Origin of the sequence: Janthinobacterium sp. SUN033 (genome assembly GCF_030397595.1) — a bacterium.
Taxonomy (GTDB): domain Bacteria; phylum Pseudomonadota; class Gammaproteobacteria; order Burkholderiales; family Burkholderiaceae_D; genus Janthinobacterium; species Janthinobacterium kumbetense.
In genome coordinates this window covers 1-57,671 of sequence record NZ_JAPQNV010000002.1, presented here as the reverse complement: position 1 = coordinate 57,671, position 57,671 = coordinate 1, and the positions used below count along the sequence as shown (strand labels likewise).

The following is a 57,671-nucleotide window of genomic DNA, read 5'->3' as shown; positions in this document are numbered from 1 at the left end:
AGCCGAACAACGGCGGTTCGAAGATCTTCTCGATCTCGGGCGACGTGGAAAAACCGGGCAACTACGAAGTGCCGCTCGGCACCCCGTTTGCGACCCTGCTGGAACTGGCAGGCGGCATGCGCGGTGGCAAAAAGATCAAGGCCGTGATCCCTGGCGGTTCGTCCGCTCCGGTGATCCGCGGCGACATCATGATGCAGACCGACCTGGACTACGACTCGATCGCGAAAGCCGGTTCGATGTTGGGTTCGGGCGCCGTCATCGTGATGGACGAAACACGCTGCATGGTAAAGGCGCTGGAACGCCTGTCCTACTTCTACTTTGAAGAATCGTGCGGCCAGTGTACGCCTTGCCGTGAAGGCACAGGCTGGATGTACCGCATGGTGCACCGCATCGAGCAGGGGCAGGGTCGTCCAGACGACCTGGACATGCTCAACTCGATCGCCGACAACATCCAGGGCCGCACCATTTGCGCGCTGGGTGATGCGGCTGCCATGCCGGTACGGGCCTTCATTAAGAATTTCCGTGAAGAATTTGAATATCATATCGAGCACAAGCATTGCTTAGTGCCCGCATATATCTAAGCTGCGTCAGGTAACGATCACCATGGTTGAAATCGAAATAGACGGCAAAAAAGTCGAAGTCCCTGCTGGTAGCATGGTGATGGACGCCGCCAACAAATTGGGAACCTACATTCCGCACTTCTGCTATCACAAGAAATTGTCGATCGCAGCGAACTGCCGCATGTGCCTGGTCGAAGTGGAAAAGGCGCCCAAGCCTTTGCCCGCTTGTGCGACCCCGGTCAGTGCCGGCATGATCGTGCGCTCCGCCAGCGATAAAGCTGTGCAGGCGCAAAAGTCGGTCATGGAATTCTTGCTGATTAACCACCCGCTCGATTGCCCTATCTGCGATCAGGGCGGCGAATGCCAGTTGCAAGACTTGGCAGTGGGTTACGGCAAGAGCGAATCGCGCTACAAGGAAGACAAGCGCGTCGTGCAGCCGAAGGAAGCCGGTCCGCTGGTGTCCATGCAAGAAATGTCGCGCTGCATCCAGTGCACCCGTTGCGTACGCTTTGGCCAGGAAGTGGCCGGCGTGATGGAACTGGGCATGATCGGCCGCGGCGAACACTCGGAAATCGTGTCCTTCGTGGGCCAGACGGTCGACTCCGAACTGTCGGGCAACATGATCGACCTGTGCCCGGTCGGCGCACTGACCTCGAAGCCGTTCCGCTACAGCGCCCGTACGTGGGAACTGTCGCGCCGCAAATCGGTCAGCCCGCATGACGGCCTGGGCGCGAACCTGATCGTGCAAGTGAAAGCTGGCAAGGTCAAGCGCGTATTGCCGCTGGAAAACGAAGCCGTCAACGAGTGCTGGATCTCGGATAAGGACCGTTTCTCGTACGAAGCGCTGGACAGCGCCGAACGCCTGACGTCCCCGATGCTGAAACAAGGCAACGAGTGGAAAGAAGTCGATTGGCAAACGGCACTGGAATACGTGGCGCACGGTTTGAAAAATATCAAGCACGAGCATGGCGCCGACGCCATCGCCGCGCTGGCAACGCCGCATTCGACGGTCGAAGAGCTGGTCCTGCTGCAAAAGGTCGCCAACGGTCTCGGTTCCGAGCACGTCGACTTCCGCCTGCGCCAGACCGACTTCGCGCTCGACGCGTCCGTCAAACCTTGGCTGGGCATGCCGATCAACGAATTTGGCCAGATCAAGCGCGCCTTCGTCATCGGCTCGTTCCTGCGCAAGGATCACCCATTGCTGGCCACGCGTTTGCGCGCGTCCGTCAAGGGCGGCGCCAAGCTGTCGATCCTGCACGCCTCCGACGATGATCAATTGATCACCATCGCCAACAAGATGATTGTCGCGCCTGGCGATTGGCTGGCGGCCTTGTCGGAAGTGGTCGTTGCTGTTGCTAAAGCGAAAGAAATCGCCGCGCCAGCCGGTTTTGAAGCGGTGACCGCTTCGGACGTGGCCGTCGCGATTGCCGCCAGCCTGATGGCCGGCGACAACGGCGCCGTGTTGCTGGGTAATGCGGCAACGCAACACCCGCAAGCGTCGCAACTGCATGCTGCCGCGCAATGGATCGCCGAACAGACGGGCGCCAAGCTCGGTTACCTGACGGAAGCGGCCAACACGGTTGGCGCGCACCTGGTCGCCAAGCCGCGCGCCAACGTGCAAGCTGCGTTTGCCGCGCCGAAAAAAGCCTACGTGCTGCTGCACGCGGAGCCGGAACTCGATGCTGCCAATCCACAAGCGGCCCGTGCCGCCCTGGATGGCGCCGACATGGTCGTGGCCATGTCCGCCTTCAAGCACGGCATGGATTACGCCGACGTCTTGCTGCCGATCGCCCCGTTCGCTGAAACCTCGGGCACCTTCGTCAACTGCGAAGGCCGCGCGCAAAGCTTCAACGGCACCGTGAAACCGCTGGCCGATACCCGTCCAGCCTGGAAAGTGCTGCGCGTCCTGGGCAACATCCTGGGCCTGGCCGGTTTCGACTACGACACTTCCGAAGCAATCCGCGACGAAGCGTTTGGCGCCGGCGTGACCGATCTGTCGGCACAGCTGAACAACATCGCCAAGAACGCGCCGGAAGCGGCAAGCTACGCACCGGCTTCGCCGGCGCTGCAACGCATCGCCGACGTGCCGATCTACTTCGCCGACGCGCTGGTACGCCGCTCCGAACCGCTGTTGCGCACGGTCGATGGCGCCGCACCGCAAGCGCACCTGTCCCTGGCGCTGGCTGACAAGCTGGGCATCAAGGCGGGCGACAAGGTCAAAGTGGCGCAAGGCTCCGGCAGCGCCATCCTGGTGGCGGCACTCCATGCCGGCCTGCCAGCCAATGTGGTGAAAGTGTCGGCGGCGCATGCCTCGACGGCTAGCCTGGGCGGCATGTTCGGTGACATCACAGTTGAAACAGCAGAGGGGAAAATCTGATGGCTCTGCCTGAATTTGTAAACGTCATCAACAGCAGCGGCCAGGATTTGCTGGGCGGCTCGTGGCCGTTCTTCTGGACCCTGATCAAGATCCTGTGCGTGCTGCTGCCGCTGATGGGCCTGGTTGCCTACCTGACCTTGTGGGAACGCAAGCTGATCGGCTGGATCCAGATCCGCGTCGGCCCGAACCGCGTGGGTCCACTGGGCTTGCTGCAACCGATCGCCGATGCGCTGAAACTCTTGTTCAAAGAGATCATCATCCCGTCCAAGGCCGCCAAGGGCCTGTTCGTGATCGGCCCGATCATGACCATCATGCCGGCCCTGGCCGCCTGGTCGGTCGTGCCGTTCGGTCCGCAAGCCGTGCTGGCCAACGTCAACGCAGGCTTGCTGATGCTGCTGGCGATTACCTCGATGGAAGTCTACGGCATCATCATCGCCGGCTGGGCCTCGAACTCGAAGTACTCGTTCATGGGCGCCATGCGCGCTTCGGCACAGATGATTTCGTATGAAATCCCGATGGGCTTCGTGATGGTCATCGTGCTGATGGTGTCGGGCAGCCTGAACTTCATCGACATCGTCGGCGGCCAGCAAATCGGCTTCTTCGCCGACAAGGGCGTGAACTTCCTGTCGTGGAACTGGCTGCCGCTGCTGCCGATGTTCGTCATCTACCTGGTGTCGGGCCTGGCTGAAGCCAACCGTCACCCGTTCGACGTCGTCGAAGGCGAGTCGGAAATCGTGGCCGGCCACATGGTCGAGTACTCGGGCATGGCCTACGCCATGTTCATGCTGGCCGAATACGCCAACATGATCCTGATCGGCGCGCTGGCTTCGATCATGTTCCTCGGTGGCTGGTCCGCACCATTTGCTTTCCTTGAGTTCTGGGGTGGTTTCGGCGGCTTCTTCTGGCTGTTCGCCAAGACCTTCTTCATCGTGTCGGTGTTCATCTGGGTGCGCGGTACTTTCCCACGCTACCGTTATGACCAGATCATGCGCCTCGGCTGGAAAGTGTTTATCCCGTTGACGCTGGTCTACCTGGTCTTCGTCGCTGCCTGGATGCAGACATCCTGGAATATTTGGAAGTAAGAGAGTGCATACGAATGGATAAGGTAAAAGATTTCTTCAGCAGCCTCTTGTTAGGCGAGCTGATCAAGGGCATGGCGTTGACAGGCAAGTACATGTTTTCGCGCAAGATCACGGTGCAATTCCCGGAAGAGAAGACACCGATCTCGCCGCGTTTCCGTGGCTTGCACGCGCTGCGCCGCTACCCGAACGGCGAGGAACGTTGCATCGCCTGCAAACTGTGCGAAGCGGTTTGCCCGGCGATGGCCATCACGATCGAATCGGAACAGCGTGACGACGGCTCGCGCCGCACCACGCGTTACGATATTGACTTGACCAAGTGCATCTTCTGCGGTTTCTGCGAAGAGTCCTGCCCGGTCGATTCGATCGTCGAGACGCAAATCCTGGAATACCACGGCGAGAAACGCGGGGATTTGTATTACACGAAAGAGATGTTGCTGGCCGTAGGTGATCGTTATGAAAATGACATCGCCGCTGCGCGCGCCGCCGACGCACCTTATCGCTGATGGATGCGCCGCAGCTGACAAGCTGCGGCGCGCCCCTCGTTCATCTGTACGTCTATTGGGTTTTTTATGGACTTTAAAACAATTTTGTTTTACGCCTTCGCGCTGATCTTGATTCTGGCAGCGACGCGCGTCATCACGGCCCGTAATCCGGTCCACGCAGTACTGTTCCTGGTACTGTCCTTCTTTTCCGCAGCGGGCATCTGGATGCTGCTGCAAGCTGAATTCCTGGCCATCGTGCTGGTATTGGTGTATGTCGGCGCCGTGATGGTGCTGTTCCTCTTCGTGGTCATGATGCTCGATATCAATATCGACCGCATGCGCGAAGGTTTCTGGGGCTATCTGCCTTTGTCGGTGACGGTGGGCGTGATCATCGTGCTGGAAATGGCCGCTGTCCTGTGGCACGGTTTCCGCAACTTTGCGCCTAGCATCGCTCCGGTGAACGTCAACCTGGGCGGCACCAAGGAACTGGGCCTGCTGATCTACACGAAATATGTGTTCGCCTTCGAGATCGCCGCCGTCGTGCTGCTGGTGGCCATCGTTGCCGCGGTCGCACTGACTTTGCGCAAACGCAAGGACACCAAGCATTTTGCTCCAGGCGATGCGGTACGCGTCAAGCGCAACGACCGCCTGAAGATCATCAAGATGGACGCGGTCGTCGAGCGTCCTGCGGCTGAGCCGGAAGTTAAGGAGGCACCATGACATTATCGCTCACACATTTTCTGGTCCTGGGCGCGATCCTGTTCGCAATCTCGATCGTCGGTATTTTCCTGAACCGCAAGAACATCATCGTATTGCTGATGGCAATCGAATTGATGCTGCTGGCGGTGAATATGAATTTCATCGCGTTCTCCCATTTCATGGGCGACGCGGCCGGTCAGATCTTCGTTTTCTTCATCCTGACGGTTGCCGCCGCTGAGTCGGCTATCGGTCTGGCTATTCTGGTGGTGATGTTCCGTAATCTGGATACCATCAACGTCGAAGACCTGGACAGCCTCAAAGGCTGATGTTTTTCAGACTCGATCTCTCGAATAATAACGATTAAGGTTCATCATGGCGGGGCAACTCCTCAACCCTAACCTCCTTCTTGCCGTACCGCTGGCGCCGCTGGCCGGTGCCGCGATTGCAGGCTTGCTTGGCACCCAGTTCCTGGGTAATTTGGTCGGACGCAAGACGTCGCATACCGCGACGATCCTGGGCGTACTGATTGCGTTCATCCTGTCCGTGCAGACATTGCTGGCAGTGATGGATGGCGCGACATTCAATGGCACGATCTATAACTGGATGACGATCGGCACCCTGAAGATGGAAGTGGGCTTCCAGATCGATTCGCTGTCGGCGATGATGATGTGCGTGGTCACCTTCGTCTCCCTGATGGTGCATATCTATACGATCGGCTACATGAAGGATGACGAAGGCTACAACCGCTTCTTCGCCTACATCTCGCTGTTCACGTTCTCGATGTTGATGCTGGTCATGGCCAACAACTTCCTGCAACTGTTCTTCGGTTGGGAAGCAGTGGGCCTGGTCTCTTACCTGCTGATCGGTTTCTGGTACCAGCGTCCGACGGCCATCGTGGCCAATATGAAGGCTTTCCTCGTCAACCGCGTGGGCGACTTCGGCTTCATCCTGGGCATCGGCCTGCTGCTGGCCTACGCCGGCACCATGAACTACCAGGAAGTGTTCGCCAAGAAAGACGAACTGGCACTGCTGAGCTTGCCAGGTACCGACTGGGCCCTGCTGACCGTTGCCTGCATCTGCCTGTTCATCGGCGCGATGGGCAAGTCGGCGCAGTTCCCGCTGCACGTGTGGCTGCCTGACTCGATGGAAGGTCCTACCCCGATTTCGGCACTGATTCACGCCGCGACGATGGTGACGGCCGGTATCTTCATGGTTTCGCGCATGTCGCCGCTGTTCGAACTGTCCGACACGGCACTGTCCTTCATCCTGGTGATCGGCTCCATCACGGCGCTGTTCATGGGCTTCCTGGGCATCATCCAGAACGACATCAAGCGCGTCGTCGCTTACTCGACCCTGTCGCAGCTCGGTTACATGACCGTGGCGCTGGGCTCGTCCGCGTACTCCGTGGCCGTGTTCCACCTGATGACGCACGCATTCTTCAAGGCACTGCTGTTCCTGGGCGCCGGTTCCGTCATCATCGGCATGCACCATGACCAGGACATCCGCAACATGGGCGGCCTGCGCAAGTACATGCCAATCACGTGGATCACTTCCCTGGTCGGTTCGCTGGCCCTGATCGGCACGCCGCTGTTCTCCGGTTTCTACTCGAAAGACAGCATCATCGAAGCCGTCGAAGCGACGCACATCTGGGGCGCTGGCTTTGCCCAGTTCGCCGTGCTGGCTGGCGTGTTCGTTACCGCCTTCTACTCGTTCCGCATGTATTTCCTCGTCTTCCACGGCAAGGAACGTTTCGGCCAGCCGCATGCGCACGGCCATGACGACCATCACGCACCGAAAGCGGCCCATGGCGCGCACGGCGATGCACATGACGACCACCACGAAGAAGAGGAAGACGACCACGGCCACCACGGCCTGGAACCTGGCCAGAAGCCGCATGAATCGCCGTTCGTCGTGTGGTTCCCGCTGGTGATGCTGGCGATTCCATCGCTGATCATCGGCTACCTGACGATCGGCCCGATGCTGCATGGCGATTTCTTCAAGGGCGTGATCTTCGTCGGCGAAAACCATCCAGCAATGGAAGAGTTGTCGCATGAATTCCACGGCGCAATGGCGATGGCGATCCACGGCCTGTCGACGGCACCGTTCTGGCTGGCATTGTCCGGCGTGGTGGCAGCCTACTACTGCTACATGGTCAACCCGCGTGTGCCGGCCTGGTTCTTTGCCAAGTTCCACGCGATCCACACCCTGCTGGACAACAAGTACTACATGGACAAGTTCAATGAAGTCGTGTTCGCCGGCGGTGCCCGCTTGCTGGGTAATGGCCTGTGGAACTTCGGTGACAAGAAGCTGATCGATGGCCTGCTGGTCAACGGTAGCGCCAAGGTCGTCGCCTGGCTGTCCTCGCTGTCGCGAGTGTTGCAGACCGGCTACATCTATCACTATGCATTCGTGATGATCCTGGGCGTGCTGGGCTTCCTGATCTATTTCCTGCCATTCTGGCCCGCTAAGTAAGCTGACCTGATAAAAGAATACTGAGAACCATGATGCAGTCTACGATTTCTACACTACCTCCTTACCTGAGTCTGTCGATCTGGGTGCCGATCATTTGCGGCGTCCTGGTCCTGGCTCTCGGCCGTGACAGCAAAGCGGGCTTTACCCGCTGGCTGTCGCTGGCCGGCGCGGTGCTCAGCATGCTGTGCACCTGGCCCCTGATCCAGCATTTCGACAACGCCGCGCACGGCATGCAATTCGTCGAAAAAGCACCGTGGATTGAAACCTTCAATATCTGGTACTCGCTGGGTATCGACGGCCTGTCCCTGTGGTTCGTGCCACTGACGGCCTTCATCACCGTCATCGTCGTCATTTCGGCTTGGCAAGTGATCGAGAAGCGCATCGCCCAGTACATGGGCTCGTTCCTGATCCTGTCGGGCCTGATGATCGGCGTGTTCTGCGCGCTGGACGGCTTGCTGTTCTACTTCTTCTTTGAAGCAACCCTGATCCCGATGTTCATCATCATCGGTATCTGGGGCGGTTCGAACCGCGTGTACGCGTCGTTCAAGTTCTTCCTGTACACCTTCTTCGGTTCGCTGCTGACCCTGGTTGCCATCATCTACCTGCGCAATGTGTCGGGCACTTTCGACATCCTGGCCTGGCATGCGTTCAAGCTGACGATGAACGAACAGATCTTCATCTTCCTGGCCTTCCTGATGGCGTTTGCCGTCAAGGTGCCGATGTTCCCCGTGCATACGTGGTTGCCGGACGTCCACGTGGAAGCGCCTACGGGCGGTTCCGCCGTGCTGGCCGCCATCATGCTGAAACTGGGCGCCTATGGCTTCCTGCGTTTCTCGCTGCCGATCACGCCGGACGCCAGCCATTACCTGTCGGGTTTCATGATCGCCTTGTCGCTGATCGCCGTCATCTATATCGGTCTGGTTGCCTTGGTGCAAACCGACATGAAAAAACTGGTTGCCTATTCGTCGATCGCGCACATGGGTTTCGTCACCCTGGGCTTCTTCATGTTCAACGACATCTCGGTGCAGGGCGGTATCGTGCAGATGGTCTCGCACGGCTTCATCTCCGGCGCGATGTTCCTGTGCATCGGCGTGCTGTATGACCGCATGCATACCCGCAACATCGCCGACTACGGCGGCGTCGTGAACCGCATGCCGAAATTTGCCGCCTTCTTCGTGCTGTTCTCGATGGCTAACTGCGGTCTGCCAGCGACTTCCGGCTTCGTAGGCGAGTTCATGGTGATCCTGGGCGCGGTGAAATTCAACTTCTGGATTGGTCTGCTGGCTGCAACGGCACTGATCTGGGGCGCGGCGTACTCGCTGTGGATGGCCAAGCGCGTGGTGTTCGGCAAGATCAAGAACAAGCATGTGGCCGAATTGACCGACATCAACAAACGTGAATTCTTCATGCTTGCTGTGCTGGCCATCGCCGTGCTCGTGATGGGTCTGTACCCAGCCCCGTTCACCGACACGATGCAAACTTCGGTTGCCGACCTGCTGCAGCATGTCGCCACCAGCAAGTTGCCTTAAATAGAAGACCGATAACATGACTAATGCACCTAATCTGGTACCGCTGTACGCGGAAATCTTTCTGCTGATCGCCACGTCGGCGCTCTTGCTGATCGATATGTTCTTGCCTGCGGCGAAGCGTTCGATCACTTACGTGCTGGCCTTGCTGACCCTGGCCGGCTGCGCCTTGCTGACCGTGGGCGACTTCAACGCGGGCACCACCGTCTACACGTTCAATAACATGTTCGTGTCGGACCCGATGTCGCAGTTGCTGAAACTGTTCTCCTACGGCGCCGTGGCGCTGACCCTGATCTACTCGCGTGCCTACGCCACCGACCGCAGCATGCTGTCGGGCAACCTGGGCGGCGAGTTCTACGTGCTGGCCCTGTTTGCACTGCTGGGCCAGATGATCATGATCTCGGCCAACAACTTCCTGATCATCTACCTGGGTCTGGAACTGATGTCGCTGTCGCTGTACGCACTGATCGCCTTGCGCCGTGACAATGCCAAGGCCACGGAAGCGGCCATGAAATACTTCATCCTGGGCGCACTGGCTTCCGGTTTCATGTTGTACGGTATCTCGATGCTGTACGGCGCCTCCGGTACCCTGGACCTGGGCGAACTGCGCGTGGCGCTGGAAAACGGCAAGACCAACGGCACCATCATGGTCTTCGGCCTGGTGTTCCTGGTAGCCGGCCTGGCCTTCAAACTGGGCGTCGTGCCATTCCACATGTGGGTGCCTGACGTGTATCAAGGTTCGCCGACGGCAGTGACCCTGCTGCTGGGCGCGGCGCCGAAACTGGCCGCCTTCGCCATCACCCTGCGCTTGCTGGCCGAAGGCTTGCTGCCGATGGCGCATGACTGGCAGCAAATGCTGCTGGTGCTGGCCGTGATGTCGCTGGCGATCGGTAACTTCACCGCCATCGCGCAAACGAATTTGAAGCGCATGTTGGCGTACTCGACCATCGCACAAATGGGCTTCGTTCTGCTGGGCCTGCTGTCCGGTACCGTGGATGCACCGAACAACACCCTGAACGCGGCTGGCGCAGCCACCGCCTACGGCGCCTCGATGTACTACGTCATCACCTATGTGTTCACCACCCTGGGCACCTTTGGCGTGATCATGTTGTTGGCACGTAATGGTTTCGAAGCAGACGAACTGGCCGACTTCAAGGGCCTGGGCAAACGCAGCCCGATCTTCGCGCTGGTGATGACCCTGTTCATGTTCTCGCTGGCCGGCGTGCCGCCGCTGATGGGCTTCATGGCCAAGTACTCGGTGCTGGCATCGGTATTGGCCACGGGCCAGCTGTGGCTGACCATCGCCGCCGTGCTGTTCTCGCTGATCGGCGCCTTCTACTACCTGCGCGTCGTGAAGATGATGTGGTTCGACGAGCCGACCGACAGCAATGCGCTGGTCGTGCATGGCGACATGCGCGTCGTGCTGGCCCTGAACGGCGTGTTCGTCCTGGCGCTGGGTGCGATGCCTAACAGCATCCTGGCTGCCTGCGCGACCGCCATCACCAAGACCCTGGCGTCCTGACCGATGGATGTGACCGTCTCGAGCTGGCTGGTGATCGCCCTGGGCATCCTGGGCGCCAACCTGCCTTTCCTGAACGAGAAACTGTTTGCCGCCGTGCCCTTGAAAAAGGCGGCGCAAGCAGACGGGGGCAAAGGCTGGCGCAAGCCGCTGGCGCTGCGCCTGCTGGAGATGGTGATTCTGTACTTCATCGTCGGCGCCGTGGCGTTCGCGCTCGAAGCGCGCATCGGCAACGGTTTCCCGCAGACGTGGGAGTTCTATGCCATCACGGGATGCCTGTTCCTGGTGCTGGCTTTCCCAGGCTTTGTCACACGCTACCTGCGCAAACGGCGCTAGAACGCTGACCAAACCTACTGCGCGTCGCGCTTTGCGGCCTGCGATGCTCACTGTGCTCAAGCACAGTTCCGCTTCTCAGCCACAAATCACAGCCGCTCGCTACGGTTTTGTCAGTGTTCCTCCCCTCCGAAAGCGGCGCCTCTGGCGCCGTTTTTTTTTATTGAGCATAATCAAGGTATGGATACTGAACGCATGGATATGAATTTAACTGAGACCAAGGTGGACGGCGAGCTCGTCTATCAGGGCGGCTTCCTGCGCGTGCAGCGCGACCGGGTTGCACTGCCGGACGGCAAGATCACGGCGCGCGAATTCGTCCTGCATCCGGGCGCCGTCGTCATCCTGCCGCTGCTCGACGATGGCACCGTGCTGATGGAACGCCAGTACCGCTATCCGCTGGACCGGGTCTTCATTGAATTCCCGGCCGGCAAGATCGATGCGGGCGAATCGCACCTGGCTTGCGCCCAGCGCGAGTTGCTGGAAGAAACGGGTTACACGGCCAGCGACTGGCAATTCGTCTCCACCATCCACAACGCCATCGCGTATTCGGACGAGCACCTGGAACTGTTCCTGGCGCGCGGCCTGGTAGCGGGCGAACGCCAGCTCGATGAAGGCGAATTCCTCGAAACGTTCACGGCCACCGTGCCGCAGCTGCTCGACTGGGTCAAGGATGGCACGATCACGGACGTGAAAACCGTCATCGGCATCTTCTGGCTCGACAAGATTACCAGCGGCGCCTGGCAGCCGGCTTGATCCTGCGCATGCGCACGGCGATCTTCCTGTTGCTGGCGTCGGCCAGCCTGGGCGCACACGGGGCGGCGCGCACGCCGTTCCAGGTGCGCTGCGAAGACACGATCAGCAAGACGGTGTCCGTGCTGACGGCGCAGCAGAACGGCTACAGCATCGACACGCATCTGCCGTACAAGGCCCTGACGGTGATGAAGGGCACGGCGCGCGCCAATACCTGGGTGCTGGGCTTGACGAAGACCGAGTCGCGCGTGGCCATCGCCCTGGCCGGCCCCATGCTGCAAGACCCGGCCAGCGGCTACGAATGCGTGGCGCCGCAGATTACCGTCACCCTCACGTATGCGCCCGTGGTGATCTATATCGGCCGCGAATTTGCCCCCGGCACTTGCGCGTATGATGAGATACTGGCGCACGAACTGCGGCACATGAAAACCTATATGGAACACTTGCCGCGCGTGGAAAAGACCGTGCGCGCCGCGCTGGCGAAGCGCTTCGAGGCGCGGCCCCTGTATGCGCCCAACGGCACGGCCAAGGCGGCGCTGGCGCGCGAGATCGACACGGGCTGGTTGCCGTACGTCAAGGCCGAAATGCGCAAGGTGGAAATTTTGCAGGCGGCCATCGATTCTCCGCAGGAATATGCGCGCCTGGGCAAGGCGTGCAATGGTGAGATCCAGAATATCCTGGCGGGCAAGACAGCGCCCGCCAACTAGACAAGGAATGGCATGACAGCAGCACCGAATCGCCCCCGTTATTTTGCCCTGATCCCCGCCGCCGGCGTGGGCGCGCGCATGGAAGCGGGCAGTCCCAAGCAATATTTACCCATCGCCGGCAAGCCCATGCTGCGCCACGCGCTCGACGCCTTTCTCGCCAGCCCCCTGATCGCGCATACGTATGTCGTCGTCAGTGCCGAGGATGGCCAGATCGACGCCGTCGTGCCGGGGCAGGGCGCAGGTGCAGGCGTGACCGTGCTGCGCTGCGGCGGCGCCACGCGCATGGAAACGATACTGAATGCCCTGCAGGCGCTGCACGGCAGCATAGCCGCCCACGACCAGGTGCTGGTGCACGACGCGGCGCGCCCCGGCCTGACGCCGGCGCTGATCGCAAAACTCATCGCCGAAGTCGCTGACCATCCGGCCGGCGGCTTGCTGGCCTTGCCCGTGGTCGACACCGTCAAGCGGGCAGGGCAGAACAACCTGTCGGCGCAGACGGTGCCGCGCGACCATTTATGGCTGGCGCAGACGCCGCAGATGTTCAGCTATGCGCTGCTGCACCGGGCCCTGTCGCAAGCGCCCGATCCGCAAGCGATCACGGACGACGCCAGCGCCGTCGAAGCGCTGGGCCTGGCGCCCAGGCTGGTCGAAGGCCACCCGCGCAACCTGAAGGTGACCTTGCCACGCGACATACACACGGCCGAGCTGTACTTGGCCCATCCTTGAATCCAGAACAGAAAGACCGCATGACGACCATCACCACTCCCGTACTGCCTTTCCGCATCGGCCAGGGCTATGACTGCCACGCGCTGGTGGAAAACCGCGACCTGATCATCGGTGGCGTGAAAATCCCCCATCACCTGGGCTTGCTCGGCCATTCCGACGCGGACGTATTGCTGCACGCGATCACGGACGCGCTCTTCGGCGCCGCCGCGCTGGGCGACATCGGCCGCCATTTCCCCGACACGGATGCGCAATTCAAGGGCGCCGATTCGCGCACCCTGCTGCGTGAAGCCGTGCGCCGCGTGCAGGCGACCGGTTATATCATCGGCAACATCGACGCCACCATCATCGCCCAGCGCCCGAAAATGGCGCCGCACATCGCCGCCATGTGCGCCAATGTGGCCGAAGACCTGGGCGTGAGTGTGGGCCAGGTCAACATCAAGGCCAAGACGAATGAGAAACTGGGCTACCTGGGCCGCGAAGAGGGTATCGCGGCCGAAGCCGTGGCCTTGCTGCTGCGCGCCTGATAGGCCACCGACCATCGACCACTGACAGGAGAGAGCATGTTCCAGCTACGCCGTAGCAGCATCCTGCTTGCATGGGCACTGGCCGCCGCGCCAGCGGCCCACGCCGAACTGCAAGCCACGGGCGAACCGCCCGCCGCGAAACAGCCGTGGAAGGCCGTTACCGTGGCCGAAGGCGTGCGCCAGCCGTGGGGCATCGCCTGGCTGGGCGAGGGGCGCGCGCTCGTCACCAGCAAGCAGGGCACCTTGCATTTACTCAATCGAAAGACTTTTACCGACGTGGCGCTGGAAGGCATGCCCAAGGTGTTTACGGGCGGGCAGGGCGGCTTGCTCGATATCGTCCTGCACCCGCAGGATGCGGGCAAGGCGCAGCAGCGCGTCTACATGACGGTGTCGACCGGTAACAATGACGCCAACCGCACGACCCTCGTGCGCGGCGTGTTCGACGGCAAGAAGGTGACGGGCATCCAGACCCTGTTCAAGGTGGCTACGGACAAGAGTGGCGGCCAGCACTTCGGCTCGCGCCTGCTGTGGCTGCCGGACGGCACTTTGCTGATGAGCGTGGCCGATGGCGGCAACCCGCCGCTGCGCATTGGCGACCGCCTGGCGCGCGAGCAGGCGCAAAACCTGGCCACGCACCAGGGTTCCATCCTGCGCCTGACGGAAGACGGCAAGCCGGCGCCCGGCAATCCGCTGGCCGCCAAGGGCGCCTTGCCGGAAATCTGGTCGTATGGGCACCGCAACGTGCAGGGCCTGGCGCTCGACCCCGTTTCCGGCCGCGTATGGGCCACGGAACACGGTCCGTACGGCGGCGACGAGCTGAACCTGGTGGTGGCGGGCGGCAACTATGGCTGGCCCCTGCAAAGCTATGGCGCCGACTATACGACGCATGAACCCGTCGGCAAGCACGAAGCGGCCGGCATGCTCAATCCGAGCGTGGCCTGGGTGCCGTCGCCGGCCCCGTCCGGACTGGCCGTCTACACGGGCGACAAGATTGCCGCCTGGCGCGGCAGCATCTTCAGCGGCGGCCTGGCGGCCAAGGATATCCGCCGCATCGCCGTCGATGCGCATGGCAAGGTGACGGGGCAGGACCGCCTGGCCATCGGCGCGCGCGTGCGCGACGTGCGCCAGGGACCGGACGGCTACCTGTACGCGCTGACGGACGAAGACAACGGCCGCCTGTTGCGCATCGTGCCGCAGTAGCACGGCAGGCGCCCACTTCGCTTAAGATGGCGCCTTTACTTCATTCAAGGTGGCGGCATGGCCCGTGATACTTATGCATACCGGCACGTCGCCGTCGAATCGCGCGCGATTAATGGCCGCGTGGAAATCCGGCCCGTGCCGGGCCAGGCCTTTTCGCCCGAGCTGGCCGTGCAGTGCTCGCGCCGCCTGGCCGACCTGCAGCGCCATCCGCTGGGCAGCCGCTTTCTGCTCTTTGCCAAGCTGACGGACCGCCTGGGCGGCACGCCTTTCCTGTATGCGTATCACGGCGACGCGGACGTGGTGATGACGCCGGCCGAAGTGACGAAATTCCTTGGGGAATTCCGCCGCGGCCGCATCTGATTCCTACGAGGCGATGCAGGCCGCGCCGGCCTTGGCGCCGGCCTGCGGCTTGCCGAAGATAGCGATCGTCAAGCCGCAGCCGAGGGCGAACAAGCCGCCGACCACCATCGCGCTGGACACGCCCAGCCGGTCGACGGCCACGCCTCCCAGCAAGGCGCCGGACGCCAGCGACACTTGTACGATGGCAACGAAGAGCGCGCTGCTGCCTTCCATCAGCTCCGGTGCCGCCTTGAACATCCACGTCTGCACGGCGATCGGCATGGCGCCGAAACCGAAACCCCACACGGCCACCAGCAGCATGGCGGTAAGCGAATGGCTGCCGAACGCGGCCAGGGCAAGGGTGGACACGCCCAGCACGGCGCCCGTCGCCATCAGCGCGGCCCGTTCGTAGCGGCCGGCGGCCCAGCCGCCCACGAGGTTGCCGATGAAGCCGGAAGCGCCGTACACGAGCAGCATGGCGCTGACCGTGCCGGCCGCCAGGTGCGAGATTTGCGTGAGGAAAGGCGCGATATACGTGTAGGCGGCGAACTGGCCCGTGAACAGCATGGCCGTGGCGATCAGGCCCAGCCTGGCCTTGCGGATGCCGAAAATCATCGGCAACTGGCGCAGTCGGATGGCCTGTGTCGGTGGCAGCTTGGGCAGCAGCAACAACTGGCCAAGGAAGACCAGCACGGCAATGGCGCTGGCCGCGCCGAACGCGACCCGCCAGCCCACCAGATCGCCCACCAGCGCGCCGGCCGGCACGCCCGCCACCGTACCCAGCGAGACGCCAGCGAAGATGATGGACATGGCGCGTGAGGCATGCTGCGGCGCCACCAGGCGCGGGCCGATGGCGCTGCCGATGGCCCAGAAGCCGCCCACGCCCACGCCCAGCATGGCGCGGCCCAGCAGTATCCACGCATACGAAGGGGCCAGCGCCACCAGCAGGTTCGATGCCACCAGCAGGGCCGTCAGGGCCAGCAGTACGATGCGGCGGTCCAGGCGGCCCGAGCCGACGGTGACGAAGATGGCGGCAAACGCGGCAACGATGCCGGGCGTGGTGATCATCAAGCCCGCCTGGCCCTTGCTGATGGCCAGTTCGGCGGCCATGGCGGGCAGCAGGCCGACGGGCAGGAATTCGGACGTGACGAGGGCGAAGGCGCCGATGCCGACGGATAAGACGGCCAGCCACGGCGCCACGGTGGTATCGTCGTCAGTAGCGTTGGAAAGTGTATGCATGAGAGGTTCCTGAAAAGCCGAGAGGTTTTTAACCGGTCGGTATATAATCAGGGCAGGTGGACATTGTTGTCAATAATTTTTTACCGAACGGTATGAAACAAGATAAAAAAGAAGAGGCGGTCAAGGCGAAAACGGGGCGGCCACGCACGTTCGACGCGGACGAGGCGCTCGATTGCGCCATGAAAGTATTCTGGGAAAAAGGCTATGAAGGCAGTTCCTTGCCGGAATTGACGAAAGCCATGGGCATGAACCGGCCCAGCTTGTATGCCGTCTTCGGCAACAAGGAGCAATTGTTCCACAAGGCGCTCGAGCGCTACAGCGATACGCGCATGCGGTTTTTCGATGCGGCGCTGGAACAGCCGACGGCGCGCCAGGTGGTGGAAGCCTTGCTGACGCAATATGTCGACGCGCAAACCATGCCGGACGGCCCGCACGGCTGCATGGGCGTCAATGCGGCGCTCGCCTGCAGCGACGATGCCTTGCCGATCCGCGATGAATTGTTCGCGCGCCGGCTGCGCGGTGAAATCAAGTTGCGCGACCGCTTGCGGCGCGCGAAGGAAGAGGGGGATTTGCCGCCCGATTCCTGCCCGGAGCAGCAGGCGCGCTTCGTCGTGACCCTGTCGCAGGGCATGGCCATCCAGGCGGCGGCAGGCGTATCTCGCGAGCAATTGCAGCAGATGGTGGGCTTGCTGCTGCGCAATTGGCCGATGTAACTACTCCGTCGGGGCGATGGTCTTGGCCAGGTCGCTGGGCGCCTTGCGCCGCCAGGCGGCCGTCAGGGCGGCGGCCAGCATGTCCAGCTCGGCGTCCGCCAGGCGCACCGTGATGCCGGCCAGGCGTTCGCCCCACCACAGCTTCTCGCAGCCGGACGGCGTGATGACGGTGGCGATATGCGCCGCTTCCGCATCGAGCAGCACATTGATGTGCTCGTCATCGGGCAGGGTGGCGAAGATCTTCCCGCCCACGCGGAAGGCCGGACGGTCGTGGTGTTCTTCCTCGGTGGCGTCGGGAAACGACAGTGCCAGATAGCGTAGTTCTTCCAGGTCGACCATTCCTCTTTCCCCCAGTTCGGATAGATAGCAGCGTGACTACATTTTGCCATGCTGTTTCGCCGCGTGGTGCAGCGGCATGCGAAAAGAAATGCGCAAGATGCGACACTGGCGCGCGCGCTTGTGGCGCTTGCGCGACAGGTCCGGCCAGCGCGCCAGGGGTAAAATGCCCATCCAGGCAGGCTTGTTCAGCCTGTTTCAAGGTGCTTGTCATATAAATATCTTACATGGCTAAAAGAAAAATACTTTTCTTCTAGGGAATTTAAGATAGAATAGATTCAACGTTTCACCTGACCCGTCAATTGTCTGGTTTTGTCCCGGGAACCCGAACCCTTTCCAGGACGCTTGCAGTGCCGCCATGGCACGCCGCAAGTCCGCGAAGTTTTGCGGAAGCCACGCCCCCGACCGCTCATTCTTGCAATTCTTGCGCTATGCCGACACGCCTCAATGCAGCGTGTATTCAGCTCAAGCGCCTTCACGCCTGTTGCGCCCGTTGAATACTTATTGACTGGATACCCATTATGAAAAACTTGCCTAAAATCGCTTTGTCCCTGATCGCCGTTGGTGTGTTTGCCCACGCGAACGCCAGCACCATCACCGTTTCCACCGGCTACTCGAATGCCGGCGCGCAAGCGTCCGCCGCCGCTTACCAGTCCGTCGTGAATGCCGCCGTGGCCACGCCGGGCGCCGGCTATGGCACGACGACGATTGCCAGCTACAACAATGTCACGAATAGCAGCCTGTTCGGCAGCGGTTCGAATATCGCCTTCAAGTCGGTGATCAACTTTGGCGTCAGCGCGGCCGATGCGGGCGCCTGGAGCTTCCGCAGCGGCGTCGATTTCGGCAAGGGCGGCGCCCTGTTCCTTGACGGCGTGGCGCTGGACTTCAAGAGCAGCGACCTGTGGTGGGCCGGTAACTACAATAGCAGCAGCCAGTTCCTCGCCGGTTCGGGCACTTTGGCTGCAGGCAACCATACCTTGAGCATCTTCGGCCTGGAAGGCTGCTGCGATGGCGGCCAGCAAGTCCAGTTCAAGGCGGGCAACAACAATTTCGCCAGCTTTTCCAGCGCCGACGGCCTGGTCTCGGCCGTGCCGGAACCAAGCACCTATGCCATGCTGCTGATCGGCCTGGGCTTGCTGGGCTTCACGGCGCGCCGCAAGCAGGAAGACAAGTTTTAAGCGCACGTCCTGAGCGCACGTAAAAAAGCCCGCCGGTCCGTCAGGATGCGGCGGGCTTTTTGCTTGATAGCGGTTCAGTCGCCGCTGTCTTCGTCTTCGTCGGCGCCCTTGGCCGCCTGGCCGCGCTCGGCGTCGACGGCGCGCTGCAGGCTGGCCGCATCGCGGAAGAAGGCGTCCGTCGTGTGATCCTGGCTCAGGCGCAAGGCTGGCGGGTAGATCACGGCCATGTAGGCTTCGTCGGCCAGGCGGCCGCTGGCCTGCAGGTTGCTCAGCAGGATCAGGGTCGAGCCGACGATGGCCAGCACGACGGCGACGAGGCCGAAGCGGCGCGGATGCTGCGGCTTGATCGTGCACAAATGGTAATAGATCATCGCGCATACAATGACGATGAACATATGCCGTCCGTAGCGCGTCAGCACTTCCAGCGACAGCGCATACGCCGTCACATTGCTGCCCAGTTCCCATACTTCCATGGCCAGCAAGCCGCAGCCTATGATGAACAGGTGGCGGCCGAAACGCGCCCCATGGCCAAACAGGCGGTTTGCCACGGCCCAGATCGACGCCCACACGAGGCCGCCGGCCAGCGCGTAGGCGATGATCATCAGGTAGGAAATCGGCTCGAAGGCGTCCGCATCGCTCAGCCAGTTGCTGAAGGCGGCCGAGGCGCCGATCATGGCCAGGCCGGCGATGGCGGGGCGCAAGCCTTCCCAGTCGTGCCGGGTCGTGTCGCCCAGTTCGGGCGCCACCGGGTGGTCGCTGGCGCGCACGCGCAGGCGCGTGTGGCCCAGGCGCACGATGCTGTTGCCCGTCATGGCCACCTGCAGTTGCCGCTGGCCCCGGTGGATCACGCCATTCTGGCTGCCCAGGTCGCGCAGCAGCAGGCCGCCTGCGCCGTCGTCTTCGACGATGGCGTGCGCGGCGGCCGTATGCGCGTCGTCGAGGATGAAGTCGTTGTCGTAGCCGCGCCCGATGCGGATCGGCAAGGTGGCTATGCGCTGGCGTTGCCGCACTTCGCCATTGTCGGCGAGGATTTCGATGAAGTATGGTGCTTTCATGGCTTGCGGCGGCTTTCCCGCGACAGCGCTTCGAGGAAGGTGCGCGTGACGCGCATGCCGTTGGCGTAGGACACGCCGCGCGCGTCGATGCGGCTTTGCAGGCTCATGAGTGGCTCATCGGTGCTGGCGGCCAGCAGGGCAAAGTCGTACAGGCCGGTAAACTTGCGGTAGGCGCGCACGCACAGGACGGCGCGCAAGGGCAGGGTCTTGTTCTTGACGAATTGTTCGGTGCATTGCGGGCCCGTCAGGCTGGCGCTCTTGTAGCTGCCGAAACTTTCATTCTTGAACGAAGCGCTTGCCAGTTCGGAAAAGCGCAGGGCGCCCAGACCGCTGCTGCGCAAAAATTCGTGGCGCATCGACACTTGCCCCGTCTGCAAGGCGCCGGAGATGAAGATGGCCGATTCCATGGCGCAGCTGGTGTTGTCGAGCATGTAGGGCTTGTCGGACTTGACGTTGGAGCGGCCCCAGCAGCGCATCTGGTCGGATTCGCGCACGGGCACGCGGTACGGGCCCATGGCTTTCAGGCTCAATGGCGTAGCGAGCAGGCGCGCCAGCATGACTTCCTGGTGCGCCAGCAGTTGCGCCGTCACCAGCGGCTTGAAGTCCTTCGGCGGCTTGCCTTGCTGCGCCACCTTGGCCAGCAATTGCTTGGCATAGCGGGCAGGCACGAGAAAACTGACGAGTTCGCCATCGAGGCGTTTCGACACATTCACGCCGGCCACGTCGCCATTCGCCGTGACGCTGGGGCCGCCGCTCATGCCGGAATTGATCGGTCCCGTAAACATCAGCTGGTCGTAGAAGCTGCGCGTGACGATGCCGTTGTACGAGCCTTCCGAGATGGCGAAGCCCAGGTCCAGCGGATTGCCCATCGAATACAGGTACTGGCCCTGCGTCAGCGGCGCCAGCGGCTCCGGCATCTTGAAGAAACCCGTGCCATGGCGGTTCACGCGCAGCACGGCCAGGTCGTGCAGCACGTCGACGGCAAGCAATTCCACATTGCCGCGCTGGCCGCTGGTGTCGACCCATTCGCCCACGTAGGTATCGGGGTCGAGGGCGAATTGGGAGACCACGTGATAGTTGCTCACCACCAGGTCGCCCGTGCCGATCAAAAAGCCGGAACCCACGGACGATTGTGTGCGGCCGTTTTTCAGCAGCACGCGCACTTGCAGGATGTCGGCGCGCGCCGCCGTGTACAGCTTTTGCGCGGCCGACGAGGGCGGCGGCAGGGCCGCATGTTCCGTGGCGGCGGGCGCGGCGGTGGCCGGCGGCGGTTTGATGGGGGGAGTCGAAGCGGTGGTGGCTGCGGCAGGCGCGGCAGGCGCAGGCGCCGCGGCCGCGTGGGCGCCTGCGGCAGCGCACAGGCTGGCCAGCAAGCAGGCGTAGTTAGATAATTTCATGCATCCTTTGTGCGTGAGCAGGAGCGCGGCCGGCGCGGCGCGGTATCGCGCACGCGCCGGCCCGGGGGACTACAGGGCGCCGTCTTCCAGCGCCGGCGCCGTTTGCGGCGTCATCATGTGACCGAGCTTGCTTTGCTTGGTATTCAGGTAGTGCTGGTTGAAGGCGTTGCGGTTGACCAGCAGCGGCACCCGTTCGGCCACCGTGATGCCCAGCGCTTCCATGGCGGCGATCTTGCGCGGGTTGTTCGTCATCAAGCGCAGGCTGTGGATGCCGAATTGCGCAAACATGGGCTTGCACAGGGTGTAGTTGCGCGCGTCGGCCTTGAAGCCCAGCTGTTCATTTGCCTGCACCGTGTCGGCGCCCGCTTCCTGCAGGCGGTAGGCGCGGATCTTGTTGATCAAGCCGATGCCGCGTCCTTCCTGGCGCAGGTACAGCAAGATGCCGCGGCCTTCTTCGGCGATGCGTTTCAAGGCGCCCTCGAGCTGGGCGCCGCAGTCGCAGCGCTGCGAAAACAGCACGTCGCCCGTCAGGCACTCGGAATGCACGCGCGCCAGCACCGGTTCGCCGTTGCCGATATCGCCCAGCACCATGGCCAGGTGTTCTTTACCAGTGGCGTGCTCGACAAAGGCGTGCAAGGTGAACTGGGCCCACGGCGTCGGCAGTGCGCAGGAAGTCGTGTAATCCAATTCGCCTGTCGCCAGGAGGTCTGCGCCGCTTTGCATGGTTGTGCTCATATAGGTAATTGTCAAAAATAAAAGGCGCGCGACACCACTCCGGTGCCGGCGCGCCCTGTCATCATACCAAAAAGCAGGGGAAGCCATTTCCCCTGGCTGAGATTTGAAAGCTGGAATGCCTGGTGATGTTGCTCTAATTGCGGCCGGATCAGCCTTTTACAAGACGACTGGCCTTGCAGAAGCCCCGCTCCACCAGCAACAGCATGCCGCCGAAGATGGACAGGTTCTTCAGGAAGTTCGTCAGCTGGTCCTGGAAGTGGGCCGCATCGGCGCTCCAGAAGGCGTGGAAGATCACGGTGGTCGGAATCAGGAACAGCGCCAGGGCCAGCGCCGCCCAGCGCGCCTGCCAGCCCGTGATCAGCAGCAAGCCGCCGCCCACTTCCAGGGCGATCACGCCCACCAGCAAAATATTGGCGATTGGCAAGCCCTGGCTGGCCATGTAGCCGGCCACCCCCGCGAAGGCGCCGATTTTCAGCAAGCCCGAGACAAAGAACAGCACGCCTAGGGCGGCACGGCCGAGGGGCAGCAATACATTGGTTTTGTTTTCCATGATTTTCTCTTTCTTTATATTTATCAATTATTTGGGTAAGTCGAAGAGGAGGAATTCCGCGTCCTCGGGTTGCGTGATGATCACGGCCGCTTCCTGCGTCAGTTTCAGCGCATCGCCCGCTTTCAAGGGCGTGCCGTTGACCACCAGGCTGCCGCGGATCAGGTGCACATAGGCGAGGCGGCCTTCTTCCAGCGCGTGTTCGGCCTGTTCGCCTTCCTGCAGGATGCTGGCGTAGATGGCCGCATCCTGGTGGATCAGCACGGAACCCTGGCGGCCGTCGGAGGAAGCGATCAGGCGCAGCTTGCCCCGTTTGCTGTCCGGCGTGAAGTGTTTCTCTTCATAGCTGGGCGGAATGCCCGTCACGTTCGGCTGGATCCAGATCTGCAGGAAGTGCAAGCCATCCGTTGCCGAGTGGTTGAACTCGCTGTGGCGCACGCCGCTGCCGGCGCTCATGCGCTGCACATCGCCGTAGTGCAGGACGGAGCCGGTACCCATGCTGTCCTTGTGTTCCAGCGCGCCGTCGAGCACATACGAAATGATTTCCATGTCGCGGTGGCCGTGCGTGCCGAAACCCTGGCCTGGCGTGACGCGGTCTTCATTGATCACCAGCAGGGGGCCAAAGCCCATGTGCAGCGGATCGTGGTAGCTGCCGAAGGAAAAGCTGTGGTGGGAATTGAGCCAGCCGTGGTTGGCGGCGCCGCGTTCTTCGCTGTGACGAATCTGTAACATGGTGGACTCCGTTTCTATAAGTTAATGTGCGATAATTTCGAAGGACCATTGCCTGGCGCTACGCCGCGGCTCTTTTCTGCCCTTCGCTGTACGATGAACAAAGTATAGGCCCCTGTGTCGGGAAAGAAAAACGGAAAATCTTGCGACCTATGATCGAAAAAATCGAATGTTAAGACTGAGCCTGGAAGCCCTGCAAATCGTCGACGCCATCGACCGCCGCGGATCGTTCTCGTCGGCAGGCAAGGAGTTGCACAAAGTCCCGTCCACCATTTCCTATACGGTGGCCAAGCTGGAAGACGACCTCGGCGTGCAAGTGTTCCAGCGCAACGGCCCGAAAGTCATGCTGACGGCGGCCGGCCAGGAATTGCTGAAAGAGGGCCGCTACCTGCTGAAGGCGGCGCAGGACCTCGAACACCGCGTGCGCCGGGTGGCGTCCGGCTGGGAAACGGAATTGTCCATCGGCATCGATTCCATGTTTTCCGCCGTGGCCCTGGCTGACGACGTGCGCGCCTTTTATGACGTGGCGCAGCAGACGCGCTTGCGCCTGTCGCAAGACACGCTGTCGGGCACGTGGGAAGCGCTGCTGGACCGGCGGGCCGACTTGCTGGTGGGCGCGCCTGGCGACGGGCCGGCGGGCGGCGGCTATATCGCGCAGCCGATCGGCATGCTCGACTTCGTGTTTGCCGTGGCGCCCGCGCATCCGCTGGCGCAGGTGCAGGAACCCTTGTCGCGCGGCCACCTGCAGCAGCACCGGGCCGTGGTGGTGGCCGATTCGGCGCGCCAGATGGCGCCGCGCACGGTGGGCCTGCTGCTGGGGCAGGATGCCTTGAGCGTGCCGAACATGCAGGTCAAGTTCGACTACCAGGTGCTGGGTCTGGGCTTTGGCTTCCTGCCGGGACCGTGCGCCCGCGCCGCCATCGCGCGTGGCTTGCTGGTGGAAAAGGCCGTGGAAGAGCCGAAACCGTCGGAAACGTTTTACCTGGCCTGGAGAGTGGGTGAGGATGGCGCGGCGCTGCGCTGGTGGATGGCGCGCATGCGCGAACCGGATGTGTTTGCCCGCCTGGCGCAGCATCTGCCGGGCCATTCGGCGTAGGTCTTAAAATGTTGACATACGCCAACATTTTTAAGTTACCATATTCACAGTATTTCCGCCCGACCTCCACGCCCCACAGTGGGATTTTGATGATTACACACACCGCAGCGCCCCTGATCTGTTCCCCTGACCTGGCCCTAGAGTGGGGTTGCCATGCTTGAGGCGAAGGTTGCGCTGTGCCTGCGCCTGGCCCAGGATGCCCGTGAACAGGCGGGGCCGCAGCAGGCCGCCACCCTGGCGCGGCTGGAGGAGGAACTGGAGCGGCTGCGCGGCGCCAGCCGGCCCGTGGTGCGCGTGGCGCCCCCCGACGCCTTGCTGGAAATCGATCCCGACGGCTTCCTGATCGGCTGGAACCATGGCGCCGAGCAGATGTTCGGCTATTCCGAGCTGGAAGCCCTGGGCCAGCACATCCTGTTCCTGTATCCGGAAGACGACGCGGAAGCGAGCGTGCTGGAATTGCATTTCACGCAGGGCGACGTGGCCACCGATGTGCGCCGGCGCAAGAAGTCGGGCATGGTGACGTGGCTGCGCATGCACCGCCACGTGATCCACGACCAGGCGGGCAAGGCGTGCGGCATGGCCGTGCGCCTGTCGGCCATGAGCGAGCCGCTGTCCGACGTGGACAAGGTAAGGTTGCACGCACGCATCATCGAAGACAGCGAGCAAGCCGTGCTGATCACGGATGCGGAAGAGCGCATCGTCTCCATCAACAGTTCCTTCAGCCGCATCACCGGCTATTCGCCGGCCGAAGCCATCGGCCGCACGCCGGACTTGCTGCGCTCGGGCGTGCACGATCCCGATTTCCGCGCCAAGGTGCGCGCCGCCATGCGCGGCCACGGCTCCTGGCGCGGCGAAATCATCGGCAAGCGCAAGAATGGCGAGCTGTTCCCGCAAGACGTCACCATCAGCGTCGTGCGCGACGAATTCGGCGAAATCAGCCACGTGTTTTCCCTGTTTTCCGATATCTCGGTGCACAAGGATGCCGAAGCGCGCATGCAGCGCATGGCCAACTACGACAGCCTGACGGGCTTGCCCAACCGCTGCCTGCTGAACCAGCTGGTCGACCAGGGCCTGGCCGAAGCGAAACGCCAGGGCACGCATGGCGCGCTGATGGTCATCGACATCAGCCGCATCGGTTCCATCAGCGACACGCTGGGCCATGAAGTGGGCGACCAGCTGGTGATCGCCATCGGCCAGCTGTTCCGCGGCGCCCTGCGCGACGCCGACATCCTGGCACGCGTCGACAACAGCAAGTTCGTCGTCGCCCTGCTGCATATCGAAAAGCGCGAACACGCGGCGAACGTGGCGCAAAAGCTGCTCAACCTGTTGGAGGCGCCGATCAATATCGATGCGCACGCCCTGCATGTGGGCGCCAGCATCGGCATCACCGTGTATCCGGAAGACGGCCTGGAAGCGCCGGCCCTGTTCCGCTTTGCCGACGTGGCCGTGGCCAAGGCGGGGCAGACGATCGAATCGACCTTCCTGTTTTACCGCGAAGACATGAACCGCCGGGCCAAGGAACATTTGCGCCTGGAAAGCGAAATGCGCCTGGCGCTGGGCGACAAGGAACTGGAATTGCATTACCAGCCGAAAGTGAGCCTGGCCAGCGGGCGCATCGTGGGCGCGGAAGCCTTGCTGCGCTGGAAGCATCCGATGCGCGGCATGGTCTCGCCCGGCCTCTTCATCCCCGTCGCCGAGGAAACCAGCCTGATTCTGGAGCTGGGCACCTGGGTGCTGGACGAGGCGTGCCGCCAGATCCGCAGCTGGGAAGACCGTGGCCTGCACATGCCGGCCATCGCCGTCAACCTGTCGGCGCGCCAGTTCGATGAACAGTTGCCGGCGCGCATAGCCGCCGTGCTGGAACGCTACGGCGTGCGGCCCGAGCAGATCATGCTGGAAATCACGGAAAGTCTGTTGATGCGCGGCGCCGACAAGGTGATCGACATCATGAACCAGCTGGTGGCCATGGGCCTGGCGCTGGCGCTGGACGACTTCGGCACCGGCTATTCCAGCCTGGCCTACCTGAAGAAATTCCCCATCAGCACCTTGAAAATCGACCGCTCCTTCGTCATCGGCTTGCCCTTCGAGGAAAACGATTGCGCCATCGCCCGCGCCATCGTCACCATGGCGCAGCAGCTGCGCCAGGAAATCGTCGCTGAAGGGGTGGAAACGGCCGAGCAGATGCGCTTCCTGCGTGAACTCGGCTGCGACCAGTTGCAAGGTTATCTGTTCAGTCCGGCCGTGCCGGCGGCCGAATTCGAGCTGATGCTGGGTGAAGGCCGGCAATTGCGGCTGGAAGAACTGGCGCTTTAAGCGCCACCCAGCTGCACTTTTTCCAGCAGATAATCGAGCATCACGCGCACCCGCGCGGGCACTTGCAAGCCCGGTCCCACGAAGACGGCGTGCACGACTTCCTTGTCACCCGGGTTGTAGTCCTGCAGCACGGGGAGCAAATCGCCTCGCTCGATGTCGCGCAGCACGTGCTGGCGCGAAAAGCGTCCCAGCCCCATGCCGGCCAGCACCAGCTGGCGCATGCTTTCGCCATCGCTGACGCAGGTATTGCCCTGCGGCGCCACCTGTATCGATCCGCCCGCGCCATCGAGGAAGGGCCAGGTTTCGTTCTGGCAGCGGAAGTTGAACGCCAGCAAATTGTGCCGTGATAATTCCTGCGGCGTGCGCGGCAAGCCGTGGCGCGCCGCGTAGGCGGGCGAGGCCACGACGACCATCGCATCCTCGCCCAGTTTGCGCGCCACCAGGTTCGATTCCTTCAGCTTGCCCGTGCGGATGGCGATGTCGGTGCGGTCTTCCAGCAGATCGACGATGGCGTCGCTGACGACGACGTCGAGCACGATGTCGGGATAGCGCTGCGCGAACTCGGGCAGGATGGGCAGCAGATGGCGCACGCCGAACGGCACGAAACAGTTGATGCGCAGGCGCCCGCGCGGCGCGGCGCCCTGCGATGCTTCGCGCTCGGCGCTCTCGATATCGTCGAGGATGCGCTTGCACTGGATAAAGAAGGCGTCGCCCTCGGGCGTCGTGTGCAGCTGGCGCGTGCTGCGCTGGAGCAGCCGCGCGCCGAGCCGCGCTTCCAGTCGATTGACGAGCTTGCTGACGGCCGACGGCGTCAAGGCTAGGCGGCGCGCGGCGGCGGAAAAGGCGCCCGTTTCCACCACGGCGGCAAACACGGCCATCTCGAACGCGCGGTTGATGTCTTGCCTGGCCATTATTGAATCCATTTCACAGGTGTTTCCATTATTGGAGTCTATATCAAAAGCGTTTGCATCGATACACTGGCTGGCTTGAACTCTGCCGGAGAAATACCATGACCACCGCAAACCCTGTTTCCACTTCAGCCAGCAAGATGCCGCCCGGCGTGCTGGCGCTGGCCGTCGGCGCCTTTGCCATCGGCGTGACCGAATTCATCGTCGTCGGCATCTTGCCGACCATCGCAAAAGATTTGCATATTTCCATCGAATCGGCCGGCTCGCTGGTCAGCCTGTATGCGCTGGCGCTGGCCATCGGCACGCCGCTGCTGGTGCTGCTGATGTCGCGCCTGCCGCGCAAGGCTGCCCTGCTGGGGCTGATGAGCGTGTTCCTGGCCGGTAACCTGCTGGCCGCCTTTTCGCACACGTTCGAACTGTTGCTGCTGGGGCGTGTCATCACGGCCGTGGCGCACGGCACCTTCTTTGCCATCGGCGCCACGGTGGCCACCAGCCTCGTCACCAAGGCGCAGGCGGGCAGGGCGATTTCCGTGATGTTTGCCGGATTGACCCTGGCCATGGTGATCGGCGTGCCGTTCGGCAGTTTCCTCGGCAACTTGATGGGCTGGCGCCTGCCCTTCTTTGCCGTGGTGCTGCTGGCCGCGCTGGGCCTGGCCGCCATGGCGCGCTGGCTGCCGGCCGGTTTGCAGCAGGGTAAGGGCGGCAAGGCCATGACGCAGCTGGCGGCGCTGGGCAGCGGCCCCATCCTGACGATGATGGCGATTACGACGTTTGGCTTTGGCAGCAGCTTTGCCGCGTTCACGTTCATCACGCCCATCCTGACGGATGTGACGGGCTTTTCCGCCACCATGGCCAGCGCCTTGCTGATCGTGTTTGGCGCCGCCACCTTTGCCGGCAACCTGGCGGGCGGCTACCTGACCAGCCACCTGGGCTGGCAAAAGGCCTTGCGCGCGATGCTGCTATTGCTGGCCGTCACGCAAGCGGGCGTGGCGCTGAGCATCAGTTCGCCCTGGATGATGACGGTGATGCTGTTCGTCTGGGGCGTGTTCGCCTTCGGCCTGTCGCCCGCCCTGCAGGCAGGCATGCTGGCCACGGCTGAGCGCTACACGCCGCACGCCGTCGATTTCGCCTCGGGCCTGAACATTTCCGCGTTTAACCTCGGCATTTCCTTCGGTTCCATGCTCGGTGCGCTGATGGTTTCGCGCCAACTGATGGCGTCGTCGCCCTGGGCCGGCGTGGCCGCCGCGCTGCTGGCCCTGCTGCCGCTGGCGTGGCTGGCGCGCAAGAACCTGGCGGCGCATGTGGCGGGTGCGGCCGCGCACTGAGGTTCAGGTATGCACGGCGACGGCCGGTGCCGGTTTCTTCATGCGCTGCGCCATGTAGGAACTGCCCATCGATGCCGCCATGATCATGGCGATGGCCAGCCATTGCGCAGTGTCCAGGCGTTCGTCGAGCAGGATGAACGCGAGCATGGCGGCAACGGCAGGCTCCATGCTGCTCATGATGCCGAACGCTTGCGGCGTCAGCCGTTTCAGGGCCACCATTTCCAGCGAGATCGGGATGGCGCTGGAAATGAGCGCGACGCCCAGGCCCACGCCCAGCACGACGGGCGAGAGCAGGGCGGCGCCGCTGTGCATCACGCCGACAGGCACGACCACCAGCGCGGCCATGGCCAGGCCCAGCGACACGGAGTGGCCCGCATGCAAATGGCTGGCGCGCTTGCCGAAGACGATGTACGAAGCCCAGCAGACGGCGGCGCCCAGGGCGAACAGCACGCCCGTGGGATCGAGATTGCTGACGTCGTGACCCAGCGGCAACAGCAGCGCCAGTCCCGCCACGGCCAGGGCCACCCAGACGAAGTCGAGCGGGCGGCGCGAGGCGAGCAGGGCCACGGCCAGCGGGCCGGAAAACTCGATGGCGACGGCGATGCCGAACGGTATCGTGCGCAAGGCCATGTAGAAGCACAGGTTCGTCAGCCCCAGCGCCGCGCCGTACAGGGCCACCGTGCGCAAGTCGGCGCGGCTCAGCTGCCAGCGCCACGGGCGCCAGAACAGCAACAGCAGCAAGGCGGAAAAGCCCACGCGCACGGCCGTCGTGCCTTGCGCGCCCACCAGCGGGAACAGGCTGTGCTTGGCCCACGACGTGCCCAGTCCCAGGCAGGTGACGGAGCCGAGGATGGCCAGCAGGGGAATCAAGGAGGAATAGCGGCGTAATGGCATGGTGATAAATGGCTTGATATCGAAGTGGTGAAAGTTTATTGTGTCTGCTCCGATATTTGCACTGCATTTTGACCTTTATGACGCAACTTTCGCTCACGCCTGCTGTCGCCCTCGATGCCTTCGACCTGGCCATCCTCGATATCTTGCAGCGCGATAACACGACCTCGCAGCGCGAAATCGCCCAGGCCGTGCACTTGTCCGCGCCGGCCGTGCAGCGGCGCATCCGCCGCCTGCGCGAGAGCGGCGTGATCCGCAAGGAGGTGGCCGTGCTCGACGCCAGCCGCCTGGGCCGCCCGCTGATACTGACGGTGGAAGTGCATTTGCACGACGAGCATCCGCAGCGCACGGCCGGCATGCGCGCGCGCATCATGGCCGAACCCGCCATCCAGCAGTGCTACGGCATCACGGGCGAGGCCGATTACCTGCTGGTCATCACGGCCAGCAGCATGGCCGAATACGAGGCGCTGACGGAACGCCTGTTCGGCGGCGACGACAATATCCGCCGCTACCGCACGTCGGTGGCCTTGACTTGCCTCAAGATGGGCTTGCACGTGCCGCTGACATAGAACAAGGGCCAGGCAGATGAGCATTTCTAACAAGACACAAGCGGCCATGCTGGCCGCCATGCCCGCCAGCATGCGCGCCGCCGTGGCAGGGTACGACTGGGCGCGCGACAGCGTCGGTGAGTCGGACGCTGCCGTCTACCGCTTGCAGGGCAGGGATGGCGCGCCGGACCTGTTCCTGAAACACGGCACGGGTGCCGCCGCTGCCGAGCTCGCCGACGAACTGGCGCGCCTGCGCTGGCTGGCGCAGTATCTCCCCGTGCCGGCGGTGGCGCAATTTGCCCGCGCGGCAAGCCCGGAGCAGGCATGGCTGCTGACGGCGGCCATGCCGGGCAACACGGCGTGCCAGGTGCTGGAAGACAATCCTGCGCTGGGCTCCGCCGTGGCCGACGCGCTGGCGGTCTTCCTGCGCCGCCTGCACGCGCTTCCCGTCAGCGACTGCCCGTTCGACGCCAGCCATGCCGCGCGGCTGGTCCAGGCGCGCCGGCGCATCGATGCGGGCTTCGTCGATGCCGGCGATTTCGATGCCGAGCGGGAAGGCTGGACGGCGCAGCAAGTGTGGCTGGCGCTGCAAGGCTACCTGCCGCTCCCCCCCGATCTCGTCGTCACGCATGGCGATTTTTCGCTGGAAAATATCCTGATGCACGATGGCGCCGTCGTCGGCTGCCTGGACGTGGGCCGGGCGGGCGTTGCCGACCGTTACCAGGACCTGGCCATCGTTTGGCGTGCTCTTGGTGAGTTGGACGCCGCGCTACCGCCAAGGTTTGTTCAGCAATATGGGATCGTTGATATCGATCAAGGCAAGCTGCAATTCCATCTGCTGCTCGACGAGCTATTCTGAGTGCTGGCAGTCATCACGGCTCTTCGCGCTCGGCGTCGCGTTCGCGGCAACTCAAGGATGCGTAATGGCCCTTGGGCAGCGTGGTCTGGATGGCCACTTCGCGCAGGTTTTTCCGGATATCGACGGGGTCGGTCAGGGTGCAGCGCTGGGCGCGGGCGAACGCCTGCAGCTTTTGCGTGCTGCCGTTGACCTTTACCGTCACGCCGGCCCCGGGGCTGACGCAGCAGCCTATGTATTGCGTGATGTATTCCTCTTCGATGAGCACCAGTTCGTGTCCCATGAAGCTGGCCGGTTTCTTGAGCAGGTAGTAATCCGTGTAGTCGGCGCGCTGGTTGGGGCGCTTGCCAATAAAACCTTCGCGCATGTAGGCGGCGATGGCCTTGCCGGAGGTGCCCACTCGCTGCGTCGTGCCCTTTTTCAGGTGCAGCGCATGGACCAGGCCGCTTTCGAGCCCCCCGTCGGCAGCGGCAGCAGATGCTGCAGCGGCGGCGCTGGCGCAAGTGGCGGCGGCGAGCAGAAGAGCGCCGAGCAGGCGGCGGGTGCGGTATTCAGGCATGGGAATGATTTCTTGCATATATTTCACGCGTAGAGGAGGAGAAGCGCAGTGTAGCCCACGCCGGCCTGGGCGCGTGGCACAATGCGTGTTCCGCATGCCACTCACCCCAGGACTTTCATGACCCGCGCCATCCTTGACCAAGCCCAGATCCATTCCGCCGCCCGCCCTTTGATCGGCAGCAAGCACAAGGACATTGTGCGCGAAGTGCAGGCGGCCATCGCCGCGCACCAGGTGGTCGTCGTCGGCATGGCGCTCAATCCGTTTCCGCGCAAGGCGCGCAAGATCCTTGACGTGCTGGGCACGCCCTACCAGTACCTGCAATACGGCAGTTATCTGAACCAGTGGCACCGCCGCAATGCCCTCAAGATGTGGACGGGCTGGCCCACGTTCCCCATGGTCTTCGTCAACGGCGTGCTCATCGGTGGTGCCAGCGAGCTGCACAAGCTCGTGGAAAACGGCGAGTTCAGCTCCATGCTGGCAAAGAAAGTGCAGGGGTTATGAATGTATTCAATTGCTATTTAATCAATATATTTTCGCTTTGATACTGAGAATTTTCATGAAATTTTCCTTTGATGTTGCCGCCTTCATTGTTTCTGTTTTGGCACTTCTGTCAGCTATTTTTAGTGTTTTTTATGCAAAAAAACAAAGCGAAATAGCTGCATCCTCAAGAAATAATGATAAAAAATCTTACTTGGCGCAATACCATGATTCTTATCGGCTAAGATTGATAGCTATCCAGGAAAAATACCGCAAGACAATACTTGATATTGGCAGTGATGCTGGTGATGTTTTAAATAAAATAGGATTGTTTTTTGATGCAGTTAATGTGGGGTGCGATGGCGGAATTTATCATCGACCACTCCGTCACCTTTCTCTGGAGGCGGCCGAAATGATAGCGTGTGCTTTCAAGGGACATTTAGGATGGCAGCCTGGAATTCATATGGCAGGGAGACTGCATCACATGATCGATTTGGAAAGTGATATTAATTCAGTGTCGAATTATGTTAGTAGTAATTTTAGAAGGGAATTGGAGGGTTTATATTTTTCAAATGTCAATTCCCGACAGGAATATGAGCTATTAAAAGATATTGGTTTTTGTAAGATTGTGTCCGAATTGAAATGTAGAATGGACCCCAGGCGAGCTGCTGAATTTCTTATGAAGATGAGTGATGCACTAAGCTCTATTGATGTCGATTTGTCATTGCTGAGGAAGAGTGCAGCTGAAAGCGTAAAGGAGATTAATGACATCTTGGAAGTAAGTAGGTTAGATCAATTTTCCATTGATGAATCTCCGAAGATTTCGCGGGGACTTAGAAATATTAGAAATAAATTAGATGTTTTAAGTGAAATGAGATTTCTGATGGTGGATTCCGCTAGTAGTGGAAAATTTCAAAATTATATGTCGATTGCAATTTATAATTGTGTAATATTGTTTTGTTTGCAGTCATTTTCGTCTTGGGGCTGGGATGAAGAACGATAATGATTTTTTTCGCAACTTATTAGATTAATTTTTATAACATTTAAAATTTTTTCAATCTCAATAGTCTGTTTCTATTTTTCATGACATTCGGCTCGGCCTTACTCGCCCGGCCGCCACGGCGACTTGCGCGTGCGCAAGGGGTCGAGCAAGCTGCGCAGATCGTTGTGGTCGAGTTCGTACATCAGCGCAATCAGACTGCCCAGTTCGCCCGAGGGAAAGCCCTCGCGCGCGAACCAGCCCAGGTAGTGGCCCGGCAAGTCGGCCAGCAAGCGTCCCTGATATTTCCCATATGGCATTTCGCGCGTGACCAGCAGCGCCAGTTTTTCTGAATTCATGGTGGTGACCCCGTGTGGATGCGGCCAGTGTAGCAGACCGCTCTATTATTGAGCTGTGCGCAACTATTTTCTGCCTGATGAGGTATTTTTCGAAACAAAGAAAACCCCGATACTGCATGCCAACATCATTTATCGGAGTTTGCCATGCCCATTGCCTTGCTCGCGCTGACCCTCAGCGCATTTGCCATCGGAACCACGGAGTTTGTCATCGTCGGGCTGCTGCCCACCATCGCCGCGGACTTGGGCGTCAACCTGCCATCGGCCGGCTTGCTGGTCAGCCTGTATGCGCTGGGCGTCGCCGTCGGCGCGCCCGTGCTGACTGCCCTGACGGGCAAGATTGCGCGCAAGACCTTGCTGCTCTCGCTGATGGTCTTGTTCACCTTGGGTAACTTGCTGGCCTGGAAATCGCCGGGCTACGAAACCCTCGTCATCGCCCGCATCCTGACGGGGCTGGCGCATGGCGTCTTCTTTTCCATCGGCTCGACCATCGCCACGTCCCTGGTGCCGAAAGACAAGGCGGCCAGCGCGATTGCCATCATGTTTACGGGCTTGACCGTGGCCCTGGTGACGGGCGTGCCGCTGGGTACTTTCATCGGCCAGCATTTCGGCTGGCGCGAAACTTTCCTCGCCGTTTCGGCGCTGGGCTTGATCGCCTTTGTCGGCAGCCTGCTGTACGTGCCATCGACCATCAAGCACAGCAAACCGGCCTCGCTGCTGCAGCAAGTGCAGGTGCTGGGCCAGCCGCGCCTGCTGCTGGTGTACGCCATGACGGCCGTCGGCTATGGCGGTTCCTTCATCGCCTTCACGTATTTGGCGCCGATTCTGCAGCAAGTGTCGGGTTTCAGCGCCGGCGCCGTGGGCGTGGTGATGCTCGTGTATGGCGTCTCTGTGGCGTTTGGCAATATCTGGGGCGGTAAGCTGGCCGACAAGAAAGGCCCTGTCAGCGCCCTGAAACTGATCTTCCTGCTGCTGGCGGCCGTCTTGTTGCTGCTCACCTTCACGGCGCCGCATCCCGTGCTCGTCGTCATCACCGTGCTGCTGTGGGGCGCCGTGGCCTTCGGTAACGTGGCTGGTTTGCAAGTGTATGTCGTGCAGCAAGCGGAACACTTCACGCCCCGTGCCGTCGACGTGGCGTCCGGCCTGAATATCGCCGCCTTCAATCTGGGCATCGCCGGCGGCGCCTGGGGTGGCGGCCTCATCGTGGAACACCTGGGCCTCGTGCACACGGGCTGGATCGGCGCTCTCGTCGTGCTGGGTGCATTCGGCTTGACGGCCCTGAGCGGCCGCCTGGACCGTTTGAACCCGATCCCCGTGCGGCCCGCTGGCGCAAAAGCGATGCAGGCGACGGGGCATTGAGAAGCGGGGCGTCCGCTTGGCGTCGCTTCCACGGTGCAGCTTGCCTGTAATCAAGCTGAAATATTTGTCGTTTATGCTCCGGCCTCGTATTCCAGCAGGTCTGTCCCACGATATTTATTTATAACGGAAGAAACAAAAAATGTCGAATTACGCCCCTGAGTCATCACGCCGCCGCCTGTTGCAACTGTTTGCCGGTGCCCCCATGCTGCCTTTGGCCGGCTTGACCGGCGTCAGCGCTTTTCTGTCCGGTTGTGGCGGCAGTTCGGATAATGACGTGCCAGCGGTGACGCCGCCAGTCGTTCCTGCCGCGACGTTTACCACGGCGGAATTCACCGGCATGGCCGCGCCACTGGCGAGTTCGCCAGCCGCGCTGGCCACGACCACCGTCGGCTCCAAGCTCAAGGTCAATTTCAGCGATGGCAGCAGCAACAGCTATAACCTGGCGTACCAGCCTTTCTTCCTGACGGGCGACCGGGTGCCGGACGGTAAGGGCGGCACCGTGATCGCGGGCGGCTACTTCGACATCAAGAACCAGCCCATCATCGACAGTTCGGTGCCGGGCAAGGAACGCCAGTTCTTCTCGGATTCGCCGGACGGCAGCTCGATGCTGACGGTGGCCAACGCCAGCGTGAGCGGCGTCAAGGGCAAGCCGGTGTTTGCCGTGGTGCAATTTGAATACAACTCGCTGAACCAGGCCGGCGCCTCCACCTACGGCACGCTGCCGTCGCCGATCGCCGTGCTGAGCCTGGACCAGGACCAGACCACCGGCAAGCTGTCGCTGGTGAAATACCACAATGTCGATACCTCGCTGGTGAAGGGCCTGTGGATTACCTGCGGCGCCAGCTTGTCGCCGTGGAATACCCATCTGTCGAGCGAAGAGTACGAACCCGACGCCTTCGACCAGGGCCTGGGTGGCCAGACCTTGGCCGTGCTCAAGGAATTCAGCAAGAACGTCTTCGGCGATACGACGACCGCCAATCCGTACGACTACGGCCACCTGCCGGAAGTGTCGGTCAACCCGGACGGCACCGGCAGCATCAAGAAGCACTATTGCCTGGGCCGCTACTCGCGCGAACTGGTGCAGGTGATGCCGGATCAGCGCACCATCCTGGGCGGCGACGACTATACGAATGGCGGGCTGTTCATGTTCGTGGCCGACAAGGTGGCCGACCTGGCCGCAGGCGGCACCCTGTACGTCGCCAAATACACGACCCAGCTGACCGAGACCACCACCGGCAAGCTGCAATGGGTCAAGCTGGGCCATGCGACGCACGCCGAGATCAAGGCGCTGGTCGACGGCGGCATCAAGGCCACCGACATCATGGATTCGACCCTGGCCGATCCGTCCGACGCCAGCTACACGAAGATTGTGCTGAACAAGAAAACCGCCTGGGTCAGGGTCAAGGCCGGCCAGGAAAAAGCCGCCGCCTTCCTGGAAACCCACCGCTACGCGGCCCTGAAGGGCGGCAGCATGGCCTTTACCAAGAACGAGGGCACGACGGTCAACGCCAAGGACAAGATCGCCTACTCGGCGTATGCCAACATCCAGGATTCGATGGTCGAAGGCGGTTCGGGCTACGTGGCCGGCCACAACGTCAAGTTCAAGAAGCTGGTGGCGGGCGCCGTCGTGTCGCACAAGCTGACGGGCGGACAGAAGGATGACACGGGCGCGGCGATCGACAGCGAATGGGTGCCAAGCGAGTCGACCCTGCTGATCGCGGGCGAAGACATCGCGGCCGATGGCCTGGGCAACACGGCCAACCCGGCCAAGATCGCCAGCCCCGACAACCTGAAGTTCTCGGAAAAACTGCGCACCCTGTTCATCGGCGAGGACAGCGGCAACCACCTGAACAACTTCCTGTGGGCGTACAACGTCGATACCAAGAAGCTGGAGCGCTTGCTGTCGTGCCCGGCCGGCGCGGAATCGACGGGCCTGCATGCGGTCGATGAAATCAATGGCTGGACCTATGTGATGAGCAACTTCCAGCATCCGGGCGACGAGTGGAGCCGCTTCCCTGCCTTGCCGTCCGCGCTGAAGGACCAGATCAACATCATCATCAACACCAACTACAACAGCAAGGCCAGCGGTGCTGTCGGCTACCTGACGGCGGAACTGGCGCAGGTGAAACTGTCGAAATGATGCGCGTCAGCTGACGCCGCAGCGGGCACGCAGGGCAGGCAGGCGCAGGCCTTCTCTGCCGCTGCGTGCCCCTCGCCATCCGCTCCGTCCCTCGACCCGGGGGACGGGGCGTTGGGCGTGGCGGCGCCAGGCGGACGGCTAACTTGCTGGCAGAAAACAGCAAAACGGGGGAAAATGGCGTTTCCCTCCCTTTAGCGTCCCCCATCATGTCCGATATTGCAGCTTCGCCGCCAGGCCTGCGCGCCGCCATCAATCCAAAACCGCTGGGCGTCGCCCTGTTGCTCATCCTGATCGGTGCGTGGTACCTGGCGCACACCGTCGGCATCAACCAGGCCGCGCTGTACGTGGTGGGCGCCTTGCTCGGCATCACCCTGTATCACGCGGCTTTCGGCTTCACGTCCGCCTGGCGCGTCTTCATCGCCGATGGCCGCGGCGACGGCTTGCGCGCGCAAATGCTGATGCTGGCCGTGGGCGTGGCGCTGTTTTTCCCCGCGCTGTCGGCCGGCACCCTGTTCGGCACGCCCGTCGCGGGCCTCGTTTCGCCCGCCGGCACTTCCGTCATCTTCGGCGCCTTCATCTTCGGCATCGGCATGCAGCTGGGCGGCGGTTGCGCCTCCGGCACCTTGTATACAGTCGGTGGGGGCAGCACGCGCATGCTCATCACCCTGGCCGCCTTCATCGTCGGCTCCGTGATCGGCACGGCGCACATGCCGTTCTGGACGGCGCTGCCGCAACTGCAACCGATTTCCCTCGTCACGACCCTGGGCCTGGCGCCCGCGCTGGCGCTGAACTGGATCGTCTTTGCCTTGATCGCCGCCATCACGGTCTTCGTTGAAAAGCGCCGCCACGGCAAGCTCGTCGCCACGCCCCTGCGCCCGGCGCAGGCGTCGCCCTGGCTGCATGGGCCGTGGCCGCTGGTGGCGGGCGCCGTTGCGCTCGTCGTGCTGAACTTCGCCACGCTGGCGCTGTCGGGCCGTCCATGGGGCGTGACGTCGGCGTTCGCCCTGTGGGGTGCGAAAGCGGCGTCCGTGGCCGGCATCGACACGGCCAGCTGGGCTTACTGGTCCACCAAGGCGAACGCCGCCGCGCTGGCCGCGCCATTGACGCAAGACAAGACTTCCGTGATGGATATCGGCATCGTGCTGGGCGCCATGCTGGCGGCCGCGCTGGCCGGCCGCTACGCGCCCGTGTGGCGCATCCCGCGCCGCTCGCTGATCGCCGCCATCGTCGGCGGCTTGCTGCTCGGCTACGGCGCGCGCCTGGCCTACGGCTGCAACATCGGCGCGTATTTCAGCGGCATCGTCTCGGGCAGCTTGCACGGCTGGTTGTGGCTGGTGTGCGCCTTCCTGGGCAACGTCATCGGTACGCGCTTGCGTCCGTGGTTCGGCCTGGAAGTGGAAAAAGTCAAACCGACCGGCTGCTGACGCCTGATTGCCTGGGGGCATTGCTGTACGCTTTGTTGTATATTGCTGCCCCTGTTCCTCTTTGCCGCCAGCGCAACATCCATGTCCCCAGTCATCCTGTTTGCCGTCGTCCTCGCGTATTTCCTGATCTTGCTGGGCGTGGCATGGCGCACCTCGCGCCATGCCACCAACGACAGTTTTTTCATCGGCAACAAGGACAGCAACTGGATGCTGGTGGCCTTCGGCATGGTGGGCACGACCTTGACGGGCGTGACCTTCATCAGCGTGCCCGGCGCCGTGGGCAGCAACGGCTTCGGCTATATCCAGCTGATGATCGGCTATGTGCTCGGTTACCTGGCCATCACCTTCATCTTGCTGCCGCTGTACTACCGGCTGCAGCTCACGTCGATTTACCGCTATCTGGAATTGCGCCTGGGGCGGCGTTCCTACCAGAGCGGGGCGGCGTTTTTCATCGTTTCGCGCCTGCTGGGCGCCACGGCGCGGCTGTATCTGGTGGTCAATATCCTGCAAGCAACTATTCTCGACAGTTTCGGCGTGCCGTTCTGGCTGACGGCGTGCGTCGTGCTGCTGCTGATCCTGCTCTACACGTATGAAGGGGGCGTCAAGACCATCGTCTGGACCGATACCCTGCAAACGGCGTGCATGCTGGCCGGTCTCGTCATCTGCAGCGTGTTTTTGCTGCGCGAGATGGACTTGTCGCTCGTCGACAGCCTCGAACGCATGCGCGCGCAAGGCCTCACGCGCATCTTCACCACCGACCCGGACAGCCCCGCCTACGTGTGGAAGCACATTCTTGCCGGCATGTTCATCACCATTGCCATGACGGGCATGGACCAGGAAATGATGCAAAAGAATATCTCCGTGCGCACCCTGCGCGACTCGCAAAAGAATATGCTCAGCCTGACCGTGGTGCTGACCGGCGTGCTGCTGCTGTTTCTCTTCCTCGGCGGCTTGCTGCACCTGTACGCGCCGCTGGCCGGCGTGACGGCCACGGGCGATAAATTGTTCCCTGCCGTGGTGCTCGGGCATTTCCCCGCCGTGGTGCAGCTGATTTTCTTCATCGCCCTCATTTCCGCCCTGTTTCCCAGCGTGGATGGGGCGCTCACGGCCTTGACGTCCACCTTCTGCATCGACATCCTGGGCTTGCAGCGGCGGCCGGATTTGAGCCCGGCCGTGCAGATGCGCTGGCGCCGCAAGGTGCACCTGGGCTTTGCGGCCCTGTTTTTGATCCTGATCATGGTCTTCAAGTGGCTCGATGATCCCAGCATGATAGGCGTGATCCTGAAGCTGGCCAGCTATACCTACGGTCCGCTGCTGGGCTTGTTCGCCTTCGGCCTGCTGAGCCGGCGCGGCGTGCGCGACCGCTGGGTGCCTTTGGTGGCCGTGGCCGGGCCACTGCTGTGTGCGCTGATCGAGCAGGAGCAGGCGCTGCTGTTTGTGCATTACCGCCTCGGCCTGGAATTGCTGATACTGAACGGTTCCCTCGTGCTGGGCGGCCTGTTCCTCATTTCCACGCCGCCAGGGCAGGGCGCCCAGGGCGCGCAATACTTGTCAAAATAAGACGAATCCCAAGGCGATCGCGGCCATTTTCAGCTATATTGATTTCCTTTAGGTACACAACCTCACGGAGCATCAATGTCACTCAACCCCTTCCCGCCGCTGCGCCGCGGCTTTGGCGCATTCTGGCGCGCGCTGGACGCCACCCGCCGCGCGGTCATCAATCTGATTTTCCTGCTGATCGTCATCGCCATCCTGATCGCCATCTTTGGCGGCGGCGCCAAGCCCCTGGCGGAAAAGACCACGCTGGTGCTGGACTTGCAAGGCCCGCTGGTCGAGGAAACCCCGGGCGGCGTGCGCGAAGCGGTGCTGGCCAATGTCAGCGGCGAAGTCAAGAAAAACGTGCAGCTGCGCGACGTGCTGGCCGTGCTCGACACGGCGGCCAAGGACAAGAACATCGGTTCTATGGTCATCCTGCTCGACGAATTGCAGGGCGGCGGCCTCGCTTCGCTGCGCGAAGTGGCGGCCGGCGTGGAACGCTTCCGCGCCACGGGCAAGAAAGTGACGGCCTGGGGTTCGAGCTACAACCAGCGCCAGTACCTGGTGGCGGTCAAGGCCGACGAGGTATTCCTGCACCCGATGGGCGGCGTCATGCTGGAAGGCTTTGGCCGCTACCGCAATTACTACCGCGACGCGCTCGACAAGGTCGGCGTGACGGTGAACCTGCTGAAAGTGGGCACGTACAAGAGTGCTGCCGAGCCGTTCATCGCCAATGGCCCGTCCGAAGCGGCGGCCGAAGCGGACCGCTACCTGAACAACGGCCTGTGGACCACCTACACGACGGACGTGGAAAAGGCGCGCAAGCTGCCGGCCGGAGCCATCATGCAATCGATCGATGCGCTGCCGGCGCTGATGACGGCGGCCGGCGGCGACCTGGGCAAGCTGTCGCTGGACGCCAAGCTGGTCGACGGCCTGAAAACGCGCGACGAACTGCGCCAGTTCATGATGGCGCGCGGCGCGAAGAACACGGAAGGCACGAATTTCCGCCAGGTGAACTACACCGACTACCTGGCGCGCCTGCGCCCCGTGCACATCGGCGACGCCGTCGGCGTGGTCATCGCCTCCGGTGAAATCGGCGACGGCATCGCGCCACCGGGCGCCATCGGCGGCCTGTCCACCTCGCGTCTGATCCGCCAGGCGCGCGAAGACAAGTCGATCAAAGCCGTCGTGCTGCGCGTCGATTCGCCGGGCGGCAGCGCCTTCGGCTCGGAATTGATCCGCCGCGAACTGGAACTGACGCGCGCCGCCGGCAAGCCGGTGGTCGTCTCGATGGGCAATGTGGCCGCTTCGGGCGGCTACTGGATCAGCACCTCGTCCGACGAAGTCATCGCCGACGCGGCCACCATCACCGGTTCCATCGGCGTGTTCGCGATTTTGCCGACGGCCGACAAGGTGGTGGAAAAGCTGGGCATCCACACGGCCGGCTCGCCGACCACCTGGCTGGCCGACGCGGGCAACCCTTTGCGTCCGCTCGACCCCCGCTTTGCGCAAGTGATCCAGGGTTCGATCAACCACGTGTATGGCGACTTCCTGAACCTGGCCGCCAAGGCGCGCAAGACGACGCCGGAAAAGATCAATGAAGTGGCGCAGGGCCGCGTCTGGACGGGCTTGCAGGCGAAAGAGCGCAACCTGGTCGACCGCATCGGCAGCTACGGCGATGCGCTGGCGTCGGCCGCCAAGCGCGCCAACCTGGGCGCCGACTACCGCGTCACGTACCTGGAGCAGGAAACGTCGAACGTGGACCGCCTGATCGGCATGTTCGGCTCCAAGGCCATGGCCTCGCTGGGATTGGGCGAGCACGTGAAACTGGGCCTGGCCGGCACGGGCTTGCCGGCCGACGCGGCGCTGGGCATGGCGCAGGACCTGAGCTGGCTGTCCGGCATCACGCGCGAGCACAAACCATTCATGGCCCTCACGCACTGCCTGTGCGAAGTGCCACTCGGCAGCAAGTAACACCTGACCAAATCTACTGCGCTCGATGATTTGCGGCCTGCGATGCTCACTGTGCTCAAGCACAGCTCCGCTTCTCGGTCACAACTCATCTTCGCTCGCTACGATTTTGTCAGGCGTTACACGGCAATATAGATGACATACCCAAGCCGGCTTCGCCCGGCTTGTTTCACATCAGGAGCAAGGCATGGCAAGCGACATGAACGAAAAAACCGACACGGCCATCACCATCCGCCCCTGCGCCAAGGGCGACGAGCTGGCGCTGGCGCTGGTGGGGCAAGCGACCTTCCTGGAAGCGTTCGCCGGCATCCTCGATGGCGCCGACGTCATCGCCCACTGCCAGCGCCAGCACGACGCGCAGCTGTACCGCGACTGGCTGGCGCTGCCGGCCATGCGCCTGTGGCTGGCCGAGGCCACGCCTGGCGGCGCGCCCGTCGGCTACCTGGTCCTCAGTCCCGCCGGCCTGCCGGTGGCCGACCCGCGGCCGGACGACCTGGAAATCAAGCGCATCTACCTGCTGCACCGCTTCCAGGGGCAGCGCGTGGGCCAGCGCCTGATGCAGGCGGCCGTGGAACAGGCGCGCGCCGGCGGGGCGGGAAGGGTGCTGCTGGGCGTGTACGCGGAAAACCACGATGCGCTGGCGTTTTATGCGCGCTGCGGCTTTGCGCAGGTGGGCCGGCGCACCTTCCGCGTGGGCCGCACCGACTATCAGGATGTCATCCTCGGCATGACGCTGTAAGCGCCAACGGCCTGCGCGGCGCCAGGTCAAGCCGGCTGGCGGGAGATTTGTAGCGAGTTTGTATCTGCATGCGAGTCGCCCGCGCGCCGCCGGCGCCGGGGCGCGACGCCCCGCAAGCCTGATTCTTCCACCGTTCCCCCACAGGGGCGGCGTGCCTGCCGGCCCGCCTGATCCTTCCATGCCTGCCAGGCTGTGTGTAATTGTTTCAAGTAGAAATGAAACAGTTACATGACTATGCTAGAGTCGTTTCACGCTAGGGAGCGATGTTTTTTCAGCTGACTTTCAGCTCTTGACTCCCCCGGCTTTGTACCGAAACAACCCCGAAAAACGGTTGTCCGGCCTGAGTGTGTTCCACCTCGGCCGGCGCCACAGACTCGCCGTGCCAGCGGCCTAGACAAGGATAAGCGATGGATTCGCAGACTACACCCAACACCCCGCGGCGCAGCCGCCGTTCGAAAATCGTCGGCACGGTCATCGCGCTGGCCGTGATGGCTGCGCTGGGGGGCGGTGCCTGGTACCTGACCCATTCGGGCGTCAGCGCGCAGCCCGGCGCCGGTGGCCCCGGAGGGCCGGGAGGCCCGGGCGGGCGCCGCGGCGGCCCCTCGACCACCGTGGGCGTGGCCACGGCCGTGAAATCCGACTTGCCCGTGGTGCTCGATGCGCTGGGCACGGTGACGGCCGCGTCCACCGTGACGGTGCGCCCGCAAGTGTCGGGCATTTTGAAGGAGTTGAAATTCAAGGAAGGCGGCATGGTCAAGGCGGGCCAGGTGGTGGCGCAGATCGACCCGGCCCAGTTCGAGATGGCGCTGATGCAGGCCACGGGCCAGCGCCAGCGCGATGAAGCGCAGCTGGAAAACGCGCGCCTGACCCTGAAACGCTATCAAACCCTGCTGGGCCAGGATTCCATCGCCCGCCAGGATGTCGACACGCAGGCCGCCCTGGTCAAACAGTTGGAAGGTACCGTGATGACGGACCGCGCCGCCGAAGGCACGGCCAGGCTGAACCTGGGCTACACCAAGGTGGTGTCGCCGATCAGCGGCCGCGCGGGCTTGAAGGTGGTCGATATCGGCAACCTGGTGAGCACCAGCGACACGGGCGGCGTGGTGGTGGTGACGCAGCTGTCGCCCATCGACGTGGAATTTTCCGTGCCGCAGGATAAGGTGCAGACCATCCAGGAACGCCTGAATGGCGGCACGGCCCTGGCGGCGCTGGCGCTGGACCGCACGCGCACGCATACCCTGGACAAGGGCAGCCTGACGGCGCTCGACAACCAGGTCGACGTGCAGACGGGCACCGTGCGCGCCAAGGCCCGCTACACGAACGACAAGATGGCCCTGTTCCCCAGCCAGTTCGTCAACGTGCGCCTGGAACTGGGCAACATCACGGGCGCCGTGCTGGTGCCCGTGACGGCCTTGCGCCACAGCAACAACGGCGACTTCGTGTATGTGCTGAAAGCGGACAAGACCGTTACCGTGCGCATGGTCACGCGGGGCCAGGCGACCACCGACATGGTGGAAATCCGCGCTGGCCTGGAAGCGGGAGAGCAAGTCATCACGGAAGGCGCCGACCGCCTGAAGGAAGGCGCGAAAGTCACCCTGGCGGGCGACAAGCCTGCCATGGGCGGCGCCGGTGCCGCCGGGGCGAACGGCGAACGCCGCCACCGCCGCCAGCACGCTGACGGCGCGGCCAGCGCCTCGGCGTCCGCATCGGCATCCGCGCCAGCCGCAGTGCCAGCTACTGCGCCGGCGAAGGGCGCAGCGCAATGAGTCCATCGACTCCCTTCATCAAGCGCCCCGTCGCCACGGCGCTGCTGATGCTGGCCATCGTGCTGGCGGGGCTGGTTGGCTTCAAGTTCCTGCCGCTGGCCGCCTTGCCGCAGGTGGACTTCCCCACCATCCAGGTGCAGACCCTGTACCCGGGCGCCAGTCCCGAAGTCATGGGACAGACCGTGACGGCGCCGCTGGAGCGCCAGTTCGGGCAGATGTCGGGCTTGCAGCGCATGAGTTCCACCAGCGCGGCCGGCGTCTCCCTCATCACCCTGCAATTCACGCTGGGCCAGACCCTGGACGTGGCCGAGCAGGAAGTGCAGGCGGCCATCAACGCGGGCGGCTCGCTGTTGCCCACCGACTTGCCGGCGCCGCCCGTGTACGCGAAGATCAACCCGGCCGACGCGCCCGTGCTGACCCTGGCGATTACCTCGGACACGATGCCGCTGACGCAGGTGCAAAACATCGTCAACACGCGCCTGGCGCTGAAAATCAGCCAGGTCAATGGCGTGGGCCTCGTGTCGCTGTCGGGCGGCCAGCGTCCCGCCGTGCGCATCCAGGGCGACACCAAATTGCTGGCCTCGTACGGCCTGGGTCTCGACAGCCTGCGCACGGCCATCGCGGCGGCCAACGTCAACAGCGCCAAGGGCAGTTTCGACGGCCCCACGCGCTCCTTCACCATCAACGCGAACGATCAACTCGTGACGGCGGAAGACTACAAGCGCCTGATCATCACCTATAAAAACGGCGCGCCCGTGCGCCTGTCCGACGTGGCCAATGTCGTCGACAGCGCGGAAAACACGCGCCTGGGCGCCTGGTCCGGCAAGCAGCCGGCCATCATTCTGAACGTGCAGCGCCAGCCCGGCGCCAACGTCATCAAGACGGTCGACGCCATCAAGGCCCTGCTGCCCGACCTGCAGGCCAGCCTGCCGGCGGCCATGAAGCTCGAAGTGCTGAGCGACCGCACGACGGGCATCCGCGCTTCCGTCGAACACGTGGAAATGGAACTGCTGCTATCCGTGCTGCTGGTGGTGCTGGTGATCTTCGCCTTCCTGCACAGCATGCGCGCCACCGTGATCGCCAGCCTGTCCGTGCCGATTTCGCTGATCGGCGCCTGCGGCGTCATGTATCTGCTCGGCTACAGCCTGAACAACCTGTCCCTGATGGCGCTGACGATCGCCACGGGCTTCGTCGTCGATGACGCCATCGTCATGATCGAAAACATCGCCCGCTACATCGAGGAGGGCGAAACGCCGATGGCCGCCGCCCTGAAAGGCGCGTCGCAGATCGGCTTTACCATCATCTCGCTGACGGTCTCCCTGATCGCCGTGCTCATTCCCCTGCTGTTCATGGGCGACGTGGTGGGCCGCTTGTTCCGCGAATTCGCCATGACCCTGGCCATCACGATCCTGATTTCCGCCGTGGTCTCGCTCACCCTGGTGCCGATGATGTCGGCGCGCTGGCTGAAGAGCCACGCCGATGAAAAGATCAGCGCCACGGGCCAGCGCATCCAGGCGTTCCTCGACAAGGTGATCGTGCAGTACGACCATGCCCTCGTGTGGGTCTTGAAACGCCAGGGCCTGACCTTGCTCGTCGCCCTGGCCACCTTGCTGCTGACCGTCATCCTGTACATCACGATTCCGAAAGGCCTGTTCCCCACGCAGGACACGGGCCAGCTGCAGGCGCGCATCGAAACCTCGCAAGCCGTCTCGTACGAGCGCATGGCCACCTTGCAGCAGGCAGCCGCCAGCGCGCTGCTGGAAGACCCCGCTGTCGATACCTTGAGTTCCCTCGTCGGCGTCGATGCGGCCAACAATACCATGCTGCACACGGGTAGCATGCTGATCAATCTCAAGCGTCCGCGCAGCGGCAGCCAGGACGAGATCATGGAGCGCCTGCGCGACCGCGTGGCGAAGGTGGCCGGCGTGACCCTGTATCTGCAGCCGACGCAGGATCTGACCATCGATGCGGAATCGGGGCCGACGCAGTACCGCGTCTCGCTCGAAGGGGCCGACACGGCCACCGTCACCGAGTGGGCCGGCAAGCTGGCGGCGCGCATGCGCGAAAAAACGCAGCTGCGCAACGTCGTCACGGACGCGGGCGCCACGGGCGCCGCCGTGACGGTCGCCATCGACCGCGACAGCGCCGCGCGCATGTCCGTCACCACGGCTACCGTCGATGATGCGCTGTACAACGCCTTCGGCCAGCGCATCATTTCGACGATTTTCACGGAAACCAACCAGTACCGCGTGATCCTCGAAGCGCAGCCGGGCATCGTCACGACGCCGTCCGACCTGTCGGACCTGCAGGTGCGCACGGGTTCCGGCAAGTCGACGCCGCTGTCCGCTTTTGCCAGCGTCAGCGAAAAACAGGCGCCGCTGCAAATCACGCACGTGGCGCAATACCCGGCCACGACGCTGGGCTTTGATGCGACGCAAGGCGTGGCCCTGGGCAGCGCCGTCGACGCCATCCGCCAGGCGGCGAAAGACATCGCCTTGCCGCCATCGGTGACCTTGACCTTCCTCGGCGCGGCCGGCGCGTATGAAAACTCGCTGTCGAACCAGCTGTGGCTCATTCTGGCCGCCGTCGTCTGCGTGTACATCGTGCTGGGCGTGCTGTACGAAAGCTACATCCACCCGCTGACGATTTTGTCGACCCTGCCGTCGGCCGGCGTGGGCGCCTTGCTGGCGCTGATGATTTCCGGGCAAGACCTGGGCGTGATCGGCATCATCGGCATCATCCTCCTGATCGGCATCGTCAAGAAGAACGCCATCATGATGATCGACTTCGCCATCGAAGCCGAGCGCGATGAAGGGAAAAGCCCGCAGGAAGCCATCCACCAGGCGGCGCTGCTGCGCTTCCGCCCGATTTTGATGACGACCCTGGCGGCCCTGTTCGCGGCCGTGCCGCTGATGCTGGGCTGGGGCGAGGGCGCCGAGTTGCGCCGTCCGCTGGGCCTGGCCATCTTCGGCGGCTTGATCGTCAGCCAGGTGCTGACCCTGTTTACCACGCCCGTCATCTACCTGGGCTTCGACCGCCTGGGCCAGCGCTTTGCGCGCAAGACGCCCGCGGTGAACCTGGACAAGCCGGCCGATAACGCGGGGAGCGCCGCGTGAACCTGTCCGAACCGTTCGTCAAGCGCCCCATCGCCACCGTGCTGCTGACCATCGGCATCGCGCTGGCCGGGATCGGCGCCTTCTTCGTGCTGCCCGTCTCGCCGCTGCCGCAGGTCGATTATCCGACCATTTCCGTCAGCGCCAGCCTGCCCGGCGCCAGCCCCGCGACCATGGCCACGTCGGTGGCCACGCCGCTGGAACGGCGCCTGGGCGTGATTTCGGGCGTGAACGAGATGACGTCGTCGTCGGGCACGGGCTCGGCGCGCATCAATCTGCAGTTCGACTTGAACCGCAAGATCGATTCGGCCGCGCGCGAAGTGCAGGCAGCGATTGCCGCTTCGCGCGTGGACTTGCCGGCCACCCTGCGCAGCAACCCGACCTACCGCAAGGCCAATCCGTCCGACGCGCCCGTGATCATCCTGGCGCTGACGTCGAAAACGCGCACGCCGGGCCAGATCTACGACGCCGTGTCGAACCTGGTGCAGCAGAAAGTGGCGCAAGTGAAGGGGGTGGGCGACGTGGAACTGGGCGGCGGCTCGCTGCCGGCCGTGCGCGTGGAATTGCTGCCGTACCAGCTCAATCACTATGCCGTATCGATGGAAGACGTGCGCGCGGCCATCCAGGCCAGCAACGCCAACCGCCCGAAAGGGGCGATTTCCGGCGACGAGCGCAGCCTGCAGATCTATTCGGGCGCGGCGACGGCGTCGGGCGGGCGCAGCGCCGCCGATTACCGCAGCCTGGTGGTGGCCTGGCGCGACGGCGCCGCCATCCGCCTCGACGACGTGGCCGAAGTGGTCGACGGCGTGGAAAACAGCAATACCCTGGGCCTGTTCAATGGCGACCCGGCCGTCATCGTGCTGATCACGCGCCAGCCCGGCGCCAACGTCATCGCCACGGTGGACGGCGTGCGCGCGCTGCTGCCGCAACTGCAGGCGCAGCTGCCCGGCGACATCAAGCTGCAGGTGGCGTCCGACAGCACCAATTCCATCCGCTCGTCCCTGCACGAGATCGAGTTCACGCTGATCCTGTCCATCGTGCTCGTCGTGCTGGTGGTCAGCGCCTTTTTGCGCAGCGTGCGCGCCACCATCATCCCCGCCGTGGCCACCATCGTCTCGCTGCTGGGCACTTTCGGCGTGATGTACATGCTGGGATTTTCGCTAAATAACCTTTCCTTGATGGCGCTCACGGTGGCCACGGGCTTTGTCGTCGATGATGCCATCGTGGTGCTGGAAAATACGCAGCGCCACATCGAGGCGGGCATGGACCGTTTCAAGGCGGCCCTGCTGGGCGCGCGCGAAGTGGGCTTTACGGTGCTGTCGATCAGCCTGTCGCTGGTGGCCGTCTTCATCCCGCTGCTGTTCATGGGCGGCCAGGTGGGGCGGCTGTTCCGCGAATTCGCCGTGACCCTGTCGGCCGCCGTGATGATTTCGCTCGTCATCTCGCTCACCACCACGCCGATGATGTGCGCCTGGCTGCTGAAGAGCGGCGAGCAGCACAAGCCGCCAGGCGTCGTCGCGCGCTGGTTCGAGCGGGGTTTCGAGCGCATGCTGAACGTGTATGAACACTGCCTGGACTGGGCCTTGTCGAGCGCCGCTCTCGTGATGACGATCCTCGTGTTCGTCGTCGGCCTGAACGTGTACCTGTTCGCGGCCGCGCCCAAGGGCTTCTTCCCGCAGCAGGACACGGGCCAGATCAATGGCGGCATGCGCGCCGACCAGAGCATCTCGTTCCAGGCCATGCAGGCCAAATTGCGCCAGCTGGTCGACATCATCAAGGACGATCCGGCCGTCGCCACCGTCGTCGGGTTCACGGGCGGCGGCAGGGCGGGGGGCGGCTTCATGTTCATCGACTTGAAGCCGGCCTCGCAGCGCACGGACAAGGGGCAAGCTGTGATCGCCCGCCTGCGCCCGCAACTGGCCAAGGTGACGGGCATTTCGCTGTTCCTCAACCCCGTGCAGGATTTGCGCATGGGCGGGCGCTCCAGCAATTCCACGTACCAGTACACCCTGATCAGCGACAACCAGGCGGACTTGAAGAAATGGGCGGCGAAACTGGCCGACCAGATGAAGCTGCAGCCAGCCCTGATCGACGTGGACACGGACCAGGCGGAAAATGGCGTGGAAACGTTTGTCAGCATCGACAAGGACCGCGCCACGCAGCTGGGCGTGCAGGTGAAGGATATCGACAATGCGCTGTACAACAGCTTCGGCCAGCGCCAGGTGGCGACCATCTACGATGAGCTGAACCAGTATCACGTAATCATGGAAGTGGCGCCCCGCTACGCGCAAAGCCCGGAAGCGCTGCGCTCCGTGTACGTGCCCGCGTCGAATGCGGCCGCCGTCGCCGCCACCGGGACGACGGCCGCCAGCACCGCCGCGGCCAGCACCAGCGTGGCGGCGACGACGTCCAATACGACGGCGGCGCGCGACCCGTCCAGCGGCTCGGCCTTGAGCACCACCCTGGCGAAGATGGTGCCGCTGTCGTCGTTCAGCAGCTTCGCGGAAAGCTCGACGGCGACGTCGATCAACCACCAGGGCGGCGAACTGGCCACCACCGTGTCGTTCAACCTGGCCGACGGCTATCCGCTCAGCGACGGCCAGGCTGCCGTGGCCCAGGCGGAGTCGGAAATCGGCATGCCGGTGAACGTGCGCGGCAGCTTCCAGGGTTCGGCGAAGAGCGCGCAGGACAGCAACAAGGAGCAGCCGCTGCTGATCCTGGCGGCCATCGTGGTGATCTACATCGTGCTGGGCATCCTGTACGAAAGCCTGATCCATCCCGTCACCGTGCTGTCGACCTTGCCGTCGGCGGGGGTGGGCGCCGTGCTGGCACTGCTGCTGTTCCGCATGGAGTTTTCCATCATCGCCCTGATCGGCGTGTTCCTGTTGATCGGTATCGTCAAGAAAAATGCTATATTGATCATCGACTTCGCGCTGGAGGCCGAGCGTTCGCGCGGGCTGACAGCTGTGGAAGCGGTGCGCGAGGCTTGTTTGCTGCGTTTCCGCCCCATTCTGATGACCACCCTGGCGGCGGCGCTTGGCGCCTTGCCGCTGGCGATCGGTTTCGGCGAGGGGTCAGAGCTACGCCAGCCCTTGGGGGTCGCCATCATCGGCGGCCTGATTGCCAGCCAGTTACTCACATTGCTGACCACCCCGGTGGTCTACATCCTGCTCGACAAGCTGCGCACGCGCAGCGCCGACGAGCAGCAATTGAGCCGCATTCCTGGGCCAGATAACCCGAGCACACAATCATGAAGCAAGTAAAACCTATCGTATCGACCGTCCCTGCACGCCACCTGCTGGCACTGGGCGTGGCTACCGCCGTCCTCCTGCTGGCCGGCTGCGCCGTCAGCCCCGCGTATGAAACGCCGACGGCCGCCGCGCCGCAAACGTTCAAGGAGGCGGCCGGCTGGCAGCCTGCCGTGCCGGCCGACACCCTGGAGCGGGGACCGTGGTGGACCCTGTTCGGCGACGCGCAATTGAACCAGCTGGCCGAAGGCATCGACATCTCGAACCAGAACGTGGCCGCCGCCATCGCTTCCTACGAGCAGGCGCGCGCGCTGGTGCGCGAACAGCGCGCCTCGCTGTTCCCCACCGTGAACCTGACGGGCAGCGGCGCCCGCTCGGGCGGCGGGGGCGAGCAGCAGACCAACAACAACTTCAAGGCCGCCATCGGCGCGTCGTGGGAACCGGACGTGTGGGGCAAGCTGCGCGCCGGCGTGACGGGGGCGGACGCCAGCGCCAGTGCCAGTGCGGCCGACCTGGCCGCCGCCCGCCTGTCGGCGCAGGGCGAACTGGCCACCAATTACTTTTCGCTGCGCCAGAGCGATGCGCAGATCGCGCTGCTGAATGCCACCATCGATGGCTACAAGCGCGTGCTTGACATCACCAGCAACCGCTTCAATTCGGGCATCGCCGCCAAGTCCGACCTGCTGCAGGCGCAGACGCAGCTGGCCAATGCGCAGATCGACCTGTCCAGCCAGACGCGTTCACGCGCGCAGCTGGAACATGCGATCGCGATACTTTTGGGCCGCGCGCCGTCCGACTTCAGCCTGGCCGTGGCGCCGTGGACCCTGACCGTGCCCGAAGTGCCGTTGGGCGTGCCGTCGACGCTGCTGCAGCGCCGTCCCGACATCGCCGCCGCCGAGCGCCGGGTGGCCGTGGCCAACGAGCAGATCGGCATCGCCCGTTCCGCGTATTACCCGAGCCTGAACCTGACGGGTTCCTACGGTTCCGGCGCCAGCAAGGTGGGCGACCTGTTCAATGCCTCATCGAGCCTGTGGTCGCTGGGCGTGTCGGCCGCGCAAACCCTGTTCAACGCGGGCGCCACCACGGCCAGCGTGGATGCGGCCAAGGCGGGACACGAGGCGGCCGTGGCGCGCTACCGCCAGACGGTATTGAGTGCCTTTGGCGCCGTGGAAGACCAGTTGTCGGCCACGCGCGCGCTGGCCGAACAGCTGGCCCTGCGCCAGCAGGCGTCATCCGCCGCCGACCAGGTCGAGCAGCAGATGCTGAACCGCTACAACGCGGGCCAGGTCGGCTATACGGACGTGGTGACGGCGCAAGTGACGGCCCTGTCGGCGCGCCGTTCGCTGGTGCAGGCGCAGGCGGACCGCCAGACGACGGCCGTGGCCCTGATCCAGTCGCTGGGCGGCGGCTGGCACGTGCCGCAGGCGCAGTAAAGGGGACGGCTAGGGGGCAGCCTGGCGCAGGGAAAAGCCCTGCGCCAAATTCGTGTTTTGCCGCGCATCTTGAGTGCTAGAATGCAAGATTATCAATTCCCAGCCTGACGCTTTGGCCGTGGCTGCACTCTTGCAGAAGATGACACGCAGTAAACACAGCAATGCTTCCGTCCCTGAAGTGGCCACCATCGTTTTCCCCGTGGTGGCCATCGGCGCATCCGCCGGCGGACTCGATCCCATCGTTGCCTTCCTGGCGAACGTGCCGCAGGAGAGCGGGATTGCCTATGTGGTGATCCAGCATCTTGATCCCACGCAAAAGGCCATGCTGCCGGAACTGCTGCAGCGCGCCACCAGCATCCCCGTCACGGAAATCACGCACCAGGCGGAGTTGCGGCCCAACCATATCTATGTGATACCGTCGAATGCCGACCTGGGCTTGTCCAAGGGGCGTTTCGTGCTCAGCGAACCGGTGCAGCTGCGCGGGCACCGCTTGCCCATCAACACCTTTTTCGAAAGCCTCGCAAGCGAACTGGGCGAACTGGCCGTGGGCGTGATTTTTTCCGGCATGGGCAACGATGGCACGCGCGGCTTGCAGGCGATCAAGCAGGCAGGGGGCCTGACCCTGGCCCAGCATCCGGACACGGCCAAGTTCGACATGATGCCGCAAAGCGCGATTGCCGCGGAAGTGGTGGACCTGGTCGACTTTCCCGACAAGATGCCGGACAAGATCATCACCTATCTGTTCCGCAGCAGCTTCCTCAGCTTGCCGGGCCATGAACCGAACGGGCGAAATTCCTTGCAGGAAATTGTCGCCTTGCTGTCCGAACACACGGGCAACAGTTTTACGGATTACAAGATCAACACGGTGCTGCGGCGCATCGAGCGGCGCATGAGCTTGTATCAAATGACGTCGATGGAAGAATACGTGCCGTACTTGCGCGCCAATCCCACCGAAATCGACTTGCTGTTCAAGGAATTGCTGATCGGCGTGACGAGTTTCTTCCGCGACCCGAAAGTGTGGGAATACCTGAAGATGGTCGCCTTGCCGCAATTGCTGGCGGCCCATCCGGACGGACGCGCGTTCAAGGCCTGGGTGCCCGCCTGCTCCACGGGCGAGGAAGCGTATTCGCTGGCCATGGTGTTCCATGAAGTGGTGGCCAGCATCAATCCGCCGTCGAAGTACAGTCTGCAGATCTTCGCCACCGACCTGTCGGCCGACGCCATCGACCGCGCGCGCCAGGGACGCTTTCCGCACAGCATCAGCAGCGACGTGTCGGCCGAACGCCTCGGGCGTTTCTTCTTGCGCGACAAGAACGATTATCACGTGAAAAAAGAGATACGCAACACGATCATCTTTGCCCAGCAAAACATCATTTCGGACCCGCCGTTCACCAAGCTCGACATCCTGTGCTGCCGCAATTTGTTGATTTATCTCAATGCCAAGCTGCAGCAGCGTTTGATACCCCTGTTTCATTACGCCTTGAACCGCGACGGGATTTTGCTGCTAGGCAGCGCCGACACGCCCGGTCATTTTTCCGACCTGTTTTCACCGCTGACCACGTCGACCCGGCTGTACCGCCGCCTCGACAACCTGGCGCGTCAGCGCCTGCCCACGTATTTCCCCACCAAGGTATCGTTGGCATCCCCCCCTACACCTAGCGACACGAGAGAAGTCAGCATGACTGGAAAGATTCAATCCCATGTCGAGCAATTATTGCTCCAGAAATATTCACCGGCTGCCGCGCTGCTGAACCAGGATGGCGACATCCTGTACATCAACGGGCGCACGGGCGCCTTCCTCGAACCGGCAGCCGGCAAGGCCAACTGGAATATCCATGCGATGGCGCGCGAAGGCTTGCGCTACGAGCTGGCTGGCCTCATCAAGGAAGCCTTGCAGAGCGAGAGGGTGGTGCGCCTGAAGGGGCTGGTGGTCAAGGATCACCTGGGACAGTCGCTGGGCGTCGACCTGAGTGCGGAAGCGCTGAGCCAGCCTGAATCCTTGCGCGGCATGGTGTTTGTCACGTTTGCCAGCGCGCCGCTGGTGGCCGAGGCGCGCCGCGGCCGCTCGCCGAACCCCAAGGTGCTGGAACTGGAACAGCAACTGGCGCAGGCGCGCAATGAAATCCAGGCCGTGCGCGACGAGATGCAGACGTCGCGCGAGGAACTCAAATCGGCCAACGAAGAACTGCAGTCGACCAATGAAGAGCTGCAATCGACGAACGAGGAGCTGACCACGTCGAAGGAAGAGATGCAGTCGCTCAACGAAGAGTTGTACACGGTCAATGCCGAGCTGCAATCGAAGGTCGATGATTTGTCGCTGGTCAATAGCGACATGAAGAATCTGCTCAATAGTACCGATATCGCCACCATTTTCCTCGACAGCGACCTGCGCATCCGCCGCTTCACGGCGCCGGCCACGCAAATCTATAAGCTGATCCAGACGGACTTGCGCCGTCCGCTCAGCGACATCGTCAACGACCTCGATTATCCGGGCCTGGAAGACGATGCGCTGGAAGTGATCCGCAGCCTGGTGTTTTGCGAGCGGCAAGTGGAAACCAAGACGGGGCGCTGGTACAACGTGCGCATCATGCCGTACCGCACGATCGAAAATGTGATCGATGGCGTGGTGGTGACCTTCATCAACATTACAGAGTCGAAACTGCTGGAAGCCCAGCTGCGCCAGATCCAGTCCGGCGCCGTGGCCGGCGGCAGTAGCGGCGAGCACGCGTCATGAGCGAACCATTCGACGGCAGCGCGCCGGCCCGCCTGAGAGAGCAGGCGGAGCAATTGGCCGCGGAGCAGCGCCAGCCCGTGCCGCAGTCGAATGAAGACGTGATGCGTCAGTTGCATGAGTTGCAGGTCAGCCAGATCGAGCTGGAAATGCAGAGCGCGGCCCTGGCCGAGCTGGAACAGCTGAAAAACGAATTTGAAAGCAGCCGCGACCGTTATGCGCAGCTGTATGAACAGGCGCCCGTCAGTTACTTTTCGCTGGCGCGCGAAGGCGTGATCACGCGTGTCAACGTGGCGGCCTGCGGCTTGTTGCAACGTGATAAGAACCGGCTGCTGGGACGGCGTTTCGAGCAATTCGTCGCCCCCCAGGCGCAGGGCGGCTTCCGGCGCTTCCTCGACGCCGTCTTCACCGGCGGCGCGCGCCAGGTGCTCGAAGCGCCGCTGTTCGAAGGCGAAGCGGGCGGCATGTGCGGCATGGTGCGCATCGAAGCCAATTACGATGCGGACAGCGCCACGGCGCGCATGCTGGTGACGGACCTGGGCGACGAGCACGCGCGCGAATCGGCCTTGCGGCGGGCCTTCGTGATACTCGACAGCATACGCGAAGGCGTGCTGGTGACGGACAGCGCCAACCGCATCATTTCCGTCAACCCCGCGTTCACCACCATCACCGGCTACCAGGCGGAGGAAGCCATCGGCCGCGATCCGTCCTTCCTCGGCGGCGGCACGCATCTGCCGCATTTTTATGAAGCCATGTGGCGCAGCCTGCACCAGGATGGCAGCTGGTATGGCGAACTGGTGAACCGGCGCAAGAATGGCGAGCGCTTCGTCGAATCGCTGTCGATCACGCCGATGCGCAGCCCGGATGGCGCGATCAGCCATTTTGTCGGCGTGTTTTCCGATATCACCGAGCGCAAGCTGGCCGAGGCGGACTTGCGCGAACTGCACCGCGAGCTGGACCAGCGGGTGGTCGACCGCACGGCCGAATTGCTGCGGGCCAACCAGCACCTGCAGCTGGAAGTGCACCAGCGCGAGCGGGCGCAGGAAGCCTTGCGCGATGCCGAGCGCTTCTTTCACGCCACCATCGATTCCCTGACGGACCGGGTGCTGGTGCTGGACCGGTCGGGCCGCGTCGTGCATGCCAACCAGGCTTGCCTGGCCTTCGTCGGGCAAACGCCGCAGCCGCTGCACTACCTGGAATTTTGCGACACGGACCCGCGCTGGCAGCGCAGCGCCGGGCGCGAGCTGGCCGCCGGCATCCGCTCCGTCATCGCCGGCAACGCGGACACGTTTGCGCTCGAGTATGAGTTTGCCACGCGCTCGGGTCCCCGCTGGTCGCAGGCCAGGATCAGTCGTTTCCTCGGCGAAGGGCCGCTGCGCGTGGTGGTGGCGCATACGGACATCACCGAACGCAAGCTGATGGATGGCGCCCTGCGCCAGTCGCATGCGCAGCTGCGCCAGCTGGCGCTGCACCTGGAAACGGCCAAGGAAGACGAGCGCAAGCGCATTTCGCGCGATATCCACGATGAACTGGGGCAAAACCTGCTGGCGCTGCGCATCGATATTTCCATGCTCAGCGCGCGCACGGAAGGCTCCCATCCGCGCCTGCACCGCCGGGTCGGCGCCGTGCTCAGCAACGTCGACACCACCATCAAGAGCGTGCGCGGCATCATGAACGAGCTGCGCCCGATGGCGCTGGACCTGGGCTTGCAAGCCGCCATCGAATGGCAGGTGGGCGACTTCCGCAAGCGCAGCGGCGTCGCTTGCCAGCTGCTGATACGCGACGAGGCATTGTTTTCCGCCATCGGCAGCCAGGTCGAGATCGTGCTGTTCCGCATCGTGCAGGAAGCGCTCAGCAACGTCATGCGCCATGCCCAGGCCAGCCAGGTCGAGATCGAACTCAGTTCGGATGCCTGCGCCGTGTACGTGGCCATCAGCGACAACGGCATCGGCATCACGCCGCAGCAGCAGCGCAAGAAGCAGTGCTTTGGCCTGATCGGCATCGCCGAGCGCGTGACGGCGCTGGGCGGGCAGTTCGAGGTCGGTGTGCCGGCCTCGGGCGCCGGTTGCCGGCTGGCCCTGCAGATCCCCTTGCAGGGGACGGGACGGCCGGCCGCCTGATACAGAAATTGCAATGGGATAATTTTGGCTATGTCACCGTCAAATGTGGGAATGCTCCCAGCGTTGCTTTCAATAACGTTTCTGGTGAGCGGATACGCCTGGCGTCGAGTATCCAGCGCCAGCCCAGGTAATTCGGCAGGTAGCGCGTCGCCACGCCGCGAAAGGGCCGCAGCCAGTCCCGCAGACGGCTGTGATACGCATTGACGTTCTGCACATGCGCGGCGCCCTGCACACGGATGCCGGCGCGCAAGTTGACGGCCTGGTGGCTGATGCCCGCTTCCCTGGCAAACGCCCGGTAGGCGGCATGGCCATCCGTTACCAGCAGGACATCCTTATCGATGACGGGCAACAAACAGCGGTGCAGCTGTGCCTTCGTCAACGCCCCTTTGCCAGCGACGAAATCGAGGGTCTGGCCTGTACGATCGCGCGCCACCGGGATACAGACCTGCTCATCGGAAATACCGCGCTGGCGGGCATGGCCGCCCCGGCGGCGGGCCGGACGCGTCATCTGCCTGGATCCTTTTTCCGATTCCAGCACATATAACTCGTCCGCCTCGG

At 63.0% G+C, this 57,671-nt stretch carries 49 protein-coding genes (1 of these 49 running past the window's edge); 37 read left to right on the top strand and 12 right to left on the bottom strand.

What is annotated here, in order from left to right:
• The 16 genes from nuoF to OX460_RS08740 form a co-directional block, all read left to right on the top strand.
• Window positions 1-581, top strand: partial view of an NADH-quinone oxidoreductase subunit NuoF gene (nuoF, locus tag OX460_RS08815; protein WP_010399729.1) — the final stretch only. The gene continues 715 nt to the left of window position 1, outside the view; the window shows 581 of its 1,296 coding nt (coding positions 716-1,296); its start codon lies beyond the left edge, outside the window; it ends in the stop codon at window positions 579-581.
• A gap of 22 nt (window positions 582-603) precedes the next feature.
• Window positions 604-2,937: an NADH-quinone oxidoreductase subunit NuoG gene (gene nuoG / locus OX460_RS08810; protein WP_289898457.1), complete on the top strand. Its 2,334-nt coding sequence runs from the start codon at window positions 604-606 to the stop codon at window positions 2,935-2,937.
• Window positions 2,937-4,019 (top strand): NADH-quinone oxidoreductase subunit NuoH, encoded by a 1,083-nt coding sequence (gene nuoH, locus OX460_RS08805; protein WP_071076363.1) that lies wholly within the window; start codon window positions 2,937-2,939, stop codon window positions 4,017-4,019. The genes nuoG and nuoH overlap by 1 nt, the downstream gene beginning before the upstream one ends.
• 14 nt (window positions 4,020-4,033) lie before the next feature.
• Window positions 4,034-4,522, top strand: a complete 489-nt coding sequence (gene nuoI, locus OX460_RS08800; protein ID WP_010399726.1) for an NADH-quinone oxidoreductase subunit NuoI — start codon at window positions 4,034-4,036, stop codon at window positions 4,520-4,522.
• 66 nt (window positions 4,523-4,588) lie between these two features.
• Complete coding sequence (locus OX460_RS08795; protein WP_034779507.1) at window positions 4,589-5,221, top strand: NADH-quinone oxidoreductase subunit J; 633 nt, start codon at window positions 4,589-4,591, stop codon at window positions 5,219-5,221.
• The gene (gene nuoK, locus OX460_RS08790; protein WP_010399724.1) at window positions 5,218-5,526 is read left to right on the top strand and encodes an NADH-quinone oxidoreductase subunit NuoK; all 309 of its coding nucleotides are present in this window, start codon (window positions 5,218-5,220) and stop codon (window positions 5,524-5,526) included. The genes OX460_RS08795 and nuoK overlap by 4 nt, the downstream gene beginning before the upstream one ends.
• Window positions 5,527-5,572: 46 nt before the next feature.
• The gene (nuoL, locus tag OX460_RS08785) at window positions 5,573-7,672 is read left to right on the top strand and encodes an NADH-quinone oxidoreductase subunit L (protein ID WP_251351430.1); all 2,100 of its coding nucleotides are present in this window, start codon (window positions 5,573-5,575) and stop codon (window positions 7,670-7,672) included.
• 29 nt (window positions 7,673-7,701) lie between these two features.
• Window positions 7,702-9,201 carry an NADH-quinone oxidoreductase subunit M gene (locus OX460_RS08780; RefSeq protein WP_289898456.1) on the top strand — a complete coding sequence of 500 codons (1,500 nt, stop codon included), beginning with the start codon at window positions 7,702-7,704 and terminating at the stop codon, window positions 9,199-9,201.
• A 16-nt stretch (window positions 9,202-9,217) separates the two neighbouring features.
• Entirely contained in the window at window positions 9,218-10,720 is a 1,503-nt protein-coding gene (gene nuoN / locus OX460_RS08775; RefSeq protein WP_099667163.1) for an NADH-quinone oxidoreductase subunit NuoN, read from the top strand.
• A gap of 3 nt (window positions 10,721-10,723) precedes the next feature.
• Window positions 10,724-11,053 (top strand): DUF2818 family protein, encoded by a 330-nt coding sequence (locus OX460_RS08770; RefSeq protein WP_289898455.1) that lies wholly within the window; start codon window positions 10,724-10,726, stop codon window positions 11,051-11,053.
• A 192-nt stretch (window positions 11,054-11,245) separates the two neighbouring features.
• Window positions 11,246-11,803, top strand: a complete 558-nt coding sequence (locus OX460_RS08765) for an NUDIX hydrolase (RefSeq protein ID WP_070255807.1) — start codon at window positions 11,246-11,248, stop codon at window positions 11,801-11,803.
• A gap of 8 nt (window positions 11,804-11,811) precedes the next feature.
• Window positions 11,812-12,507, top strand: coding sequence for a hypothetical protein (locus OX460_RS08760; RefSeq protein WP_289898454.1), 696 nt, complete (start codon window positions 11,812-11,814; stop codon window positions 12,505-12,507).
• 12 nt (window positions 12,508-12,519) lie between these two features.
• Window positions 12,520-13,233: a 2-C-methyl-D-erythritol 4-phosphate cytidylyltransferase gene (ispD, locus tag OX460_RS08755; protein WP_289898453.1), complete on the top strand. Its 714-nt coding sequence runs from the start codon at window positions 12,520-12,522 to the stop codon at window positions 13,231-13,233.
• A gap of 20 nt (window positions 13,234-13,253) precedes the next feature.
• Window positions 13,254-13,757 (top strand): 2-C-methyl-D-erythritol 2,4-cyclodiphosphate synthase, encoded by a 504-nt coding sequence (ispF, locus tag OX460_RS08750; RefSeq protein WP_289898452.1) that lies wholly within the window; start codon window positions 13,254-13,256, stop codon window positions 13,755-13,757.
• A 36-nt stretch (window positions 13,758-13,793) separates the two neighbouring features.
• The gene (locus tag OX460_RS08745) at window positions 13,794-14,957 is read left to right on the top strand and encodes a PQQ-dependent sugar dehydrogenase (protein ID WP_289898451.1); all 1,164 of its coding nucleotides are present in this window, start codon (window positions 13,794-13,796) and stop codon (window positions 14,955-14,957) included.
• Between the two features lie 57 nt (window positions 14,958-15,014).
• Window positions 15,015-15,317, top strand: a complete 303-nt coding sequence (locus OX460_RS08740) for a hypothetical protein (protein ID WP_251351441.1) — start codon at window positions 15,015-15,017, stop codon at window positions 15,315-15,317.
• Window positions 15,318-15,320: 3 nt separating this feature from the next.
• Here the strand turns inward: OX460_RS08740 and OX460_RS08735 are convergent, their stop codons facing one another.
• Window positions 15,321-16,535, bottom strand: coding sequence for an MFS transporter (locus OX460_RS08735; protein ID WP_289898450.1), 1,215 nt, complete (start codon window positions 16,533-16,535; stop codon window positions 15,321-15,323).
• A 92-nt stretch (window positions 16,536-16,627) separates the two neighbouring features.
• Here OX460_RS08735 and OX460_RS08730 point away from each other — a divergent pair, with 92 nt between their 5' ends.
• On the top strand, window positions 16,628-17,248 hold the full coding sequence (locus OX460_RS08730) for a TetR/AcrR family transcriptional regulator (RefSeq protein WP_077407037.1): 621 nt from the start codon (window positions 16,628-16,630) through the stop codon (window positions 17,246-17,248).
• On the opposite strand, the gene OX460_RS08725 is transcribed toward OX460_RS08730, so the two are convergent.
• Complete coding sequence (locus tag OX460_RS08725) at window positions 17,249-17,587, bottom strand: MmcQ/YjbR family DNA-binding protein (protein WP_099667171.1); 339 nt, start codon at window positions 17,585-17,587, stop codon at window positions 17,249-17,251. It lies immediately after the preceding gene.
• A 518-nt stretch (window positions 17,588-18,105) separates the two neighbouring features.
• Here OX460_RS08725 and OX460_RS08720 point away from each other — a divergent pair.
• Window positions 18,106-18,762, top strand: a complete 657-nt coding sequence (locus OX460_RS08720; RefSeq protein ID WP_289898449.1) for a CCXG family PEP-CTERM protein — start codon at window positions 18,106-18,108, stop codon at window positions 18,760-18,762.
• Between the two features lie 74 nt (window positions 18,763-18,836).
• Here the strand turns inward: OX460_RS08720 and OX460_RS08715 are convergent, their stop codons facing one another.
• The 5 genes from OX460_RS08715 to OX460_RS08695 all read right to left on the bottom strand — a co-directional run bounded on the left by OX460_RS08715 (window position 18,837) and on the right by OX460_RS08695 (window position 23,228).
• Window positions 18,837-19,817, bottom strand: a complete 981-nt coding sequence (locus OX460_RS08715) for an FHA domain-containing protein (RefSeq protein WP_289898448.1) — start codon at window positions 19,815-19,817, stop codon at window positions 18,837-18,839.
• Window positions 19,814-21,214: a serine protease gene (locus OX460_RS08710; protein WP_289898447.1), complete on the bottom strand. Its 1,401-nt coding sequence runs from the start codon at window positions 21,212-21,214 to the stop codon at window positions 19,814-19,816. The genes OX460_RS08715 and OX460_RS08710 overlap by 4 nt, the downstream gene beginning before the upstream one ends.
• Before the next feature lie 69 nt (window positions 21,215-21,283).
• The gene (ribA, locus tag OX460_RS08705; protein ID WP_077407024.1) at window positions 21,284-21,937 is read right to left on the bottom strand and encodes a GTP cyclohydrolase II; all 654 of its coding nucleotides are present in this window, start codon (window positions 21,935-21,937) and stop codon (window positions 21,284-21,286) included.
• A gap of 160 nt (window positions 21,938-22,097) precedes the next feature.
• Window positions 22,098-22,499, bottom strand: coding sequence for a DoxX family protein (locus OX460_RS08700; RefSeq protein WP_289898446.1), 402 nt, complete (start codon window positions 22,497-22,499; stop codon window positions 22,098-22,100).
• Between the two features lie 27 nt (window positions 22,500-22,526).
• Window positions 22,527-23,228, bottom strand: a complete 702-nt coding sequence (locus tag OX460_RS08695) for a pirin family protein (protein ID WP_289898445.1) — start codon at window positions 23,226-23,228, stop codon at window positions 22,527-22,529.
• Window positions 23,229-23,394: 166 nt separating this feature from the next.
• Between OX460_RS08695 and OX460_RS08690 the strand changes: the two genes are divergently transcribed.
• A complete protein-coding gene (locus OX460_RS08690) occupies window positions 23,395-24,321 on the top strand; it encodes a LysR family transcriptional regulator (RefSeq protein WP_289898444.1) in 927 nt (308 codons plus the stop codon).
• 153 nt (window positions 24,322-24,474) lie between these two features.
• On the top strand, window positions 24,475-26,634 hold the full coding sequence (locus OX460_RS08685) for an EAL domain-containing protein (RefSeq protein ID WP_289898443.1): 2,160 nt from the start codon (window positions 24,475-24,477) through the stop codon (window positions 26,632-26,634).
• On the opposite strand, the gene OX460_RS08680 is transcribed toward OX460_RS08685, so the two are convergent.
• Complete coding sequence (locus OX460_RS08680) at window positions 26,631-27,557, bottom strand: LysR family transcriptional regulator (RefSeq protein ID WP_257218931.1); 927 nt, start codon at window positions 27,555-27,557, stop codon at window positions 26,631-26,633. The genes OX460_RS08685 and OX460_RS08680 overlap by 4 nt on opposite strands.
• Window positions 27,558-27,643: 86 nt before the next feature.
• On the opposite strand from OX460_RS08680, the gene OX460_RS08675 reads away from it, so the two are divergent.
• Window positions 27,644-28,867, top strand: a complete 1,224-nt coding sequence (locus OX460_RS08675) for an MFS transporter (protein ID WP_289898442.1) — start codon at window positions 27,644-27,646, stop codon at window positions 28,865-28,867.
• A gap of 3 nt (window positions 28,868-28,870) precedes the next feature.
• On the opposite strand, the gene OX460_RS08670 is transcribed toward OX460_RS08675, so the two are convergent.
• Window positions 28,871-29,761, bottom strand: coding sequence for a DMT family transporter (locus OX460_RS08670; RefSeq protein WP_251351455.1), 891 nt, complete (start codon window positions 29,759-29,761; stop codon window positions 28,871-28,873).
• A 77-nt stretch (window positions 29,762-29,838) separates the two neighbouring features.
• Between OX460_RS08670 and OX460_RS08665 the strand changes: the two genes are divergently transcribed.
• Window positions 29,839-30,327: an Lrp/AsnC family transcriptional regulator gene (locus tag OX460_RS08665; protein WP_251351457.1), complete on the top strand. Its 489-nt coding sequence runs from the start codon at window positions 29,839-29,841 to the stop codon at window positions 30,325-30,327.
• A 16-nt stretch (window positions 30,328-30,343) separates the two neighbouring features.
• Window positions 30,344-31,165 carry an APH(3')-I family aminoglycoside O-phosphotransferase gene (locus tag OX460_RS08660; RefSeq protein WP_289898441.1) on the top strand — a complete coding sequence of 274 codons (822 nt, stop codon included), beginning with the start codon at window positions 30,344-30,346 and terminating at the stop codon, window positions 31,163-31,165.
• Window positions 31,166-31,178: 13 nt separating this feature from the next.
• On the opposite strand, the gene OX460_RS08655 is transcribed toward OX460_RS08660, so the two are convergent.
• Window positions 31,179-31,721: a hypothetical protein gene (locus OX460_RS08655; protein WP_289898440.1), complete on the bottom strand. Its 543-nt coding sequence runs from the start codon at window positions 31,719-31,721 to the stop codon at window positions 31,179-31,181.
• 117 nt (window positions 31,722-31,838) lie between these two features.
• Between OX460_RS08655 and OX460_RS08650 the strand changes: the two genes are divergently transcribed.
• Together OX460_RS08650 and OX460_RS08645 are read left to right on the top strand one after the other, a co-directional pair.
• Window positions 31,839-32,222, top strand: a complete 384-nt coding sequence (locus tag OX460_RS08650) for a glutaredoxin (RefSeq protein ID WP_289898439.1) — start codon at window positions 31,839-31,841, stop codon at window positions 32,220-32,222.
• A 55-nt stretch (window positions 32,223-32,277) separates the two neighbouring features.
• Complete coding sequence (locus OX460_RS08645; protein ID WP_289898438.1) at window positions 32,278-33,201, top strand: hypothetical protein; 924 nt, start codon at window positions 32,278-32,280, stop codon at window positions 33,199-33,201.
• Window positions 33,202-33,299: 98 nt separating this feature from the next.
• Here the strand turns inward: OX460_RS08645 and OX460_RS08640 are convergent, their stop codons facing one another.
• Window positions 33,300-33,536 carry a DUF3820 family protein gene (locus tag OX460_RS08640; protein ID WP_034749909.1) on the bottom strand — a complete coding sequence of 79 codons (237 nt, stop codon included), beginning with the start codon at window positions 33,534-33,536 and terminating at the stop codon, window positions 33,300-33,302.
• Between the two features lie 144 nt (window positions 33,537-33,680).
• On the opposite strand from OX460_RS08640, the gene OX460_RS08635 reads away from it, so the two are divergent.
• From OX460_RS08635 to OX460_RS08580, 12 genes are all read left to right on the top strand, one after another.
• The gene (locus OX460_RS08635; RefSeq protein WP_251351462.1) at window positions 33,681-34,892 is read left to right on the top strand and encodes an MFS transporter; all 1,212 of its coding nucleotides are present in this window, start codon (window positions 33,681-33,683) and stop codon (window positions 34,890-34,892) included.
• 139 nt (window positions 34,893-35,031) lie between these two features.
• Window positions 35,032-37,032 (top strand): alkaline phosphatase PhoX, encoded by a 2,001-nt coding sequence (locus OX460_RS08630; RefSeq protein ID WP_251351464.1) that lies wholly within the window; start codon window positions 35,032-35,034, stop codon window positions 37,030-37,032.
• Between the two features lie 206 nt (window positions 37,033-37,238).
• The gene (locus OX460_RS08625; protein WP_289898437.1) at window positions 37,239-38,456 is read left to right on the top strand and encodes a YeeE/YedE family protein; all 1,218 of its coding nucleotides are present in this window, start codon (window positions 37,239-37,241) and stop codon (window positions 38,454-38,456) included.
• Between the two features lie 81 nt (window positions 38,457-38,537).
• A complete protein-coding gene (locus OX460_RS08620) occupies window positions 38,538-40,016 on the top strand; it encodes a sodium:solute symporter (RefSeq protein WP_289898436.1) in 1,479 nt (492 codons plus the stop codon).
• A gap of 75 nt (window positions 40,017-40,091) precedes the next feature.
• Window positions 40,092-41,966 (top strand): signal peptide peptidase SppA, encoded by a 1,875-nt coding sequence (gene sppA / locus OX460_RS08615; protein WP_289898435.1) that lies wholly within the window; start codon window positions 40,092-40,094, stop codon window positions 41,964-41,966.
• Window positions 41,967-42,162: 196 nt separating this feature from the next.
• The gene (locus OX460_RS08610) at window positions 42,163-42,702 is read left to right on the top strand and encodes a GNAT family N-acetyltransferase (RefSeq protein ID WP_289898434.1); all 540 of its coding nucleotides are present in this window, start codon (window positions 42,163-42,165) and stop codon (window positions 42,700-42,702) included.
• Window positions 42,703-43,109: 407 nt separating this feature from the next.
• The gene (locus OX460_RS08605; protein WP_289898433.1) at window positions 43,110-44,468 is read left to right on the top strand and encodes an efflux RND transporter periplasmic adaptor subunit; all 1,359 of its coding nucleotides are present in this window, start codon (window positions 43,110-43,112) and stop codon (window positions 44,466-44,468) included.
• The gene (locus tag OX460_RS08600; protein WP_289898432.1) at window positions 44,465-47,584 is read left to right on the top strand and encodes an efflux RND transporter permease subunit; all 3,120 of its coding nucleotides are present in this window, start codon (window positions 44,465-44,467) and stop codon (window positions 47,582-47,584) included. The genes OX460_RS08605 and OX460_RS08600 overlap by 4 nt, the downstream gene beginning before the upstream one ends.
• A complete protein-coding gene (locus OX460_RS08595; protein WP_289898431.1) occupies window positions 47,581-50,835 on the top strand; it encodes an efflux RND transporter permease subunit in 3,255 nt (1,084 codons plus the stop codon). The genes OX460_RS08600 and OX460_RS08595 overlap by 4 nt, the downstream gene beginning before the upstream one ends.
• Window positions 50,832-52,262: an efflux transporter outer membrane subunit gene (locus OX460_RS08590; protein ID WP_289898430.1), complete on the top strand. Its 1,431-nt coding sequence runs from the start codon at window positions 50,832-50,834 to the stop codon at window positions 52,260-52,262. The genes OX460_RS08595 and OX460_RS08590 overlap by 4 nt, the downstream gene beginning before the upstream one ends.
• Before the next feature lie 139 nt (window positions 52,263-52,401).
• Complete coding sequence (locus OX460_RS08585) at window positions 52,402-54,996, top strand: chemotaxis protein CheB (protein WP_289898429.1); 2,595 nt, start codon at window positions 52,402-52,404, stop codon at window positions 54,994-54,996.
• Window positions 54,993-57,113, top strand: a complete 2,121-nt coding sequence (locus OX460_RS08580) for a PAS domain S-box protein (protein WP_257218935.1) — start codon at window positions 54,993-54,995, stop codon at window positions 57,111-57,113. Before OX460_RS08585 ends, OX460_RS08580 begins: the two co-directional genes overlap by 4 nt.
• A 28-nt stretch (window positions 57,114-57,141) precedes the next feature.
• Here OX460_RS08580 and OX460_RS08575 read toward each other — a convergent pair.
• On the bottom strand, window positions 57,142-57,671 hold a 530-nt coding region (locus tag OX460_RS08575; protein WP_289898428.1), incomplete at its 5' end, for an IS1595 family transposase.

Excerpts from the sequence above, each read along its gene's own strand:
- nuoG (WP_289898457.1), top strand. The coding sequence starts at position 604 with ATGGTTGAAATCGAAATAGACGGCAAAAAAGTCGAAGTCCCTGCTGGT.
- nuoH (WP_071076363.1), top strand. The coding sequence starts at position 2,937 with ATGGCTCTGCCTGAATTTGTAAACGTCATCAACAGCAGCGGCCAGGAT.
- nuoI (WP_010399726.1), top strand. The coding sequence starts at position 4,034 with ATGGATAAGGTAAAAGATTTCTTCAGCAGCCTCTTGTTAGGCGAGCTG.
- OX460_RS08795 (WP_034779507.1), top strand. The coding sequence starts at position 4,589 with ATGGACTTTAAAACAATTTTGTTTTACGCCTTCGCGCTGATCTTGATT.
- nuoK (WP_010399724.1), top strand. The coding sequence starts at position 5,218 with ATGACATTATCGCTCACACATTTTCTGGTCCTGGGCGCGATCCTGTTC.
- nuoL (WP_251351430.1), top strand. The coding sequence starts at position 5,573 with ATGGCGGGGCAACTCCTCAACCCTAACCTCCTTCTTGCCGTACCGCTG.
- OX460_RS08780 (WP_289898456.1), top strand. The coding sequence starts at position 7,702 with ATGATGCAGTCTACGATTTCTACACTACCTCCTTACCTGAGTCTGTCG.
- nuoN (WP_099667163.1), top strand. The coding sequence starts at position 9,218 with ATGACTAATGCACCTAATCTGGTACCGCTGTACGCGGAAATCTTTCTG.
- OX460_RS08770 (WP_289898455.1), top strand. The coding sequence starts at position 10,724 with ATGGATGTGACCGTCTCGAGCTGGCTGGTGATCGCCCTGGGCATCCTG.
- OX460_RS08765 (WP_070255807.1), top strand. The coding sequence starts at position 11,246 with ATGGATATGAATTTAACTGAGACCAAGGTGGACGGCGAGCTCGTCTAT.
- OX460_RS08760 (WP_289898454.1), top strand. The coding sequence starts at position 11,812 with ATGCGCACGGCGATCTTCCTGTTGCTGGCGTCGGCCAGCCTGGGCGCA.
- ispD (WP_289898453.1), top strand. The coding sequence starts at position 12,520 with ATGACAGCAGCACCGAATCGCCCCCGTTATTTTGCCCTGATCCCCGCC.
- ispF (WP_289898452.1), top strand. The coding sequence starts at position 13,254 with ATGACGACCATCACCACTCCCGTACTGCCTTTCCGCATCGGCCAGGGC.
- OX460_RS08745 (WP_289898451.1), top strand. The coding sequence starts at position 13,794 with ATGTTCCAGCTACGCCGTAGCAGCATCCTGCTTGCATGGGCACTGGCC.
- OX460_RS08740 (WP_251351441.1), top strand. The coding sequence starts at position 15,015 with ATGGCCCGTGATACTTATGCATACCGGCACGTCGCCGTCGAATCGCGC.
- OX460_RS08735 (WP_289898450.1), bottom strand. The coding sequence starts at position 16,535 with ATGCATACACTTTCCAACGCTACTGACGACGATACCACCGTGGCGCCG.
- OX460_RS08730 (WP_077407037.1), top strand. The coding sequence starts at position 16,628 with ATGAAACAAGATAAAAAAGAAGAGGCGGTCAAGGCGAAAACGGGGCGG.
- OX460_RS08725 (WP_099667171.1), bottom strand. The coding sequence starts at position 17,587 with ATGGTCGACCTGGAAGAACTACGCTATCTGGCACTGTCGTTTCCCGAC.
- OX460_RS08720 (WP_289898449.1), top strand. The coding sequence starts at position 18,106 with ATGAAAAACTTGCCTAAAATCGCTTTGTCCCTGATCGCCGTTGGTGTG.
- OX460_RS08715 (WP_289898448.1), bottom strand. The coding sequence starts at position 19,817 with ATGAAAGCACCATACTTCATCGAAATCCTCGCCGACAATGGCGAAGTG.
- OX460_RS08710 (WP_289898447.1), bottom strand. The coding sequence starts at position 21,214 with ATGAAATTATCTAACTACGCCTGCTTGCTGGCCAGCCTGTGCGCTGCC.
- ribA (WP_077407024.1), bottom strand. The coding sequence starts at position 21,937 with ATGCAAAGCGGCGCAGACCTCCTGGCGACAGGCGAATTGGATTACACG.
- OX460_RS08700 (WP_289898446.1), bottom strand. The coding sequence starts at position 22,499 with ATGGAAAACAAAACCAATGTATTGCTGCCCCTCGGCCGTGCCGCCCTA.
- OX460_RS08695 (WP_289898445.1), bottom strand. The coding sequence starts at position 23,228 with ATGTTACAGATTCGTCACAGCGAAGAACGCGGCGCCGCCAACCACGGC.
- OX460_RS08690 (WP_289898444.1), top strand. The coding sequence starts at position 23,395 with ATGTTAAGACTGAGCCTGGAAGCCCTGCAAATCGTCGACGCCATCGAC.
- OX460_RS08685 (WP_289898443.1), top strand. The coding sequence starts at position 24,475 with ATGCTTGAGGCGAAGGTTGCGCTGTGCCTGCGCCTGGCCCAGGATGCC.
- OX460_RS08680 (WP_257218931.1), bottom strand. The coding sequence starts at position 27,557 with ATGGATTCAATAATGGCCAGGCAAGACATCAACCGCGCGTTCGAGATG.
- OX460_RS08675 (WP_289898442.1), top strand. The coding sequence starts at position 27,644 with ATGACCACCGCAAACCCTGTTTCCACTTCAGCCAGCAAGATGCCGCCC.
- OX460_RS08670 (WP_251351455.1), bottom strand. The coding sequence starts at position 29,761 with ATGCCATTACGCCGCTATTCCTCCTTGATTCCCCTGCTGGCCATCCTC.
- OX460_RS08665 (WP_251351457.1), top strand. The coding sequence starts at position 29,839 with ATGACGCAACTTTCGCTCACGCCTGCTGTCGCCCTCGATGCCTTCGAC.
- OX460_RS08660 (WP_289898441.1), top strand. The coding sequence starts at position 30,344 with ATGAGCATTTCTAACAAGACACAAGCGGCCATGCTGGCCGCCATGCCC.
- OX460_RS08655 (WP_289898440.1), bottom strand. The coding sequence starts at position 31,721 with ATGCCTGAATACCGCACCCGCCGCCTGCTCGGCGCTCTTCTGCTCGCC.
- OX460_RS08650 (WP_289898439.1), top strand. The coding sequence starts at position 31,839 with ATGACCCGCGCCATCCTTGACCAAGCCCAGATCCATTCCGCCGCCCGC.
- OX460_RS08645 (WP_289898438.1), top strand. The coding sequence starts at position 32,278 with ATGAAATTTTCCTTTGATGTTGCCGCCTTCATTGTTTCTGTTTTGGCA.
- OX460_RS08640 (WP_034749909.1), bottom strand. The coding sequence starts at position 33,536 with ATGAATTCAGAAAAACTGGCGCTGCTGGTCACGCGCGAAATGCCATAT.
- OX460_RS08635 (WP_251351462.1), top strand. The coding sequence starts at position 33,681 with ATGCCCATTGCCTTGCTCGCGCTGACCCTCAGCGCATTTGCCATCGGA.
- OX460_RS08630 (WP_251351464.1), top strand. The coding sequence starts at position 35,032 with ATGTCGAATTACGCCCCTGAGTCATCACGCCGCCGCCTGTTGCAACTG.
- OX460_RS08625 (WP_289898437.1), top strand. The coding sequence starts at position 37,239 with ATGTCCGATATTGCAGCTTCGCCGCCAGGCCTGCGCGCCGCCATCAAT.
- OX460_RS08620 (WP_289898436.1), top strand. The coding sequence starts at position 38,538 with ATGTCCCCAGTCATCCTGTTTGCCGTCGTCCTCGCGTATTTCCTGATC.
- sppA (WP_289898435.1), top strand. The coding sequence starts at position 40,092 with ATGTCACTCAACCCCTTCCCGCCGCTGCGCCGCGGCTTTGGCGCATTC.
- OX460_RS08610 (WP_289898434.1), top strand. The coding sequence starts at position 42,163 with ATGAACGAAAAAACCGACACGGCCATCACCATCCGCCCCTGCGCCAAG.
- OX460_RS08605 (WP_289898433.1), top strand. The coding sequence starts at position 43,110 with ATGGATTCGCAGACTACACCCAACACCCCGCGGCGCAGCCGCCGTTCG.
- OX460_RS08600 (WP_289898432.1), top strand. The coding sequence starts at position 44,465 with ATGAGTCCATCGACTCCCTTCATCAAGCGCCCCGTCGCCACGGCGCTG.
- OX460_RS08590 (WP_289898430.1), top strand. The coding sequence starts at position 50,832 with ATGAAGCAAGTAAAACCTATCGTATCGACCGTCCCTGCACGCCACCTG.
- OX460_RS08585 (WP_289898429.1), top strand. The coding sequence starts at position 52,402 with ATGACACGCAGTAAACACAGCAATGCTTCCGTCCCTGAAGTGGCCACC.
- OX460_RS08580 (WP_257218935.1), top strand. The coding sequence starts at position 54,993 with ATGAGCGAACCATTCGACGGCAGCGCGCCGGCCCGCCTGAGAGAGCAG.